This window comes from Shewanella sp. 5S214 (assembly GCF_041439795.1).
GTDB lineage: Bacteria > Pseudomonadota > Gammaproteobacteria > Enterobacterales > Shewanellaceae > Shewanella > Shewanella vesiculosa.
Genome location: NZ_JBGOOV010000032.1, coordinates 1 through 55040, shown reverse-complemented (window position 1 = coordinate 55040; position 55040 = coordinate 1). Strand labels below are relative to the sequence as shown.

The 55040-nt window shown below is 41.3% G+C and carries 44 protein-coding genes and 1 riboswitch; of the genes, 25 read left to right on the top strand and 19 right to left on the bottom strand.

Features of this window, described 5'->3' with window-relative positions; all coding sequences use genetic code 11:
* Positions 1 to 517 precede the first annotated feature (517 nt).
* The 5 genes from ACED29_RS18165 (at position 518) to ACED29_RS18145 (ending at position 6922) form a co-directional block, all read left to right on the top strand.
* Positions 518 to 1537, top strand: coding sequence for a TRAP transporter substrate-binding protein (locus tag ACED29_RS18165; RefSeq protein ID WP_124018011.1), 1020 nt, complete (start codon positions 518 to 520; stop codon positions 1535 to 1537).
* Positions 1538 to 1602: 65 nt separating this feature from the next.
* Positions 1603 to 2262 carry a TRAP transporter small permease gene (locus tag ACED29_RS18160; RefSeq protein WP_371698311.1) on the top strand — a complete coding sequence of 220 codons (660 nt, stop codon included), beginning with the start codon at positions 1603 to 1605 and terminating at the stop codon, positions 2260 to 2262.
* Positions 2262 to 3659, top strand: coding sequence for a TRAP transporter large permease (locus ACED29_RS18155; protein ID WP_371698310.1), 1398 nt, complete (start codon positions 2262 to 2264; stop codon positions 3657 to 3659). The genes ACED29_RS18160 and ACED29_RS18155 overlap by 1 nt, the downstream gene beginning before the upstream one ends.
* A gap of 90 nt (positions 3660 to 3749) precedes the next feature.
* On the top strand, positions 3750 to 5546 hold the full coding sequence (locus tag ACED29_RS18150) for an ATP-binding protein (protein ID WP_182723278.1): 1797 nt from the start codon (positions 3750 to 3752) through the stop codon (positions 5544 to 5546).
* Between the two features lie 2 nt (positions 5547 to 5548).
* The gene (locus tag ACED29_RS18145; protein ID WP_124018007.1) at positions 5549 to 6922 is read left to right on the top strand and encodes a sigma-54 dependent transcriptional regulator; all 1374 of its coding nucleotides are present in this window, start codon (positions 5549 to 5551) and stop codon (positions 6920 to 6922) included.
* 4 nt (positions 6923 to 6926) lie between these two features.
* On the opposite strand, the gene ACED29_RS18140 is transcribed toward ACED29_RS18145, so the two are convergent.
* The 3 genes from ACED29_RS18140 to tesB all read right to left on the bottom strand — a co-directional run bounded on the left by ACED29_RS18140 (position 6927) and on the right by tesB (position 9536).
* Entirely contained in the window at positions 6927 to 8147 is a 1221-nt protein-coding gene (locus ACED29_RS18140; RefSeq protein WP_371698308.1) for an MFS transporter, read from the bottom strand.
* Between the two features lie 116 nt (positions 8148 to 8263).
* Positions 8264 to 8665, bottom strand: coding sequence for a YbaY family lipoprotein (locus tag ACED29_RS18135; protein WP_124018005.1), 402 nt, complete (start codon positions 8663 to 8665; stop codon positions 8264 to 8266).
* Between the two features lie 10 nt (positions 8666 to 8675).
* The gene (gene tesB, locus ACED29_RS18130; RefSeq protein ID WP_124018004.1) at positions 8676 to 9536 is read right to left on the bottom strand and encodes an acyl-CoA thioesterase II; all 861 of its coding nucleotides are present in this window, start codon (positions 9534 to 9536) and stop codon (positions 8676 to 8678) included.
* Between the two features lie 206 nt (positions 9537 to 9742).
* On the opposite strand from tesB, the gene ACED29_RS18125 reads away from it, so the two are divergent.
* Positions 9743 to 10636, top strand: coding sequence for a 1,4-dihydroxy-2-naphthoate polyprenyltransferase (locus ACED29_RS18125; protein ID WP_371698307.1), 894 nt, complete (start codon positions 9743 to 9745; stop codon positions 10634 to 10636).
* A gap of 93 nt (positions 10637 to 10729) precedes the next feature.
* Here the strand turns inward: ACED29_RS18125 and gndA are convergent, their stop codons facing one another.
* Both gndA and ACED29_RS18115 read right to left on the bottom strand, forming a co-directional pair.
* Positions 10730 to 12259: an NADP-dependent phosphogluconate dehydrogenase gene (gene gndA, locus ACED29_RS18120; protein ID WP_124018002.1), complete on the bottom strand. Its 1530-nt coding sequence runs from the start codon at positions 12257 to 12259 to the stop codon at positions 10730 to 10732.
* 698 nt (positions 12260 to 12957) lie between these two features.
* The gene (locus ACED29_RS18115) at positions 12958 to 14877 is read right to left on the bottom strand and encodes a propionyl-CoA synthetase (protein ID WP_371698305.1); all 1920 of its coding nucleotides are present in this window, start codon (positions 14875 to 14877) and stop codon (positions 12958 to 12960) included.
* Between the two features lie 306 nt (positions 14878 to 15183).
* Here ACED29_RS18115 and ACED29_RS18110 point away from each other — a divergent pair, with 306 nt between their 5' ends.
* The 8 genes from ACED29_RS18110 to ACED29_RS18075 all read left to right on the top strand — a co-directional run bounded on the left by ACED29_RS18110 (position 15184) and on the right by ACED29_RS18075 (position 23819).
* Positions 15184 to 15594 carry a MerR family DNA-binding transcriptional regulator gene (locus ACED29_RS18110; RefSeq protein WP_124018000.1) on the top strand — a complete coding sequence of 137 codons (411 nt, stop codon included), beginning with the start codon at positions 15184 to 15186 and terminating at the stop codon, positions 15592 to 15594.
* 125 nt (positions 15595 to 15719) lie between these two features.
* Positions 15720 to 16889, top strand: coding sequence for an isovaleryl-CoA dehydrogenase (locus ACED29_RS18105; protein ID WP_124017999.1), 1170 nt, complete (start codon positions 15720 to 15722; stop codon positions 16887 to 16889).
* Between the two features lie 87 nt (positions 16890 to 16976).
* On the top strand, positions 16977 to 18584 hold the full coding sequence (locus tag ACED29_RS18100; RefSeq protein WP_371698304.1) for a carboxyl transferase domain-containing protein: 1608 nt from the start codon (positions 16977 to 16979) through the stop codon (positions 18582 to 18584).
* Positions 18585 to 18622: 38 nt separating this feature from the next.
* Complete coding sequence (locus ACED29_RS18095) at positions 18623 to 19438, top strand: enoyl-CoA hydratase-related protein (protein ID WP_182698096.1); 816 nt, start codon at positions 18623 to 18625, stop codon at positions 19436 to 19438.
* The gene (locus tag ACED29_RS18090) at positions 19438 to 21468 is read left to right on the top strand and encodes an acetyl-CoA carboxylase biotin carboxylase subunit (RefSeq protein WP_371698302.1); all 2031 of its coding nucleotides are present in this window, start codon (positions 19438 to 19440) and stop codon (positions 21466 to 21468) included. The genes ACED29_RS18095 and ACED29_RS18090 overlap by 1 nt, the downstream gene beginning before the upstream one ends.
* Positions 21469 to 22371 (top strand): hydroxymethylglutaryl-CoA lyase, encoded by a 903-nt coding sequence (locus ACED29_RS18085; RefSeq protein WP_371698301.1) that lies wholly within the window; start codon positions 21469 to 21471, stop codon positions 22369 to 22371. It abuts the gene before it with no gap.
* A gap of 73 nt (positions 22372 to 22444) precedes the next feature.
* The gene (locus ACED29_RS18080) at positions 22445 to 23149 is read left to right on the top strand and encodes a CoA transferase subunit A (protein ID WP_124017994.1); all 705 of its coding nucleotides are present in this window, start codon (positions 22445 to 22447) and stop codon (positions 23147 to 23149) included.
* 13 nt (positions 23150 to 23162) lie between these two features.
* Entirely contained in the window at positions 23163 to 23819 is a 657-nt protein-coding gene (locus ACED29_RS18075) for a 3-oxoacid CoA-transferase subunit B (RefSeq protein ID WP_124017993.1), read from the top strand.
* Between the two features lie 262 nt (positions 23820 to 24081).
* On the opposite strand, the gene ACED29_RS18070 is transcribed toward ACED29_RS18075, so the two are convergent.
* Positions 24082 to 24939: a universal stress protein gene (locus tag ACED29_RS18070; RefSeq protein ID WP_273059885.1), complete on the bottom strand. Its 858-nt coding sequence runs from the start codon at positions 24937 to 24939 to the stop codon at positions 24082 to 24084.
* Positions 24940 to 25189: 250 nt separating this feature from the next.
* Between ACED29_RS18070 and ACED29_RS18065 the strand changes: the two genes are divergently transcribed.
* Entirely contained in the window at positions 25190 to 26383 is a 1194-nt protein-coding gene (locus ACED29_RS18065; protein ID WP_273059884.1) for a cation:proton antiporter, read from the top strand.
* 60 nt (positions 26384 to 26443) lie between these two features.
* Here the strand turns inward: ACED29_RS18065 and ACED29_RS18060 are convergent, their stop codons facing one another.
* Positions 26444 to 26950: a TlpA family protein disulfide reductase gene (locus ACED29_RS18060; RefSeq protein WP_182723270.1), complete on the bottom strand. Its 507-nt coding sequence runs from the start codon at positions 26948 to 26950 to the stop codon at positions 26444 to 26446.
* Positions 26951 to 27295: 345 nt separating this feature from the next.
* Here ACED29_RS18060 and ACED29_RS18055 point away from each other — a divergent pair, with 345 nt between their 5' ends.
* Positions 27296 to 29086, top strand: a complete 1791-nt coding sequence (locus ACED29_RS18055) for an acyl-CoA dehydrogenase C-terminal domain-containing protein (RefSeq protein WP_124017989.1) — start codon at positions 27296 to 27298, stop codon at positions 29084 to 29086.
* A 130-nt stretch (positions 29087 to 29216) separates the two neighbouring features.
* Here ACED29_RS18055 and ACED29_RS18050 read toward each other — a convergent pair whose 3' ends face one another.
* From ACED29_RS18050 to ACED29_RS18035, 4 genes are all read right to left on the bottom strand, one after another.
* Positions 29217 to 29795 (bottom strand): thymidine kinase, encoded by a 579-nt coding sequence (locus ACED29_RS18050; protein ID WP_124017988.1) that lies wholly within the window; start codon positions 29793 to 29795, stop codon positions 29217 to 29219.
* Positions 29796 to 29948: 153 nt separating this feature from the next.
* Positions 29949 to 31505 (bottom strand): Na+/H+ antiporter NhaC family protein, encoded by a 1557-nt coding sequence (locus tag ACED29_RS18045; RefSeq protein WP_371698299.1) that lies wholly within the window; start codon positions 31503 to 31505, stop codon positions 29949 to 29951.
* 82 nt (positions 31506 to 31587) lie between these two features.
* Positions 31588 to 31804, bottom strand: a riboswitch (Lysine riboswitch).
* 358 nt (positions 31805 to 32162) lie between these two features.
* Positions 32163 to 33086 (bottom strand): electron transfer flavoprotein subunit alpha/FixB family protein, encoded by a 924-nt coding sequence (locus ACED29_RS18040; protein ID WP_124017986.1) that lies wholly within the window; start codon positions 33084 to 33086, stop codon positions 32163 to 32165.
* A 1-nt stretch (position 33087) separates the two neighbouring features.
* Positions 33088 to 33837 carry an electron transfer flavoprotein subunit beta/FixA family protein gene (locus ACED29_RS18035; RefSeq protein WP_124017985.1) on the bottom strand — a complete coding sequence of 250 codons (750 nt, stop codon included), beginning with the start codon at positions 33835 to 33837 and terminating at the stop codon, positions 33088 to 33090.
* Between the two features lie 432 nt (positions 33838 to 34269).
* Between ACED29_RS18035 and ACED29_RS18030 the strand changes: the two genes are divergently transcribed.
* The 5 genes from ACED29_RS18030 to ACED29_RS18010 all read left to right on the top strand — a co-directional run bounded on the left by ACED29_RS18030 (position 34270) and on the right by ACED29_RS18010 (position 38652).
* The gene (locus tag ACED29_RS18030; RefSeq protein WP_371698297.1) at positions 34270 to 34680 is read left to right on the top strand and encodes an H-NS family nucleoid-associated regulatory protein; all 411 of its coding nucleotides are present in this window, start codon (positions 34270 to 34272) and stop codon (positions 34678 to 34680) included.
* A gap of 163 nt (positions 34681 to 34843) precedes the next feature.
* A complete protein-coding gene (gene rcsF, locus ACED29_RS18025) occupies positions 34844 to 35239 on the top strand; it encodes an Rcs stress response system protein RcsF (protein ID WP_124017983.1) in 396 nt (131 codons plus the stop codon).
* A 114-nt stretch (positions 35240 to 35353) separates the two neighbouring features.
* The gene (gene tsaA / locus ACED29_RS18020) at positions 35354 to 36142 is read left to right on the top strand and encodes a tRNA (N6-threonylcarbamoyladenosine(37)-N6)-methyltransferase TrmO (protein WP_371698296.1); all 789 of its coding nucleotides are present in this window, start codon (positions 35354 to 35356) and stop codon (positions 36140 to 36142) included.
* A 4-nt stretch (positions 36143 to 36146) separates the two neighbouring features.
* Positions 36147 to 36758, top strand: a complete 612-nt coding sequence (locus tag ACED29_RS18015) for a DapH/DapD/GlmU-related protein (RefSeq protein WP_124017982.1) — start codon at positions 36147 to 36149, stop codon at positions 36756 to 36758.
* 178 nt (positions 36759 to 36936) lie between these two features.
* Positions 36937 to 38652 carry a proline--tRNA ligase gene (locus tag ACED29_RS18010; protein ID WP_124017981.1) on the top strand — a complete coding sequence of 572 codons (1716 nt, stop codon included), beginning with the start codon at positions 36937 to 36939 and terminating at the stop codon, positions 38650 to 38652.
* 60 nt (positions 38653 to 38712) lie between these two features.
* Here ACED29_RS18010 and ACED29_RS18005 read toward each other — a convergent pair whose 3' ends face one another.
* Together ACED29_RS18005 and ACED29_RS18000 are read right to left on the bottom strand one after the other, a co-directional pair.
* Positions 38713 to 40077 (bottom strand): sensor histidine kinase, encoded by a 1365-nt coding sequence (locus tag ACED29_RS18005; RefSeq protein ID WP_182723266.1) that lies wholly within the window; start codon positions 40075 to 40077, stop codon positions 38713 to 38715.
* A 31-nt stretch (positions 40078 to 40108) separates the two neighbouring features.
* On the bottom strand, positions 40109 to 41650 hold the full coding sequence (locus ACED29_RS18000; protein WP_124017979.1) for a DUF3369 domain-containing protein: 1542 nt from the start codon (positions 41648 to 41650) through the stop codon (positions 40109 to 40111).
* A gap of 342 nt (positions 41651 to 41992) precedes the next feature.
* Here ACED29_RS18000 and ACED29_RS17995 point away from each other — a divergent pair, with 342 nt between their 5' ends.
* Positions 41993 to 43120: a patatin-like phospholipase family protein gene (locus tag ACED29_RS17995; RefSeq protein WP_371698293.1), complete on the top strand. Its 1128-nt coding sequence runs from the start codon at positions 41993 to 41995 to the stop codon at positions 43118 to 43120.
* Between the two features lie 265 nt (positions 43121 to 43385).
* Complete coding sequence (locus ACED29_RS17990) at positions 43386 to 43811, top strand: copper resistance protein NlpE (RefSeq protein ID WP_371698291.1); 426 nt, start codon at positions 43386 to 43388, stop codon at positions 43809 to 43811.
* Between the two features lie 118 nt (positions 43812 to 43929).
* On the opposite strand, the gene ACED29_RS17985 is transcribed toward ACED29_RS17990, so the two are convergent.
* On the bottom strand, positions 43930 to 44067 hold the full coding sequence (locus ACED29_RS17985; protein WP_371698289.1) for a hypothetical protein: 138 nt from the start codon (positions 44065 to 44067) through the stop codon (positions 43930 to 43932).
* Positions 44068 to 44336: 269 nt separating this feature from the next.
* Here ACED29_RS17985 and ACED29_RS17980 point away from each other — a divergent pair, with 269 nt between their 5' ends.
* The gene (locus ACED29_RS17980; RefSeq protein WP_124017976.1) at positions 44337 to 44498 is read left to right on the top strand and encodes a small highly charged protein; all 162 of its coding nucleotides are present in this window, start codon (positions 44337 to 44339) and stop codon (positions 44496 to 44498) included.
* A gap of 166 nt (positions 44499 to 44664) precedes the next feature.
* On the opposite strand, the gene ACED29_RS17975 is transcribed toward ACED29_RS17980, so the two are convergent.
* Positions 44665 to 46062, bottom strand: a complete 1398-nt coding sequence (locus ACED29_RS17975) for a magnesium transporter (RefSeq protein WP_124017975.1) — start codon at positions 46060 to 46062, stop codon at positions 44665 to 44667.
* 151 nt (positions 46063 to 46213) lie between these two features.
* Between ACED29_RS17975 and ACED29_RS17970 the strand changes: the two genes are divergently transcribed.
* Complete coding sequence (locus ACED29_RS17970; RefSeq protein ID WP_371698287.1) at positions 46214 to 46699, top strand: glutathione peroxidase; 486 nt, start codon at positions 46214 to 46216, stop codon at positions 46697 to 46699.
* A 1880-nt stretch (positions 46700 to 48579) separates the two neighbouring features.
* Here the strand turns inward: ACED29_RS17970 and ACED29_RS17965 are convergent.
* The 4 genes from ACED29_RS17965 to phoB all read right to left on the bottom strand — a co-directional run bounded on the left by ACED29_RS17965 (position 48580) and on the right by phoB (position 54831).
* Positions 48580 to 50361, bottom strand: a complete 1782-nt coding sequence (locus tag ACED29_RS17965; RefSeq protein ID WP_371698285.1) for a M1 family metallopeptidase — start codon at positions 50359 to 50361, stop codon at positions 48580 to 48582.
* 615 nt (positions 50362 to 50976) lie between these two features.
* Positions 50977 to 51948 (bottom strand): PstS family phosphate ABC transporter substrate-binding protein, encoded by a 972-nt coding sequence (locus tag ACED29_RS17960; protein WP_124017972.1) that lies wholly within the window; start codon positions 51946 to 51948, stop codon positions 50977 to 50979.
* A gap of 723 nt (positions 51949 to 52671) precedes the next feature.
* The gene (gene phoR / locus ACED29_RS17955) at positions 52672 to 53967 is read right to left on the bottom strand and encodes a phosphate regulon sensor histidine kinase PhoR (RefSeq protein WP_124017971.1); all 1296 of its coding nucleotides are present in this window, start codon (positions 53965 to 53967) and stop codon (positions 52672 to 52674) included.
* Positions 53968 to 54141: 174 nt separating this feature from the next.
* Positions 54142 to 54831, bottom strand: coding sequence for a phosphate regulon transcriptional regulator PhoB (gene phoB, locus ACED29_RS17950; protein WP_011638217.1), 690 nt, complete (start codon positions 54829 to 54831; stop codon positions 54142 to 54144).
* Between the last annotated feature and the right edge of the window lie 209 nt (positions 54832 to 55040).

The window sequence follows — 55040 nt, the reverse complement described above, 5'->3', positions numbered from 1 at the left end:
GAGCGCTTCGCTGGCAGTGAAGAGGTCCACGGTTCGATCCCGTGTAGCTCCACCAATTAATATTGGTACTAATGCTTAATATCATTTTTGCATTAAAAACAAAAAACCACCTCATGGTGGTTTTTTTGTATTTGCGATTTCTTGTCTATTCTATCGAGATATGGATATCATTGATTATCTGGTTTACCAAGAATACATAATCAACCTTACTCAATCTTCAGTAATTTATTCTTCAGCTACTCCCCCACTTATTAGATCTCGATAACATCATAAGAAAATGTGTGACATTCCACCCATTGCTTTATTGAATGTGTGTGACTATCCACACACAAAATGATTTCTATTTTTCCTATGTAAATTTAAATTAATAAATATCATGTAGTTACAAATAATTAACATTCTGGCCCAATGCTTGCTATGTTTTAACTATCCTCATAAGCGTTTATGGCGTACTTGTTCTGGAGCAAGTCACCAGCTGAGGAAAAATAAAACACTAAAAAAAAAGGAAGTTAATTATATGAAAAAATCAACAAGCGCCTTTACTCGACCTCTAAAATCAATGGCTAAGCTAGCAACGATTGCCTCAATCCTTGCTGCGAGCTTTAATGTCTTTGCTGAACCGATAGAAATTAAATTTTCGCATGTGGTTGCAGAGAACACGCCAAAAGGACAGATGGCGCTGAAATTTAAAGAGTTAGTTGAACAGCGCCTACCAGGTGAATACATTGTTAACGTATTCCCAAACTCACAGTTATTTGGGGATAACAATGAGCTGGCGGCATTACTGTTAAACGATGTGCAATTTGTTGCACCATCATTGTCTAAATTTGAGCGTTTTACCAAAAAACTACAGATTTTCGATTTACCTTTCTTATTTGAAGATATGGCAGCGGTTGATCGTTTTCAGCAATCAGAATCAGGCCAGAAATTACTCAACTCAATGAACCGTAAAGGCGTTGTTGGTCTGGGATATCTTCACAACGGTATGAAGCAGTTTTCAGCAAACGATCCATTAGCATTACCAGAAGATGCTAAAGGCAAAAAGTTTCGTATCATGGCCTCTGACGTGATTGCAGCTCAGTTTGATGCTGTTGGTGCCATTCCAGTAAAAAAACCATTCTCTGAAGTGTTTACTTTATTACAAACCCGCGCAATTGATGGTCAAGAAAATACTTGGTCAAATACCTACTCAATGAAATTCTATGAGGTGCAAAGTCAAATCACTGAGAGTAATCACGGTGTTTTAGATTATATGGTGGTGACATCAAATACCTTCTGGAAAGGCTTACCAGCAGAAAAACGTGCCATCTTTAAGTCATCTCTGGATGAAGCGATTGCCCTTGGCAACAAAATTGCCTCAGAAAAAGATAATGAAGATAGACAAGCGATTATTGACTCTAAGCGTTCTGAACTCGTCACGTTAACCCCTGCTGCACGCCAACAGTGGATTAATGTTATGAAACCAGTTTGGGCTAAGTTTGAAGATCAAATTGGCAAAGACATGATTGATGCTGCTGTCGCGGCTAACACTAAATAGTCTAAATACTTGATGTGGTACTGAATGCATTCAGCGTTAGTACCACCCTTTTTTATTTAAGGAGTATGACCGTGATTTCAAGACTATTTGGTTATTTTGAAGAAGGCTTTCTTAATCTTTTGATTACATTAATGACATTGCTCGTTTTTGGCGAAGTTATTGCTCGTTTCTTTTTCGATACCGGTTTCTTATGGATCCAAGAACTCACCCTAACCTTATGTGGCTGGTTTGTACTATTTGGCATGTCTTATGGTGTCAAAGTGGGTGCACATATTGGCGTTGATGCCTTTGTTTCTAAATTGTCAGGCAAACCTCAGAAAGCGGTAGCGATCTTTGCATGTCTATGTTGCATTATTTACTGTGTGATGTTTTTAAAAGGGGCTTGGGACTACCTTAGTCAAATGTACCAAATTGGTATCCCGATGGAAGATATCGACTTTCCAGTATGGTTAATTCAACAGCTAGATCCCGATTTTGCTTGGGAAACATTGCGCATCGATGTAGACGATGGTGCCGTGCCGATTTGGTTATCTCAAAGTATTCTCATTATCGGATTTTCAATGCTCTCCTGGCGCTTTATAGAATTGTTTATCGCTATTCTAAAAAACCAAGCAGTCGGCTTTCAATTGGCCGATGAAGCTAAAGACAGTATGCATTTAATTGATGAAGCAGCGCTATCCACATCATCCGAACAACAACGAGAAAATGATAAGGACGCGAAATAATGACTATAGCCACACTCTTTATCGCTTTGTTTATATGTATGATGATTGGTATGCCGATTGCTATTGCTTTAGGCTTTTCAAGCATGTTGACGATTTTGTTGTTTTCAAACGACTCACTCGCCTCAATTGTGCTTAAACTATATGAATCAACATCAGAACATTACACTTTATTAGCTATTCCATTCTTTATTTTATCGTCAGCATTTTTGTCTACTGGTGGCGTCGCTAGGCGTATTATCGACTTCGCTATGGACAGTGTCGGTCATATCCGCGGTGGTCTTGCTATGGCCTCCGTTATGGCTTGTATGTTGTTCGCCGCCGTATCAGGATCGTCACCTGCCACTGTTGCTGCAATTGGTTCAATTGTAATTGTTGGCATGGTACGAGCTGGATATCCTGAAAAATTTGCTGCTGGAGTGATTACCACCTCAGGAACTTTAGGTATTTTAATCCCACCTTCAATTGTGATGCTGGTTTATGCCGCTGCAACTGAAGTATCTGCTGCTAGAATGTTTATGGCAGGTCTGATACCAGGATTAATGATGGGCTGTATTTTAATGCTGGCCATCTACGTTGTGGCAAGAATAAAAAAGCTACCTTCACGCCCTTTTCCTGGCGTAAAAGCGCTAACGATATCAAGTGCTAAAGCTCTTGGCGGTTTAGCACTAATCATTATTGTACTCGGATCAATTTATGGTGGTATCGCCAGCCCTACAGAAGCTGCAGCAGTAGCCTGTGTATACGCTTACTTTATTGCGGTATTTGGTTATCGAGATATTGGACCACTTAAAAATGTGGCTTGGCGTAATCAACAAGAGTCTTTAATCGGAGCCTCATTTCGCAATATCGGCTACATGTTACTTGCTGTGATAAAAACACCTACCGACAAAGAAATTCGTCATGTGGTTCGTGACGGCGCAAAAGTCAGTATTATGCTGCTATTTATTATTGCTAATGCCATGCTATTTGCGCACGTGTTAACCACCGAACGCATTCCGCACATTATTGCAGAAGCCATTGTCGGATTAGGTTTGCCTGCCTGGGGATTTTTGATCATTGTTAACTTACTGCTGTTAGCCGCAGGTAACTTTATGGAGCCCTCTGCCATTTTGCTCATTATGGCGCCCATTCTGTTCCCTATAGCAACGCAACTGGGTATAGACCCTATCCACTTAGGGATCATTATGGTGGTTAACATGGAGATAGGAATGCTCACCCCCCCCGTCGGACTCAACCTCTTTGTCACTGCGGGAATAACGGGTAAAAGTATGGGATGGGTCATTCAGTCATGCTTACCTTGGTTGGTATTATTACTCGGTTTCTTGATGTTAATTACCTATATTCCACAAATTTCACTATTTTTACCGGAATATATAGACAAATTAAACGGCTACTAGCTTGATAATTCGCGTATTATAAACGAGCCTTGATTAAGGCTCGTTTTTTTATTCATGACTCAAAATAACCACAACTAATTGGTAATATTCATGCTTTCATTTTTTACCATCAAGAAACGTAATATTTTAGTAAGCATCATGCTCATCATAGGATTATTACTCACTCTTAAAATGACTTATTGGTATGTACTTGAACAAGGCACGAAAAATATTGCAGAGCAATCTGAGAAGCAAATCAATGAACTGGTTATTTTTATCGATAACGCACTGTCACACTACGAGAATATTCCAGCCGTACTTGCACAAAACCCTATATTAGAACAGGGGTTACTCGATCAACAAAACTCTCAAACTATTGAAAAGCTGAACGCTTATTTATCTGAATTACAGCAAGTCACCGAATCATCTGATATTTACCTGACCGATGCGCTCGGAGTCGCTATTGCCGCCAGCAATTGGGATCAGCCGAATTCTTTTATTAATCATGACTATTCATTTAGACCCTACTTTATCGAAGCGATATCAGGTAAATCAGGACGATATTATGCTGTCGGAACTTCATCAAATAAGCGCGGCTTCTATTTTGCTAACCCGGTTTATCACAATGGTCTAGTCTTGGGTGTAGTCGTTGTGAAAGTTGATATTGGCTTAATTGAACAACAAAGTAGTGGCATTGCCATCGCAAGCCAATATGAATTTATGATCAGCGATCCAGACAATATCGTGTTTCTATCAAGTATCAATAGCTGGCGATTTAATTCATTATCACCGCTGACACAGGCCAAACGTTTTGCACTCAACTCTTCAAAACGTTACGCCAATAGACCCATTGGTGAGCTTAGTGTCAATCCTAGTTTTAAGATTGGTAACTCCCATGCTGCTCAGGTTTACCAAATATCATCCTTTGAAGGGCAAAAAAAATACCTTGAACGTCATCAATTTATGCCTAATGCCAATTGGAACGTTCATGTACTTGCACCAATGAAGCCCTTATATGAGTCTTTGCCACAGATATTACTATTGGCTGCCACGCTATATTTATTACTGGCATTATTTATTCTTTATAACATTGAACGTCGTAAAAATTTACGCCGAATGCGTCAAGCACAAAATCAACTTGAACAAAGGGTAAAAGAGCGCACCTTAGAGCTTGAGCAAGCCAACACCCAATTAAAAGACACTCAAGACGAACTTATTCAAGCTGCAAAGCTGACCGTCATAGGCAGCCTGTCAGCCAGTATTAATCACGAACTAAATCAACCTCTGGCGGCACTAAGAAGTTACGCACAAAATACCCAAACTTTCATCGGGCGAAATATGCTTGACGATGCCGGTAATAACATCAAAATCATGATCGAACTAACCGATAGATTGGCTGATATTATTGGCCAATTTAAGAGCTTTACTCGTAAGTCTCAGGGTAAAGACAATGCCACTGATATAACAAAATCGATAGAACAGGCGTTAACAATTGTTCAACCTGAAATAGACAAGCAAGGTATAAAACTGTCGCTGCAACTCCTACAGGGTAAGTGTCAAATCTGGGGTGACAGCGTGCGATTACAGCAAGTATTGGTTAATCTTATCAGTAATGCCATTGTCGCAATGCAACAATCTACCGAACGAAAATTACGTATCGAAGTCTATTGCGATAACAAGGTAAACATCAGTATCCAAGACAGTGGTCCGGGTGTGAGAGAAAGCCAAATGAGCAAAATTTTTGAACCTTACTATACCACCAGCGAACGTCAGGGATTAGGATTAGGCTTGTCCATCTCGCAACGGATTATCGAATCTATGCAAGGTTCTATTACAGTCGAAAACGCCCTTCAAGGTGGCGCTATTTTCCATATTATTTTGCCTCTTTATTTACGTGAGGAAGTCTAAACGTGACTCAAATACAAGACATCAACGATTATCAAGTCATTATTGTTGATGATGAACCTCATATTGGTATCGTGTTACAACAATTATTCAAACTCGAAAATATTCGTGCCTTAGCCACCACAGACCCACAGTCTATTTCCAGTCACATTACCGCTAACTGGCCAGGTATTGTGATCTCTGATGTCAATATGCCATTACTTGATGGATTGAGTTTATTACAACAACTGAAACAACAAGACAGTGATCTTCCTGTTGTACTGTTAACTGGCTTTGGTGACATAGCAATGGCTGTCGACGCACTGAAAAAAGGGGCCTACGACTTTATCGAAAAACCTTTTAATAACGAACACATACTCGATGTCACCAAACGTGCTCTGGATAAGCGATCGTTAACTTTAGAAAACCGCAAGCTTAAACGCGAACTTGAATCTCACATTGCTCCTGGCCCGCGTATTTTAGGAAACAGTCCTAGCGTAATGAAAATGCGCCACCTTATAGACCAAGTATTAGATACACCCGCCGATATTATGATTGAAGGTGAAACCGGTGCGGGTAAAGAGTTAGTCGCCCGATATTTACATGACCATAGCTACCGTAACAAAGCCAATTTTGTCGCAATTAATTGTGGTGCTATTCCTGAAAATCTCATAGAAAGCGAACTCTTTGGTGCTGAATCAGGCGCTTTTACCGGCATAGACAAACGCCGTATCGGCAAATTCGAATATGCCAATGGCGGTACACTACTTTTAGATGAAATAGAAAGTACTCCAATGGCGTTGCAGGTGAAATTATTACGCGTATTGGAAGACCGCAAAGTTGAAAGGCTAGGCTCAAACACACCAATAGACTTAGATATCAGAGTCATTGCTGCAACAAAATTAAACTTGCAGCAGCTGTGTGAAGAAGGCAAATTTAGACAAGATTTATTGTATCGTCTTAACTTGGTCACTATTGTTATTCCGCCGCTAAGAGATAGAAGAGAAGATATTCCACTGCTGTTTTTACACTTTGCTAGAATTGCATCGGCTCGATACCATAAAGCACTTATTGCCTTAAATACGTCACAAACCATGGTGCTTACCGCACATGATTGGCCGGGTAATGTGCGTGAATTACGTAACTTAGCTGAACGCTATGTTCTACTGGGCGCTGAGGCCGCTTTTGCTGGTAATCTAGAAAGCAATACAACCATACATACCAGTATGTCGTTGCAGCAGCGAGTAGAGTTTTTTGAGCGTATGTTGATTGAAGAAGCCTTAAGTCATAATAAAGGCAGCATAAAATTAACCATGGAACAGCTCGAGCTCCCCCGTAAAACCTTGTACGACAAAATGCGCAAATTTGACTTAGACCGTAAACAGTTTATCGAGAATTAACCTGTTAATCGGCGATAGATACATCAGCAGCATGCTGTTGATGTATTCCTAAACGCCAAATAGCGACTAGTAACAATGCCAAAAGCGTCATAGAACCCACTACCACCCCATTCCATTCTGCTTTATGCCAAAACAACATTAAGTAAGGTCCGCCTAAGGAGGCCCCAAGGTAATAACAGCATAAATAAAGTGACGTAGCCTTAGCCCGATGGCTGGTTGCACGAATGGCAACAAACGAATTGCAGCAGCTATGAGTTAGAAAAAATCCACAAGCACTGATCAAAAAGCCAATCACAATGGCAGCCAGTGTATCGACTAAGGTCAATGAAGTACCGGCAACCATTAAGCATAATGCCACTCTAAATAATGGCATAGAACCGTATCGCATAATCCACTTAGCTGACAAATAAGATGCAAAAGTGCCGCTTGAGTAACATAAAAATATCAAGGTTGCATTAAAACGACTCAACCCATAAGGCTCAGCCATAATATGTAACTGAATAAAGCTAAACTGATTGACCATCATCATAAAGGCTAAGCCACCAACTATATAGGCCAAACGCATTTGCGGATCAGATAAGTGAAACATAAAACCATCGATGTCTTGTTTTACCTTACGCAGTAAAGACACTTTCTGCTTAATCACTGTAGGTTTTATCTCTTTGCGTGGTAATAAGTATGTCACCAATGCAACCCCTATTAGCGTTACCACAAAAACCAACCCCATAGACGATTGCCATGACAAGTTTTGTGCCATTAAACCGCCAAAAATTCGCCCTGCAATGCCGCCCATACTGTTAGCCATTATGTATACAGCAGCGGCTTTGAGCATAAAAGAAGGTGCCAATTGCTCTTTAAAATATGCCATCGAAATTGCGGGCACCGCCGCTAACAAAATCCCCTGTAACAAGCGCACCATAAGTAAATCATCAAACGTTTGGGCAAAAACTAACAAAATATTCGATGCTGCTAATAGCCATAAACTGAGCACTATCGGGGCTAATCGCCCTATTCTGTCAGACAACACGGCATAAAAAAGCAATGAAAATGCTAGGGTAAAGCTGGTAACAGAAAGCACCAAAGTCGCTTGTGCACCCGACACGCCAAAATTCTCAGCAATTGACGGCAGCATGCCTTGCACTGTGTACAAATTAATATAAACCACAATAGAAGCGATACACAAAGCCCAAATTAAGCGCGTTTGCGCATCCGAACGATGATTCAAGATCAGCTCTTGCATAAACAACCTAAAAAACACATTAAAGTAGCAAAAGATTACTACCCGCCACGTTAATCAATCAATGGCGGGGATAACAGTTTGTGAGCGAGATTACGAAGTGGCTATTTAACGCGTTTCATTAACACTTGAGTGGTAAATTGACCGTTATTGATCACACGAAACTTATCATAAGTTTGAAAAATTGCATTGCCTTGATAGGTGATCATTGCCACCACACCATAATCGACTCCACTGTTAATGAGGTTGGCAGGCAAAGTAAATTTAAATGGAACAGGCGCTCTGGCAATATCAAAGTTTTTTTGAGAAATAATCGCGCCTGGAGTATTAAAATCAATCAAAGCAATGTTGATCTTACACCCCTGTGGCAAAGCAATCTTTTCGGCATATCCGGCATAACCGTTCACGATTACTGGTTTTTCAGGCTCTACTGTCACACAACCATTGAGCATCATGGCAATCAAAACCACTAGCGCGAATTGAATCCCTTTGTTAAATAAAATCATCTTTAGCATCCTACTTGGTCATTCTGAGTAAACCTTCTTGTGTGGCAGAAGCCACAAGACGTCCTTGCTGATCGAAAAACTGTCCTTTAACAAACCCACGTCCACCGCCAGCATTAGGACTATCAATACAATAAAGTAGCCATTCGCTCATATTAAATGGACGATGAAACCACATAGCATGATCAATAGTGGCCATGCGCATACCTGGCGTTAAAAAAGACACCCCGTGTGGCTGAGTAGCTGTGGCTAGAAAGTTGAAATCCGATGCGTAAGCCAGTAAATATTCTTGAATACTATGATCCGAAGGTATTTGTCCATTGGCACGTAACCATACATAGCGTTTAGGCTCTGTCGCATTTGGTGTAATGGGATGTAGAGGATTAACTAAGCGCATTTCAATCGGAGAATCAGCCATAAACTTTTCGAGCATTTGCGCAGGTACTTTATCACGCATTGTCATTGCAAGTTCTTGCTGATTTAATAAACCTTCAGGTCCCGGGACATCCGGCATCACATCTTGATGCTCAAAGCCTTGTTCAACACTTTGGAATGAACAGGTCATGTAAAAAATCGGTCGCCCTTTCTGAATAGCCTTTACTCTGCGCGCACTAAAACTTCCACCATCACGCATATTTTCAACATCATAAATTATCGGTAACTTTTCATCACCGGCACGTAAGAAATATGAATGTAATGAATGTACATGACGGTCTTCGCTCACCGTTTGTTTTGCAGCACTTAACGCTTGTCCCATCACTTGGCCACCAAACACATGCCCAAAGCCTAAATCTTGGCTCTGACCACGAAACAAACCTAGCTCAATCTTCTCAAGTGACAATAATGACAGTAAATCGTTTAATACCTGACTCATAACACCTTCTCTATAACATGGATTAACGTTAAGGTTACCTCAGTTAAGCTGATGTTTTCTAGCTTATTCGATGATAATAGTGAATTTCAGTTATCTAATGACAAATCGTAAAATAGTGATGCAACGCAAATATTCATATCTGCAGTCTAAATGAATATTTGATATGCTATTAGACATGACTAATCAACACTGCGTCTCACAATATTATGCAACCTAGCTCAATGCAATCATGGTTTATGGCTATCCGACCTCGTACGCTACCAGCGGCAATTGGTCCATTATTAATTGGCAACATGCTGGCGATTGGGCTCGAACAATTTAGCTTACTTATTGCCTTCACATCAATGTTATGTGCGGTATTATTACAAATTTCAGTTAACCTCGCGAACGACTACTTTGACTTTAAAAATGGTATAGACACTGAAGAACGTATCGGTCCTATTAGAGTCACCCAAAGTGGTATTCTAGCCCCCTCATCAGTTCGAAATGCCATGATTAGCTGCCTGATCACATCATTACTAGTCGGTTCGTTATTGATAGTGCACGGTGGCTGGCCTATTGCGATTCTCGCAGTCGCCTCTATTTTAGGCGCGTTATGTTATAGCGGAGGCCCCTACCCACTGGCATCACATGGATTAGGTGAAATAGCTGCATTTGTATTTTTCGGTTTGGTAGCCGTTGTTGGCAGTTACTATTTACAAGCAGGAACCACCACCATGACCGCGTGGTTACTCGGTTGCGCCATTGGCTTTTTTAATGCGGCTATCATGCTGGTCAATAATACTAGAGATATTTCAACTGATACTAAAGCCGGTAAAAACACGCTTGCAGTGAGGATTGGTGAAGCGCAAGCTAAAGTACTATATCAAAGCTTTGTCTACTTACCCTTTGGTATCATTATTGCCGGATTTTTACTCGGAGCCTTCGAAGGTTTACCCGTATTATTATCGGGAGCATCGTTAATTATTGCGCGTAATCTCAGCCGCGAATTTCACAACAACAGCGGTGAAGCATTAAACCCAATACTTGGGCAAACAGCAAAATTAACGATGATTTTCAGTGTACTGTTTAGTGTTGGCCTGTATTTTTCGCTTAGTTAACTCTGTTCTTTCACTCACTGCGATAAATCTATTTATTAAAAAATAAAAAGGCGCCTCATTGTAAATGAGGCGCCTTTTTAAGCTTAAGAGCCATTATACTTTTGATAAAGTACGCTCTTTAGCGCTCCAATCTAAATGATATTTCTCACCTGCTGGCTTATCCGTACGCTCGAAAGTATGCGAACCAAAAAAGTCACGCTGACCTTGTAACAAGTTAGCGGGTAGCATTTCACAGCGATAACTGTCGTAATAGGCAATAGCCGAACTAATACAGGGAGCAGGAATACCTTGCATAACTGATGCAGCAACTGTTTTACGCCAGTTAAGGTGTTTTTGCGACAATGTTTGGCTAAAGATATCAGCCATCAATAAGTTTGCAAGATTTGCATCTTCTTGATAAGCCTGAGTAATTGATTGCAAGAAAGTCGCACGAATAATGCAACCTGCACGCCAAATTTTTGCGATTTCAGCAAAATCTAAACTCCAGCTTTGCTCTTTTGCTGCCATCGCCATCAGTTGAAAGCCTTGAGCATAACAGCACACTTTAGCGCAATATAAAGCATCTTCAAGATTAGCAATAAATTCAGCTTTGTCAGCTTCACTAAAGCTGATTGGTGCGGGGCCAGCAAGCTTAGAGCTTAACTGCATGCGCAAGTTTTTCTGGGTGCTCACAGCACGCGCATAAACGGCTTCAGCAATTGTTGGCGCCGGGCAACCAATTTGTAAGCTGCTCACTGCCGTCCATAAACCAGTGCCTTTTTGGCCCGCTTTATCCAAAATCATTTCAACTAAAGGTTTGCCCGTTAACGGATCGGCTTGTTGCAAGACTTCAGCACTAATGCCCATAAGGTAGCTGTTAAGAATACCTTTATTCCAACCATTGAATATGGTGCTGATTTCATTGGCAGATAGGCCTAAACCGTCACTGAGTAATTGATATGCTTCGCAAATAAGCTGCATATCTGCATATTCAATACCGTTATGAACCATTTTAACGTAATGACCAGAACCCGCAGGACCAATATAGGTCGTACACGGCTCACCTTCAGTGACCGGATTACCAGGCTCAAAACGCTCAATCGGTAAACCTGTTGCTGGATCAACTTTAGCCGCAATAGCTTTCCAAATAGGCTCAACATAATGCCAAGCCTTTTCGTCACCACTTGGCATTAACGATGGTCCAAAACGTGCACCCACTTCACCACCAGAAACCGCCGAGCTAAAGAAAATAAACTGGCCTTTATAGTGAGCTTCACGATCAACAGTATCGGTCCACAAGCTATTGCCTGTATCAATAACAATGTCGTTAGCTTCAATACCTGCTTCAATTAACGATTTACACACACCATCAACTGGTGCGCCAGCAGGCACAGATAACACGATCACTCGAGGTTCAACTAATTTGGCCAGCATTTCTGTAAGATTGTTACATGGGGACATGCGGGGGGCGGTATTTGCTTTGCGCTCACTTTGTTCTTGAGCCACAGCAGCATTGACTTTTGGAGTATCTAAATCGAAAACAGCGACATGGTAGCCATTGTCAGCAATGTTTAATGCGAGATTCTTGCCCATCACACCGAGGCCGATAACGCCGACGTGAGATTGTTGGGTGTGGTTATTCATAGTGTATGTTTCCACAGGTCACAGAGATTAATCGCGTAGTGCGAATCCATTTGGGTGGCAATTATAACGATTCTTGTAACTAAATTACAGTCACAAAATGGCTATCGTCTGTACTAATAAAGCAGGATACTACATATTAATAAAATTTAAAGTAGCTATTCATTATTAAAGACAATAACTTAATAAAAAACATGCCTCTCAATCTAGTACTAACCCATCAACAAAAATTTATTAAATATCAACATTTTTAAGCTTATAAAGATGGCAATCGACCTATTCTGTCTCACCTTAAAAGTATAAACCTGTTTCAAGACAGGATATTGACAAAATAACAGGTTGAAACTTCGCAGTTTCAACCTGTTAAACCTTATGTTATGTCATACATAAAGCGATAATTTAGTGACCCATTATCTCTTATTTTTATTGATACATAACGTCTACACTTTGCGTTTGCCCCTCTGCATGACACATAGTCCAGCTTTCACCACCTAATCGATAAATCGCCCCAAAGCTGGCGTGAGCTTAATATTAAATTGGCGTTTGCTGTAATAGCAGATAATAATCGCAATACTGGATTTCAAAACTATCACGAGTATTTATCTGCAAATAAAAAGGCGAGCTAATTATGCTCGCTTTTTGAGGTTACCTTTCATCAACACAATGTCATTGGTTAACTTTAATTGGCATAGGATTACACACTAAACAATTAATTCTTTAGCCAGTGCATCCGCGTAACCCATCTTAGTTAATGCTGTGCGAATAATATCTAGCGTCATCGGGTCTTCAATGGTTGCTGGAACTGTATATTCATTGTTATCAGCAATTTTACGCATGGTGGCTCGTAATATTTTCCCAGAGCGAGTTTTTGGCAGTTTTTGTACTGCACTCACAAGCCTAAAGGAAGCTACGGGGCCAATTTCATGACGTACTAGTGCCAGTAACTCTTTATAAAGAGCCTCATCAGACATAGTAACGCCATTTTTAAGTACAACTAATCCAAGCGGCACTTGGCCTTTTAGTTTATCTTGCACACCAATTACCGCTGCCTCAGCAACCGCATCGTGCTGGCATAAGACTTCTTCAAATCGGCCTGTGGATAAACGATGTCCGGCGACATTAATAATGTCGTCAATGCGGCTCATAATATATAAGTAGCCATCCTCATCGATATATCCTGCATCACCAGTCAAGTAATACCCTGGATACATAGACAAGTAACTGTCGATATAGCGTTTATCGTTTTGCCACAAAGTCGTTAGTGTGCCTGGAGGTAACGGTTGCTTTATCACCACGTTACCGCTTTCATTGGGCGCCACTTGTTGTCCCATAGCATCGAGGATTTCCACTTGATACCCAGGTACCGCGCGCGCAGGAGAACCAGCTTTAATTTCAATTGGATCTGTGCCCATTAAGTTAGCTGCCACAGGCCAACCGGTTTCTGTTTGCCACCAATGATCAACCACTGGCTTACCTAAATGCTGCTGACTCCAATTTAGGGTATCTGGATCACAGCGCTCACCGGCCAAGTACATTTGCTTAAGGCAGCTTAAATCAAATTGCTTGATAAAGTCGCCTTGAGGATCTTCCCGTTTAATAGCACGAATGGCCGTTGGCGCAGTAAAAAAGCTGCGAACTTGCTTCTGTTCAATTATCCGCCAAAAAGCGCCAGCATCAGGGGTGCCTATCGGTTTCCCTTCGTACATTATGGTTGTCGCACCTACTAATAATGGCCCGTAAACGATGTACGAGTGCCCTACTACCCAGCCAACATCTGATGCCGCCCAAAACACATCGCCAATACCAATGTCATAAATATGTTTCATCGACCATGCTAAAGCAACTGCATGACCGCCGTTATCACGCACCACACCTTTAGGCTGACCTGTAGTACCTGATGTATAAAGCACATATAAAGGGTCGGTTGCATCCAATGATACACATTCAGCATCAGGCGCATCGACTAGGGCATTGTACCAATCAAGGTCTCGAGGTGAAGTTAGCTCAGCTTGGTATTCGGTGCGATTGAGAATAATACAATGATCGACTTGATGGGTCGCTTGGGATAATGCGTCGTCTAGCAGAGGTTTATATGGCACTACACCAGAAGGTTCAATACCACATGAAGCTGAGAGAATTAATTTCGGTTTAGCATCATTGATTCGAGTAGAAAGCTCATTGGCCGCAAAACCACCAAACACCACTGAGTGAATTGCGCCAATCCTTGCACACGCCAACATGGCGTAAGCCGTTTCGGGTACCATCGGCATATAAATAACGACTCTATCGCCCTTGGTAACTCCTAACGATATCATCAATCCAGCGAGCCGTTTCACCTGCGCCAACACTGATTGATAACTCACTGAATATTCGTGATGGGTTACAGGGCTAATATAATGAATAGCCGTTTGATCACCTCTGCCAGCAATGACATGGCGGTCTAATGCATTAAAACAGGTATTCATTTTGCCATCGGCAAACCATCGATAAAAAGGCTTGTTACTGTCATCTAAGACGGTTTTTGGCACTTGGTCCCAACTAATGGCCTGTGCAGCTTGTTGCCAAAACACTTCGGGCTCGGCTATCGATTGTGCATGCATTGATAGTCCTAAATCAGCCATATTGCTCTCCGTTAATCAGCTTGTATTGCAGTGATTATGAACAGAATTCATCAAATACCCCTATTAGACAAAGGGATAAGAAGCACTAAAACCAACAAAAAAACCATAGCATTCAACTAAGTATTTAATCGTTAACAGTAAAAAAACCATGGTAATAAATTGCAAAATATAACAAACAGTTAAGGTATAATAACATTCTAGTGGCAAGCAAAATTAACATGCACGCAGCCAATAACCACCTCTCAAACTTTACCTTTACGTAAACTTCATATATCTTGCATCAAAAGAAACACTTTTGGTGACATGATGAGCACAACCACTAGCACTCAATCAACATATTCAATCAGTGACTTATCAAAAGAATTTGATATCACCACCCGCAGTATTCGTTTTTACGAAGACCAAGGATTGATCAAACCTAAGCGTCGCGGACAAACTCGCATATACAGCCTCAAAGATCGCGTGCGTTTAAAACTCATTTTACGCGGCAAGCGCCTTGGCTTTTCATTAGCAGAAACACGCCGTCTATTTGAACTTTATGATGCCGATAAAAGCAGCTCTACCCAACTCAACACCATGCTTGACTTAGTCAATGAGAAAAAATCGGCTCTGCAACAGCAAATGGATGACATTAAAGTGGTGCTAATGGAGCTCAATTCTGCCGAGCAACAATGTAAAGCGGCACTGACTGACAATGCGACCAGAAAAATAAAATAATCAATTTATAACAGCTAATAATTGTAAAAGGCTTACTCAATTAAGCCAAAACTGACACAAAACTGCCAAAAACGCCCATAAAAAGCGTTGGCAGCACATAATAAAATTCAACAGGACACAAACAAATGAGCGACTTATATACCAGCTTAAACTTCGGTTTAGGTGAAGATGTAGACATGTTACGTGACGCTGTTCGTGGTTTTGCCGCTAACGAGATTGCCCCAATGGCCGCCCAAGTCGATATCGACAACGCCTTTCCTAACCAATTATGGCCAGTATTAGGTGATATGGGCTTACTTGGCGTCACCGTTGATGAGCAATATGGCGGCGCCAACATGGGTTATCTTGCCCATGTGGTGGCAATGGAAGAAATTTCCCGAGCATCTGCCTCTATTGGTCTCAGTTATGGTGCCCATTCAAACTTGTGTGTTAACCAAATCAACCGTAATGGTAATGAGGCTCAAAAAGCCAAATATTTACCAAAACTGGTCAGTGGCGAACACATTGGTGCCTTAGCCATGAGTGAACCCAATGCCGGTTCCGATGTAGTATCAATGAAACTGCATGCTCGTAAAGAAGGCGATCGCTACATCTTGAACGGCAACAAAATGTGGATCACTAATGGTCCAGATGCTCACACCTATGTGATTTATGCTAAAACTGATTTAAATAAAGGCGCACATGGCATTACCGCGTTTATCGTTGAACGTGGATCGAAAGGGTTTAGCCAAGCCCAAAAACTCGACAAGTTAGGTATGCGCGGTTCAAACACCTGTGAATTGGTGTTTGAAGACTGTGAAGTGCCTGAAGAAAACATCTTAGGCGGCCTCAATAATGGCGTAAAAGTGCTTATGAGCGGCCTAGACTACGAGCGCGTTGTATTAGCTGGCGGTCCACTAGGCATTATGTCGGCTTGTATGGACATAGTGGTGCCATACATTCATGAGCGTGAACAATTTGGCAAATCGATCGGTGAATTCCAACTAGTGCAAGGCAAGTTAGCCGACATGTACACGGGTATGAATGCCGCCCGCGCTTATGTTTACAGCGTCGCCAAGTCATGTGACCGCGGTGAAACCACGCGTAAAGATGCCGCAGGCGCCATTTTATACAGTGCAGAACTTGCCACTAAAATGGCCCTAGACGCGATTCAGCTTCTCGGCGGCAATGGTTATGTCAACGAGTATGCCACTGGCCGTTTATTGCGTGATGCCAAACTTTACGAAATTGGTGCAGGTACCTCAGAAATTCGCCGCATGTTAATTGGCCGCGAATTATTTAACGAGTCAAAGTAAGTAACACTTGCCCCAGTAGGGCGACATATCAAGCGTATCTTGTCGCCCTTATCAAGCCCCTATTTTTGCTTCATTAAGGACATAGAAATGACGCAACTGAGCAGCCGCATCAATCCTCGCAGTGACGAATTTAAAGCCAAGTCAGACAGCATGGCGTTATTAGTCAATGATCTTCAACAAAAACTAGCAAAAATCGCACAAGGTGGTGGCCCGGTCGCCCTTGAACGTCATTTGTCGCGCGGTAAATTATTGCCTCGCCAGCGTGTCGAAAAGCTGCTTGACCCAGGTTCTCCCTTCTTAGAGTTATCGCAATTTGCCGCTTATGAAGTGTATGACGAAGAAGTGCCTGCTGCAGGTGTGATTGCTGGTATTGGTCGCGTGAGTGGGGTTGAATGCATGATCATCGCCAACGATGCCACCGTAAAAGGCGGCACCTACTATCCGATCACAGTGAAGAAACACTTACGTGCTCAAGATATTGCTAGCCGTTGCCATTTACCGTGTATCTACCTAGTCGATTCTGGCGGCGCGAATTTACCCCGCCAAGATGAAGTCTTTCCAGACCGCGATCATTTCGGCCGAATTTTCTATAACCAAGCACAAATGTCGGCCAAGGGCATCCCTCAAATTGCTGTGGTAATGGGCTTATGTACCGCGGGCGGCGCGTATGTGCCTGCGATGGCAGATGAATCTATTATTGTTAAAGATCAAGGCACCATCTTTTTAGCAGGTCCGCCACTGGTGAAAGCAGCAACAGGTGAAGAAGTCAGTGCAGAAGAGCTCGGCGGCGCAGAAGTGCACACTAAAATATCCGGTGTTGCCGATCACCTGGCGCAAAATGATGACCACGCACTTGAACTTGCTCGCCGTGCTGTATTGCGCTTGAATCATCAAAAAGAAATCAAAAGCCTATTAAGTCCTGTTAAAGCACCACAATTTGATATCCACGAATTGTACGGCATTGTCGGCACTGACCTTAAAAAGCCGTTCGACGTTAAAGAAGTGATTGCCCGTATCGTTGATGATTCTGACTTTGACGAATTTAAAGCCAATTACGGTGCAACCTTAGTGTGTGGTTTCGCACGCATTCATGGTTATCCGGTCGGGATTGTAGCCAATAACGGTATTTTATTTTCTGAGTCGGCGCAAAAAGGCGCTCACTTTATCGAACTGTGTTGCCAACGCAAAATCCCATTATTATTCTTACAAAATATCACCGGCTTTATGGTCGGAAAAAAGTACGAACACGAAGGTATTGCCAAACACGGCGCCAAAATGGTCACCGCAGTATCTTGTGCCAATGTACCTAAATTTACTGTGATTATCGGTGGCAGTTATGGCGCAGGTAATTACGGCATGTGTGGTCGCGCATTTGAACCAACCATGATGTGGATGTGGCCTAACGCGCGGATTTCAGTGATGGGCGGCGAACAAGCTGCTGGCGTGTTAGCAACAGTGCGCCGCGATGGTTTAGCCCGAAAAGGGATTGAATGGTCTACTGAAGATGAACAAGCATTTCGTAAACCGATAGTTGAACAATACGAAAAAGAAGGCCACCCGTATCATGCCAGCGCCCGTCTTTGGGATGATGGCATTATTGATCCGGCGCAAACCCGTGACGTAGTCGGCTTAGCCTTATCGGCGGCGTTAAATGCTCCTATTGAAGATACCCGTTTTGGGGTGTTCCGCATGTAATTGATGCGGCTAATTCAACTGACTAGGAGTAAGTAACAATGTTAACGAGCCAATATAAACACATTGAATGTGAGATATCACAAGGTGTTGCCCAACTGATCTTAAACCGGGCTGAAGTGCATAATGCCTTTGATGAGGTGATGATCAGCGAAATGATCAACGCCATCAAAAACTTTGCTAATGACAGCCAATGCAACATGCTGATCTTACGTGCCAATGGCAAAAACTTCAGTGCCGGCGCAGACCTTAATTGGATGCGTAAACAAGCAAAAATGGACGTTGGCCAGAACCTTGCTGACGCTCACGAGCTTGCCAAATTAATGCATGTACTCGACAAATTCCCAAAGCCCACTATCGCTCTGGTTCAAGGTGCTGCCTTTGGCGGTGCATTAGGATTAATTTGTTGCTGCGACATTGCCATTGCAACAACAGGTGCCAGCTTCTGTTTAAGCGAAGTTAAGCTCGGTCTTATCCCCGCAGTAATCAGTCCTTATGTGGTGCGCGCCATGGGTAATCGTCAATCGCGTCGCTTTATGCTAACGGCAGAGCGCTTTAGTGCCGATGTAGCCTTAAGCCATCAAGTTATCCACCAGATTAACGATGACCTAGATGCTGCCGCAGCGCCCTTTATCACGGCATTTAATGCCAATAGCCCTCAGGGCATGGCTTGGGTAAAAACCTTAGTATCGCGTTTAGAAGATGGCGTTATTGATGACGCCACGCTCAATTATACCAGCGAGCAAATTGCTCGAATTCGTGTATCAGATGAAGGACAAGAAGGCCTTAATGCCTTTTTTGAAAAAAGAGCCCCCGCATGGCAAACCGTCAAATCTGATCCACAAGGAGCCCAATAATGTTTACCAAATTACTGATAGCAAACCGTGGTGAAATTGCATGTCGTATTATTAAAACGGCACAAACCATGGGCGTACGCACCATTGCTTTGTATTCTGATGCTGACAAAGACGCCCGTCATGTTGCCATGGCAGACGAGTCGTTTTATTTGGGCGGCAGTGCTCCTGCTGACTCGTATTTAAAAGCCGATTTAATTATTGAGATAGCCAAAAAGTCAGGTGCACAAGCCATTCATCCTGGATATGGTTTTCTGTCTGAAAATGCTGAGTTTGCACGTAAATGTGAACAAAATGGCATCGCTTTTGTTGGCCCAGGTAGCGACGCTATTGATGCCATGGGCAGTAAAAGTGCTGCCAAAAACATCATGTCTAAAGCCAATGTGCCGCTCGTACCGGGTTATCACGGCGACGATCAAACTGATGCCACATTAATTGCTCAGGCCAAAGCTATCGGCTTCCCGTTACTGATTAAAGCGGCTTATGGCGGCGGCGGTAAAGGCATGCGTATCGTAGAGAACGACGGTGAAATCCTAGAAGCCGTTAAATCAGCGCGCCGTGAAGCCATCTCGTCTTTTGGCAATGACAAACTCTTGATGGAACGCTACTTACGTCAGCCGCGCCATGTTGAAGTGCAAGTGTTTGCTGACAGCCACGGCCATGCCATTTATTTGTCAGATCGTGATTGCTCTATTCAGCGTCGCCATCAAAAAGTGGTTGAAGAAGCGCCTGCTCCAGGTTTATCTGATGAGTTACGTGCGCAGATGGGTAACGCTGCCGTTGCAGCCGCCAAAGCGATTGATTATGTCGGCGCTGGTACCGTTGAGTTTTTACTGGATACCGACAACAGCTTTTATTTCATGGAAATGAATACTCGCCTCCAAGTTGAACACCCAGTAACTGAAATGGTCACCGGCCAAGATTTGGTTAAATGGCAGCTTTTGGTCGCCAGTGGTGGTGAATTGCCACTGAGCCAAGATGAAGTGCGCATTCATGGTCATTCATTTGAAGTGCGGATATACGCTGAAGATCCACAAAACGAATTTTTACCGGCCAGTGGTAAGCTCAACTTTTTACGTGAACCAGAGCAAAATCGTCACGTGCGTATTGATTCTGGCATTCGTGAAAACGATATTATCAGTAACTTTTATGACCCAATGATTGCTAAATTGATTGTGTGGGATGAGTCGCGCCCTCGCGCATTACAACGCTTAGTGCATGCGCTAGAGTCATACCAAATTAGTGGCCTTAAACATAATATCGAATTTTTAGCTAACATTGCCGAACACCCAGCGTTTGCTGCTGCAGATTTCTGTACTGACTTTATTGAACGTTATGGCGATACCTTAATTGGTGATGCGGCCGTTGAAGCCGATACAGCTTTAGCGCTAGCAGGGCTTTTTCAGGTGTTGTCACGTAAGCAAGCGGCTAAAGCATTAGCAATCAACAGTGCCGATCCTTATTCTCCATGGGGCTTGGTCAGCGGCTTTAGATTAAACAGCTCTAGCGTGCATCACGTATCGCTATTAACTGATACCGCAGCCGATGTTCAGCAACATGATTTATTACTCACCGCCATTGGCGAACAGTATCAACTGTGTTTACACGACCAAGTACTAACGTTAGCCGGTGAACTCAAAGCCGATTTACTATTAGCCGAAATTAACGGTCATAAAAGTAAAATCCCTGTCAGCCATCAAGGCGATGATTTCACTTTATTCTTGCCGTCTGGCAGTTACCATTTTAAGGCGATATTGGCTCAAGTCGCTGGCGAAGTGGTTAACCATGCCGATAAGCTCAAAGCCCCCATGAATGGCACCGTAGTGACGCATTTAGTGGAAGTAGGTGATGAAGTTAAAGCGGGTCAAGGTTTACTGGTGATGGAAGCGATGAAAATGGAATACACCATTGAAGCACCGTTTGATGGTGTAGTCAGTGAGTTTTATTTCCAAAGCGGTGAACTTGTCAGCGATGGCGCTCAACTATTAAATGTTGAGCCATTAGTGACTGAAACCAACGTCGAGGAAGCGTAAATGTTGCCCACTAAAGTCAGTATTTTTGAAGTCGGTGCCCGTGACGGTTTGCAAAATGAAGTGCCGGTAACAACGGCAGACAAACTGACACTGATTGAACAACTGGCCGATGCAGGTGTTAAGCGAATTGAAGCAGGCAGCTTTGTGTCACCTAAGTGGGTGCCACAAATGGCCGATTCCGATGCCGTGTTTCATCAACTTAGAGGTCAAATTAATCGTCACCCTGGCGTGGTTTACAGTGCCTTGACGCCCAATTTAAAAGGCTTTGAACTGGCTCTTGCTGCTGGCGCAGATGAAGTGGCTATTTTTGGTGCAGCGTCTGAAAGCTTTAGTCAAAAAAATATTAACTGCTCAATTGATGAGTCAATTGCTCGCTTTATGCCGTTAATCGAGGAAGCAAAAAAACATAATATCGCCGTGCGTGGTTATGTATCTTGTGTACTCGGTTGCCCGTACGAAGGCAATATTAACGTCAGCGAAGTCGCTAGAATATCTGAAATCCTTTACCAGATGGGTTGCTACGAAATATCCCTTGGCGACACCATAGGTGTTGGCACACCAAATGATGCTCGAAAAATGGTTGAAGCCGTTGCGAATGTCGTGCCAGTGGATAAATTAGCTCTGCACTTTCATGACACTTATGGCCAAGCTCTGGCCAATATTCTTGCCTGCCTTGAAACCGGTGTTAGCGTATTTGACGCATCGGTTGCGGGTCTTGGTGGCTGCCCTTACGCAAAGGGCGCATCGGGTAACTTAGCGACAGAAGATCTGGTCTACATGCTCCATGGCATGGGCATAGATACCGGCATAGATCTGAGCAAGCTTGCACTCGCAGGCGATACCATTAGCCGCGCATTGGGGCGCAGCAATGGGTCCAAAGTAGCAAATGCAATCAGAACATAATCACATATACTCAACATGGTTAGCACGGTATAGCGCTAACCACTGATATAAATATAACGATAAGGACAACAAGATGGCAGGTTTCAATAAAGTCGTCCACAGCTATGAAGAAGCGCTAGCAGGACTGAAAGATGATATGACCATTATGGTCGGCGGCTTTGGATTGTGTGGCATTCCTGAAGGCCTAATTAATCATATGGTGACTATGGATGTTAAAGGCTTAACCGCCATTTCAAATAATGCTGGGGTTGATAACTTTGGCTTAGGACTGTTACTGAAACAGCACCAAATTTCAACCATGATTGCCTCTTACGTAGGAGAAAACGCCACCTTTGAACAGCAAATGTTATCCGGCGAGCTCAACGTTATCTTAACCCCGCAAGGCACACTGGCTGAAAAAATCCGTGCCGGCGGTGCAGGTATTCCGGCATTCTTTACCGCCACAGGTTACGGCACGCCGATTGCCGACGGTAAAGAAACCCGTGAAATCAAAGGGCGTCACTACGTATTAGAAGAATCGTTGACCGCTGACTTTGCTTTAATTCGCGCGTGGAAAGCGGACACTATGGGTAACTTAGTGTTTCGCAAAACCGCAGCAAACTTTAATCCGATGATGGCCACCGCAGGTAAAATTACCGTAGTTGAAGCCGAAGAAATTGTTGCACCTGGTGAACTCGATCCAGACCATATTCATACACCGGGTATTTATGTCGATCGCGTGATCAAAGCTAGCTTTGAAAAACGTATCGAGCAACGTACCGTCAAAGCTGCGAAATAAGGGAGACAACACCATGGCACTGACCAGAGAACAACTCGCCCAGCGCGTAGCAAAAGAATTACAAGATGGCTTTTATGTTAACCTAGGTATCGGTATCCCTACCCTAGTCGCTAACTATATCCCACACGGCATACAAGTAATGTTGCAATCTGAAAATGGTTTACTGGGTATGGGCGAATTTCCTACCGAAGACAACATCGATGCCGATCTTATCAACGCTGGCAAGCAAACGGTAACCGCGGTTGCAGGCGCGTCATTCTTTTCATCAGCAGAAAGCTTTGCCATGATCCGTGGCGGCCATGTCGACCTCACGGTACTGGGCGCATTTGAAGTGGATGTTAACGGCTCTATCGCCTCATGGATGATCCCAGGCAAACTGATTAAAGGTATGGGCGGCGCCATGGATTTAGTCGCGGGCGCCGACAATATTATTGTCACCATGATGCATGCGGACAAATACGGCAACTCGAAACTATTATCAACCTGCGAGTTACCATTAACGGGCTATGGCTGTATTAAACGGGTGATGACAGATTTAGCCTTTATCGAAATTAAAGATGGTGCGTTTCATTTACTTGAACGCGCGCCCGGTGTGACGGTTGATGAAATTGTTGCTAAAACAGCAGGTAAGTTAGTGGTACCAGACCACGTACCGGAAATGACCTTTTAATCTCTATTAAACAGTTAAGATCAACCAAGCCCGCCAATTTAACTTAATGATGCGGGCTTTTTTATACTTTTATCTAATATGACTACTGTAGCGACTCAGCCCCTTTTCTACTTTGAGATGTGAATATCAAAATGTAAATGCACAGGCTAAGCCATTTATGCTGAGTTCAAGGAAAAAATGCGCAGTTTTATGGTTTAAATGAGCATTTTTCAACGATGAAATAGGCTTAAATGGCGACGCTATGAGTCGTGATATTGTCGATTTAATCTTCTGCTGGGATCACCAACACATTACTGCGCATCCGGCTCAAAATAGATTCCGCTGTATTACCAATAATGCGCCCTAGTAATCCTTGCCGTTGCCGCGCACCAATCACAAAATATTGGCTTTTTAACCGACATGCCAGTTCAAACAGACACAGTTCAGGCTCACCTGAGATAATATGCATACAATCAGCGTCAACTCCTATGTCAGCAATTTTTTGCTGATGTTCTGCATACGCTTTTTTAACTAAAGCATTAATGTCGAGCAAATCCATGTCGCGAACAATTTGCGGAATTCGTAACACATAAGCCACATGCAACTGTGTTCCAGTCGCTTTAGCAAGCTGCAGGCCATTAGCAATAACGGCGTCATTAAGCCGTTGCTTTGTCGGATTTTCAGTACCTAAATCGATTGAAATTAGCGTGGTGTTACCGGTATTAAGTGGGTTGTTTGTAAGGAGTAATAGTGGGATTTTGGTATGGCGAATTAACTGCCAATCAGTGGGCAGATAATGATCAGAATGATGGACAGCTTTAACCATAAGATCAAAGCTATGGCGAGCAGAGTGATGACAAGCATGTTCAAAAAGATACTTACTCCATATCACATGTAACGGCACATCCTCGGCATCAAGCGAATCTAAGTGCTGCTGAAGTTGCGCTTCTTGTTGTTGCATTAACTGCTTTTGCACCACTCCAGCAAGTCGTGGTTGATCACTGTCTGTGCCACTTAAATAGGCGTAAGTATAAGCAAAAACTTCAGCCTGCTTGTTCATCTGCTTGGCTAATGATAATCCTATCGCGACTGCATCAATATGCGCTTGTTCCATTTGTGCGATAACAAACATTTTGTTCATATAAACCTCCTTATTTCAGATCTTTTCTATATTCACACCGTGACAAGCATATGTAAATATTAAGATTATACTTATCAAACATTGCCTTGTATTCTGCGATTAGAAACTCAGTAAACGTGAGCTAGTAACTATCTTTAGCTTAGCTAATAGCGTAAGTTTGTGCTTAAGTATCGCAACTAAAATTGATCAACATCAACTTTATTGGGTTCACACAAATCAATAACATATTGCCTAACCTGAAGGAGGATAAATGGCAATAAACAGCTTTGTAATGTCACTTTTTCTCATTCTTGTTGTGGGCAGATTGTTAGGTGAGCTTAGTGACCGATTAGGATTTCCCAGCGTAGTGGGTGAAGTCACTGCGGGGATGTTAATTGGCCCGTCACTACTCAATTGGGTTGTACCTCATAGTACATTAGCCATCATCGCAGAACTGGGGGTGATTTTTTTATTATTTGATATTGGCTGTGAAACCTCTATCAAAAAGCTTGCCCATTCTGGTACTAAAGCCGTAAGTGTTGCATTGTTAGGCATTGCAATACCCTTACTCTTCACAGGATTAACCAGCCTGTATTGGCTTTCTCTACCTCCTTTTACAGCATTATTTTTTGGTTGCGCATTAACGGCCACCAGCATTGGTATTTCAATGCGAGTTTTAGCACTCAATAATCAAACTCAAAGTGCGGCTGGGCAAATTATTCTAGGGGCTGCGGTTATCGATGATATCGTTGGCGTGATACTACTGAGCGTGTTGTTTAATTTCGCCTCATCTGGAGAATTAGCCGTAAGCTCAACCTTAGTATTATTTATCATGATTGCCTGCTTTATCATTTTCAGCCCGCCACTGGTTAGAGTGATAATTTATTTAACCCGCTGGCTTCACCTTAAAACACGCATTCCCGGCTATGAAGTGTTTGTTGTCACGGCAATGATTTGCTTATTTGCCTGGTTAGCTCATTGGTTTGGTACCCCGGCTATTTTAGGTGGCTTTGCCGTCGGAATGGGCTTGTCACGACAATTTACCTCGCCATTTAATCAATACCTTAAAAACCCCTTTAGCTATACCCACAAACTGGAACAATCAGCAAAGCCGCTAGTACAGCTCTTTAGCCCCATTTTTTTCGTTTATGTCGGCATCAGCCTGGATCTAAGTCAACTTGATATGAGCTTCATGGGCTTACTATTACTCGCTTGGTTAACTTTTATCGCCGTAGCAAGTAAATTCATGGCCGGATTGTTGGCCAGCTCAAACTGGCACGAAAAAATGATTGTGGGTTCAGCAATGGTACCCAGAGGTGAAGTAGGATTAGTATTTGCAGAGATGGGACGCCAACTTGACGTCATTCAAGCCAAAGAGTTTGCCATATTAGTCATGGTTATCGCCCTAACGACCCTGATAGGGCCGCTTCTTTTAAAATATACCTCAAGTAAACAAGCCGAATAAATATAATCAGCTCAATGACCTATCATAGATGAGCAAACAACAATCGGCTTTTCATCATGGCTATTTTAATAAAAACTGTATCGCTTTGTCCAAATTAGGGTCGTCAGGATCAGACGTATTGCTCATCCATGCAATGTGGCCACTTCGGTCAATAAACACTGTTGTTGGGGTACCTGTTATGCCATACAAATTAGCAACCTCATCACCTAAAACCAGCGTGGTCATTTTTATACCTCGATCGAGCAAACTCTGCCCTGGATTGGCGCCAGCATCTTCGCTAAAACTAATACCAATCATTTGCAAGTCAGTGTGTTGGTAGTTAAGTCGTAGTTTTTCTAAACCGGGTTGCAGCTTTTTACAATATGGACACCAGGTAGCCCAAAAATGCAAAATAACCGGTTTACCGGCGTAATCATGCAGAGTAAATGATTGGCCATCAGAGGTCATTAATTCAAAATTAGTAGCAACGGACTCATCCACTTTCGCAGCAGCATCGGCTGTGCTTTGGGATATAAAAGACAATAATAGCAATGCAGATATACTGACTACCGACCAAACAAATTTCATAACGCGCCCTATTTATGGATTATTTTTATGTATTAACCTTTATAGACCGGAGAGTTGCCATTATGTATTCATGTGCATTTCAGATAATCGTTTCGCGAGCACTTATTGATCTTTCCAAGCCTGAAGACGGTATTACAACAAATAAGTCACTCGGATATTGAAGAGTAAATAAATCGGTACATTTCACGCACCAAAATAAGTTTACGCTTACGTAAAAATAATACTGAGTTTTTACTCGAAATTGGTTATGTTAGCTGAACTAACATAATCTGATTGGACCAGTAACAAGACAATACCTTGTTGCCGCGACCAAACTTAACGACCCCATAACCAAGGAATGACCTTATGCCAATTTACCAAGCTCCCCTGCGTGATTATCAATTCATTCTGTCTGAACTGCTTAATGTCTATCAACAAACTGACTTACGTGGTTTTGATGAATTAGATGCAGATTTAACTGATGCGATTTTACAAGGTGTCGCCGACTTTACTACCGACATCATGTTGCCACTCAATGCAAGCGGTGACTTGGAAGGTTGTAAATTGGTTGACGGTAAAGTCATCACCCCTTCTGGGTTTAAGCAAGCTTACAAGCAGTATGTCGAAGATGGCTGGGCCACACTAACCTGCGATCCTGAATTTGGCGGCCAAGGCCTGCCAGAAGTAATTGGTACCTTTGCCACCGAAATGAAAACCGCGACCAACATGGCTTTTGCTATGTATCCTGGGTTAACCCATGGCGCTTATTCTGCTATTCATGTCCATGGCAGCGATGCACTAAAACAAAAGTATTTAGCTAAACTGGTCAGTGGTGAATGGACTGGAACCATGAACTTAACTGAATCGCATGCTGGTACCGATTTAGCGTTATTGCGCACTAAAGCTATTCCTGCCGGAGATGAGCTGTTTGCCATTAGCGGCGAGAAAATCTTTATTTCATCTGGTGATCACGATCTTGCTGATAATATTATTCACTTAGTATTAGCACGCCTACCCGATGCACCAGAAGGTGTTAAAGGCATTTCATTATTTGCGGTACCGAAATTTTTAGTCAATGCCGACGGCAGTTTAGGTGACGCCAATACGCTGAGTGCGACGGGTCTGGAACACAAAATGGGCATTCACGGTAACTCAACTTGTGTCATGCATTTTGATGGCGCAATTGGCGAATTAGTTGGTGCACCACATCAGGGCTTAAAAGCCATGTTCACCATGATGAACCAAGCACGCCTGGGTGTCGGTATTCAGGGTTTAGGCGTATCTGATATTGCTTACCAAAATGCACTTGTTTATGCCAAAGAGCGCATTCAAGGTCGTGCATTAAGTGGTGTTAAACAGCCTGAACAAGCCGCAGACTCATTATTAGTCCATGGTGACATAAGACGTATGCTGTTATCGCAAAAGTCTTTCAATGAAGGAACACGTGCGTTAATGGGCCAACAGGCATTATGGCTTGACCAAGTAGAACGTCATACTGACCCGGAAAAAGCCAAACAAGCAAATGCCCTGGCAGCTTTATTTACACCGATTGTTAAAGGTTTCGTTACCGACCAAGGCTTTAAGGCATGCGTAGATGCGCAGCAAGTTTATGGCGGTCATGGCTATATTAATGAATGGGGTATGGAGCAGTATGTGCGTGATATTCGTATCGCAATGATTTATGAAGGCACAAATGGCGTTCAGGCTTTGGATTTAGTAGGCCGTAAATTACTGAGCGACAAAGGTGCAGCATTGACGTTATGGTCAGGCATGGTAAAACAGTTAATTCAAGATAATTCCAGCAACGAAGCCATGAAGCCCTATCTTGCAGGGTTAATGGACGCTGCGGGCGATCTTGAAAAAGCCACTGGTTTTATTGTTCAATCGGCCAGTAAAAACCCAGACCTTATTGGCGCAGCATCAATGCCATATATGCAACTCTTTGGCATTACCGCTCTGGCTTGGATGTGGACCCGTGTGGCGGCAACATCATTGGCAGCATTAGAAGCTGGTACTGAAGAAAGTGAGTTTTATCAAGCTAAACTTAATACGGCAAAATTCTTCATGAGCTATTGGGGCAGCCAAACTCGCAGCTTACGCAAACAAATTGAAGCTAGCAGTGCTGACATTGTCAATTTCGCAGCAGCTGACTTTTAATCTCAACATAAGCAACTAAAACATTAGTAACTAAAACACAAATAACAAAGCCGCTTCAATGTTAATTTAAGCGGCTTTGTTTATTCTGCAGCGGTCGCTAACGTAATTCTAATACGTCTTTAATGGCCAACTAATCCCACAAAAACTCGCGAAAATGCTTACGACAAACCGACTCGTAACTCTCGTTACCGCCAATCTCCACTTGTTCACCTTCGCGCATAGGATTACCTTCATGATCAAGGCGAACCACCATATTGGCTTTACGGCCACAATGACAAATGGTTTTTAATTCAACGAGCTTATCTGCCCAAGCGAGCAAGTAATGGCTACCTGAAAACAACTCACCCTGAAAATCATTACGTAATCCATAACATAATACGGGAATATCGAGATTATCGACAACATAGGTTATCTGCCTAACCTGCTCTTTACTTAAAAACTGACACTCATCAATCAGCACGCAGTGAATTTTTTGCTCGTCATTGGATGTCGAAATCAGCTCAATTAAATTGTCAGTACTACCAAACACCTGGGCATCTGTTTCAATCCCAATACGCGAAGATACTTTGCCAATACCATATCGATTATCTATTGATGCTGTCATCACTAAGGTATGCATACCGCGCTCACGATAATTATAAGAAGACTGCAGTAACGAAGTTGATTTACCGGCATTCATCGCCGAATAATAAAAGTACAGTTGCGCCAAAATATAGCGTCCTAATGGTTAGACAGTCAGTACCGTCCATATTACCTTTTTTAACTTAGCAACAACAAACAAAAATGCCGTATTCGTTATGAATACGGCATTTTTCAAAGCTTAATCAATCGGCTTATTACTCATAAGTATCAGGATGTAGCATTACTTTTTTGCCCAAAAGTACAATACTAGGATACTGATAAAAAACAACACACTACAACAAATCAATCCAGCCATTAACGAGCCAGTAAACCCAAGCACAATATAACCGACGAAACTAATCAATGCAGCGATAAGTGCATAAGGAAGCTGGGTCACCACATGATCGATATGATGGCAGCTCGCCCCCGTTGATGACAAAATAGTGGTATCGGAAATAGGTGAGCAATGGTCACCAAATACGGCACCAGAAAGCACAGCTGCTAGCATAGGTAGCATCATGGTGCTATCACTCCCCATCGCCATATCGGCCGCTATAGGCAACATAATACCAAAGGTTCCCCAACTCGTTCCCGTTGAAAATGCGGTTATCCCAGCCAATAGAAATAACATGGCAGGCAATAGCGCAAACGGAATATTATCAGTTGCTAAACTGGCCATGAACTTACCGGTTTCAAGCTGAGCAATGACACTTGATATCGTCCAAGCGAACAATAAAATATAAATAGCGGGTAACATTGAACGAGCACCAACAGACATGCCTTTGAGCAACATAGACAGCTCTACTTTCTGTTGAAATGCCAACAACACTGTCGCAATCAAACCGACGATAGAACCAAAAAACAATGATGAACTCACATCAGTATTTTCAAATGCACCTAGTACACTAAACATCTGCTCTTTAGCCGCTAATGCTTCTGCCCCACTAGAGACCATAAAATAAAGGGTCGCAAATACTAATATCGCAATCGGTAAAAATAAACCAATCACTTTACCGGTGTCAGCTTCAGGTAAATCAGTAACCGCTCCCGGTGGTTGGCCTTTTGATTCATCATACAACTCACCACGAAGTGCATTTAATTCATGCTGACGCATTGGTCCTATGTTTAAACTGAACGTCGCCACACACACTAGTAATAATAATGAGAACACCGCATAAAAGTTCATCGGGATCATCTGTATAAAGACACTTAAATGACCTGAGTCAGCAAAACCATGTGCAGTTAAAATGCCGCCAATAAGCGCAATAATATAGGCTCCCCAGCTCGATACCGGGGAAATAACGCAAATCGGTGCCGCGGTAGAATCTAAAATATAGGCAAGTTTTGCGCGTGAAATATGGTATCTGTCCGTGATAGGCCTTGAAATAGAACCTACGACTAAACTATTGAAGTAGTCATCAATAAAGACTACACAGCCTAAAAAAATGGTCATTAACTTAGCATCGCGCTTATTACGAATGCGCAGTTTGGCCCAATCAGCAAAAGCACGAGCAGAACCACTAACGGTGATCAATGCGGTTATCATGCCCAGCACAACCAAAAAACCTAAGATATATACGTTCCAACTATTCAGTGCAGCATCTTTCCAAACGAGCTGACTCGCTGTACTTAAAATATATTCGCTGCTACCAACCAATGAAAAATCGGTCAGCAATAAGGCACCAAAAATAATACCTAACCCCAAAGACAGCAATACCTTACGGGTTAAAATAGCCAGTGTAATTGCCAAAAGTGGTGGCAAAACAGAAAGTGCCGAATCGGCATAACTTATTATCATAATTTAATTATTTCTTCGTTGGATACGAATAGAGAAAAACTAGAAATAAGACTCGCCATACACAGAAAGTATATGGATTCACTTATCTAGTAGCACTCCACAGAAATATCCATTTAATATGAATATCATTATTTTTATCACATAGATAAAAACACTATGACAGTACAGCCCCTTTCGAGAACTGGCCCAACAAATGAGGGCGATCACCTCACTTATTTCGGCATTGCATCCTTTTAGGTTGAATTATTGGCATCACCCAATTCAACCTGACTATTATGCAATGCACCTCTACTTTTGTATTTGTAATCATAAATAGCCCATTACAAACAGCGCGCACATACAATCATAAACCACACGCTCTATACCAGCAAAAAAGTCTTAAACTACAGCACAAATAACAATATTATTAACTATAGCCACAATTTAATAGCATTAGTTTAACGTTTCTAATTCAAATGCACACTATCGCACTGAATACAAAAACGGCAACTAGATAACCCGACTGACACCTTTGCTCATAAAAACATCCATATGATAAAAAATATCAATAAAAAAGGTTCCTACTTTACCAAGTAGAAACCTTTTAATCTGAACGATTGGCTAGTATAACGACACGTTAAACAAGCTAATGACTCAATTTGGGTCAATAATAAGCCATTAAAGCAGATTATTTAATGCAGGAACGGCTTCAAATAAGTCCGCGACTAAACCGTAATCTGCCACCTGGAAAATAGGCGCTTCAGGATCTTTGTTAATAGCCACAATCACCTTAGAGTCTTTCATTCCGGCAAGATGTTGAATCGCACCCGAAATGCCCACAGCAATATACAGATCAGGGGCAACAATCTTACCTGTTTGTCCCACTTGTAAATCGTTAGGCACAAAGCCAGCATCCACTGCGGCACGAGATGCACCTACTGCTGCGCCAAGCTTATCGGCTAGTTGCTCTAAAATAGCAAAGTTTTCACCACTCCCCATGCCGCGGCCACCAGAGACAATAATGCCTGCATTACCTAGCTCTGGACGGGCTGATTCAGTTAACGACTGAGACACGAATTCAGTGCGAGCATCAATAGCTTGACTTAGGTTAACCACTTCAGCATTGCCCGTTGTCGCGACAGCATCAAATGCACTAGAACGCACAGTCATGACTTTCTTCGCATCTAAACTCTGCACTGTCGATAGCGCATTACCGGCATAAATAGGACGCACAAAAGTGTCACTACTGACCACTTCAATGACTTCTGAAATTTGAGAAACATCTAACAATGCTGCGACACGAGGTAATGTATCTTTACCAATACTGGTTGCTGCAGCCAAGATATGTTCGTAATCAGCCGCAATCTCAACGACCAACTTAGAAACGTTTTCCGCTAATTGAGCACCATATTGAGTTGCATCAGCAACTAATACTTTACTCACACCGGCTAAGTGTTGTGCTGCCGTTACCGCAGCAGAACAATCAACACCCGCGACCAGTATATGAATATCACCGCCAATGGCGGCAGCTGCGCTAACGACTTTGGCCGTGTCAGTTTTCAAACTCACATTATCGTGTTCTGCTAATACTAAAATGGTCATGTTAGATCACCTTCGCTTCATTTTTTAACTTATCGACTAACGCCTCAACAGAAGACACCATAATGCCAGCTTTACGCTCAACCGGAGGTGTTACGCTGATCACTGTTTGATGTGTTTTCAAGCTCACACCTAAATCAGCCACAGTCATAATGTCTAATGGCTTGCGTTTAGCTTTCATAATATTGGGTAATGAAGCATAGCGAGGTTCGTTCAAACGTAAATCAACCGTGACAATGGCAGGTAAAGGCATTTTCAGGGTTTGCAGTCCGCCATCTATTTCACGAGTAACGGTGATCATATCACCATCAACTTTTACTTCTGATGCAAATGTCGCTTGTGGCATATCAGTTAGTGCCGCTAACATTTGTCCAGTTTGGTTGTTATCGCCGTCAATAGACTGCTTACCAAAAATAATTAACTGCGCTTGTTCTTTTTCTTGCACAGCTTTTAACAGTTTCGCAATTGATAGTGGCACCAATTCTTCATCAGTTTCAATATGAATGGCTCTATCAGCACCTAATGCCATTGCAGTTCTTAATTGCTCCTGCACTGCTTTTGCGCCAACACTCACCACGATAACTTCAGTGGCTACGCCAGCTTCTTTCAAGCGAACTGCTTCTTCAACTGCTATTTCGCAAAATGGGTTTAACGCCATTTTAAGGTTCGTCGTATCAACACTTGTGTTGTCAGCTTTTACCCTGACCTTTACATTGGCATCAACTACGCGTTTAACAGGCACCAATATTTTCATAGGTTTTCCTTCTACACCTTCAATGTATGTGGACAACACACTGGCGTTTGCCAATGCAAGATAGGCTAACTTTACGTCCTGTTAACGTTAACGTCAATCAAAGTCAAACGACTGTTTATATTTTTTTTATGATTGTGGTGGCAATCAAACAAAACAAACTGTGGAACATTAATTATTTGATACAAGTGATTAATTAAAATTTATTCAATATTTAGATGATTTAATTTGATTCAATGACAAATAGTTTCTATTATTACAGTTATATTCAGTATTAATTAAGCTGTCTTGGTAATAATCAGTGAGTTAATGTTATTTATATTAATAATAAAGACCACAACAAACCAAATGATGCACTGAAATTTACCTGAAACATTAAAAAACATCTTTGATAACTTTTTATTTTATAAATAAATCATTAGGAAACTACACAAAATGAGTGATTTTTTAGACATACTAACCCACGGCCGTCGTTTTAAAGCTGCAGTAAAAGAATTGTCTCTTGATGATTTACGCGAAACCGCGGCAAAATTAGAAAAGATCATTACTGAACGTGAAGAAGAAGAAAAATTAGAACTTGAAGCCAATGCAGAGCGTAATGCTCGTATTGCTGAAATTCTTGCTCAAATTGAAAACAGTGGTTTATCAATCGAAGATTTAGGTGAAGTCACAGCCTCTGCTAAAACATCAACCAAAAAGCGTGCACCACGTCCGCCAAAATATCAAATCACCATTGACGGTGAATTAATTCAATGGACAGGTCAAGGTCGTATGCCAACCGTATTCAAACAACAAGTTGATAGCGGCAAAAACATGAGCGAATTTTTAATTCCAGGCATGGAATAAATATTTTAACTAAAGAATAATCTCACGGTTAATTCTTTAAAATAAAAAAGAGCTTACTTAGGTAAGCTCTTTTTTTGTGGCATTTGATTGCTTTATCATCGCCATAAGACAGGGTAAACTAACTGTTGCAGATCTATTACCCATTAATAATAAGGTTACGGCCATGACGTTTTCTCTTAAATATGCATTTATAATCTCAGGCATAGCACTATTATTGAGTGCTTGTGCCAGTGATTACACGTTCAAAAGTAATTTAGACAGTAAAGCTATCAATGATTATTTTAAAGTCGGTGATGTGCAGTTATATGAAGGTAATGAGCAACCCAAAGGGACATTTGAAATATTAGGTTTAATTGAAGGTGAAGCCTGCCAGGAAACCAAACAGGATGCACCACCACAAATGTCAGTTGCTCGCACTAATGCCAGAAGAGCTGCAGCAGACATAGGCGCAAATGGTTTTGTCGTTAAAAGCTGCTTTATGATTACTGAAGCTGACAATAGTTGTTTTAGTCGAGCGCTTTGCGTTGGCCAAGCGATTAAAACAGCTGCAAAAAAATAATAACTCAATAGAGTATATTCGCAGCCTATAGATGATGAGTGCTCATATCACACTCATCAATATTTTTTATATTTGATTTTTCATTTCCTATTTTCTGTTTAATTCAGGTACCGCATGACACAAGGCAACGATCAACACAGCCAAACAGCTCCTATTAATAACCAATCTAGCGTGCCGTTTAGTAGCCAATTAAATGCAGTTGCAATATGCAGAACCCCCTATAAACAAAAGTTTGGTATTCCGCGTCAACCGGGACTAGTCAATGCTGTCGGTTATATTGAGTTTGAACCTGATTTTAATCATCTTGATGCAGTTAGAGGCATAGAGCAATATTCACACTTATGGTTACTATTCAGTTTTCATGAGAATTTAGCCCAAGGTTGGAAAACCACAGTGCGCCCTCCTCGACTAGGCGGTAATGAAAAACTAGGCGTGTTTGCCACACGATCTACATTTCGCCCCAATGGTATTGGCCAATCAGTGGTAAAGCTACACGGGGTGGTTCAACGTAAAGGTAAAGTGTGTTTGGTGATATCGGGTATGGATTTATTAGACGGTACGCCAATTGTTGATATTAAGCCCTATGTTCCGTTTTCCGATGCAATTACTGATGCAAAAGGTGGCATTGCGCAAGATGCACCTATCTTGGTTCCACTGACTTATACAGCCCTAGCCACTCAACAAATTAATCTTTATAGCCAACAACAACAATATCAAGATCTTGCCGCGCTTATTGAAGGTGTATTGTCCCAAGACCCTAGGCCCGCGTATAAAAAAGCCAAAGACGATCCCAAACTATATCAAGTTGCATTGTACGATTTAGATATTTTTTGGTGTGTTACAGCACAAGGTATCGAAGTACTAGAGCTTAAACCGACCAAAGTGACATTGTTAAAGGATTAACTCTATGGCAGAAATTGATTACCAAGCTCAACACAAACGACGCTTATCATGGATGCCATGGCTGTATTTTTCACTCAAGCCTAAGCATTTAGCCTGGGCAAAACCATGGCAAGATGAGATCCAACAGCAATTGAGTCAGCTGGAAACCATTCATATTGGCGAGCACAGTTTTATTGCCCCACAAGCACAACTGTTTGCCGAACCCGGGCGAGATATCAGCATCGGTAATCAATGCATGATTGCAGCAGAGGTATTTCTGCATGGCCCTATCACCTTAGGTAATGAAGTGGCCATCAATCATGGCTGCAGCTTAGATGGTGGTCGTCATGGCATAACAATAGGCAACCAAACACGGATAGCCAATAACGTCACTATTTATGCTTTTAATCATGGCATGTCACCTACTACACCCATTTATAAACAACCCGCGACATCAAAAGGTATCGTAATAGGCCAGGATGTGTGGATTGGCGCTCAGGCAGGTATTGTCGATGGCGTGACGATTGGAGATTACGCCGTTATTGGTATGGGCTGTATTGTGACCAAAGATGTAGCAGACTACGCCATCGTTGCAGGTAATCCTGCTCGAGTCATTGGCGATAGACGCGACAAATAGCCTCAAGCAGAGATAACGCAAGGATAAATCGATAAAAATGACGTTATTTCAACTTAGCTATCTCAAACTTGGCATTTAAGCATCACAAAGCCTGCTTTTGAGTCGAATTAGCAGGTGACATCATTAATGCAGGTGCTAAAATGACGCTAATTCATAGCAACTATTTTGGACATTGGTAATGCGAGTTAGTAAGTACCTGCTTTCAACACAAAAAGAAACTCCTGCAAATGCAGAGGTGATTAGTCATCAGTTAATGTTACGTGCCGGTATGATCCGTCGCAATGCTTCAGGTCTCTACAGCTGGTTACCGTCAGGTTTACGTGTATTACGTAAAGTTGAAGCCATTGTTCGTGAAGAAATGAACAAAACAGGCGCTATCGAAATATTAATGCCATTAGTACAACCAGCTGATCTATGGGTTGAAACAGGCCGTTGGGATAAGTTTGGTCCTGAATTATTGCGTTTTCAAGACCGCAACAATCGTGATTTTGTATTGGGACCTACCCATGAAGAAGTGATCACCGATTTAGTCCGTAAAGAATTAAGTTCTTACAAGCAATTGCCGCTAACACTTTACCAAGTACAAACCAAATTCCGTGACGAAGTACGTCCACGTTTTGGTGTCATGCGCGCACGTGAATTCTTGATGAAAGATGCCTATTCTTTCCATTTAGATCAACAAACCATGGACAGCACTTACCATGCAATGCACACCGCATACAGCAATATTCTGACTCGTATGGGCTTATCATTCCGCCCAGTACTTGCAGACACTGGCTCTATTGGCGGTAGCATGTCGCATGAATTCCATGTACTGGCTAACAGCGGTGAAGATTTAATCGCTTATTCAACAGGTAGCGACTATGCCGCTAACATTGAAAAAGCTGAGGCAGCAATGCCAGCCGGCACACGTGCAGAGCCAACTCAAACAATGACGTTAGTGGATACACCTAACGCCAAAACAATTGCAGAATTAGTTGAACAATTTGATGTCGTTATCACTCAAACGGTTAAAACCTTAATCGTTAAAGGTGCAACGGAAGAAGCACCATTGGTAGCATTAGTTATTCGAGGCGATCATGAGCTTAACGAAATCAAAGCCGACAAGCTTGAATTAGTCGCTTCACCCTTTGAGTTTGCTTCAGAAGCGGAAATCCGCGCAGCCGTTGGCGCAGGGCCAGGCTCTATCGGGCCTGTAGGCTTAACGATGCCAATTATTATTGACCATAGTGTCACTGTAATGAGCGATTTTGCTGCCGGTGCTAACGTTGAAGATAAGCATTATTTTGGCATTAACTGGGAACGTGATTTACCTTTAATCACTTCAGCGGACATTCGTAATGTTGTTGAAGGTGAGTCAACGCCGGATGGCCTAGGCACCTATGCCATGGCTCGTGGTATTGAAGTGGGACATATCTTTCAACTTGGTACTAGCTATTCTAAAGCCATGAATGCCACTGTGTTAGATGAAAATGGTAAAGCACAAGTTCTATTGATGGGTTGTTATGGTGTCGGTGTAAGCCGTATTGTGGCGGCTGCCATTGAGCAAAATAACGATGACCGCGGCATTATTTGGCCAGAAGCTATCGCACCGTTTACGGTAGGTATTTTGCCAATGAACATGCATAAGTCACATCGTGTGGCCGACATTGCCGAAAAACTTTACCAAGACTTAGCTGATGCGGGTGTTGAAGTATTAATGGATGATCGTAAAGAGCGTCCAGGTGTTATGTTTGCCGACATGGAACTGATTGGCCTACCGCATGTTGTGGTGATTGGCGATCGCAATATCGATGCTGGGGTGTTTGAGTATAAAAACCGTCGCACAGGTGAGAAACAAGACATTCCATTTGATGAGATTGTGGCTTTCTTGACAAACGCAGCAAAAGGCTAGTTATTGATATAGCATGGAAAAAACGCACTTCGAGTGCGTTTTTTTATGATTAAATTCTCTTTAATCGAGATCTTTAATATAAATATCGACTTCAAAACCTTGATTAAGTTCTGAAACAATCTCAATCCTACCAGCCAATTTTTGTGTTACTAGGTTATGCACAATAGACATGCCTAAACCAGTACCGCCGACATTTCGTGCAGTGGTAAAGAATGGCTCAAAAATTTTACTTTTAACGTCTTTACTCAACCCTTTACCATTATCTTTATAGAACATTTTTATTTCATCGCCACACATCTCTGCGCCTAAGAGAATGCGTTTCTTGCCTGGAAATCCCTCAGGAAAAGCATGTCTAAAACAATTGGAGACTAAATTAGTAAAAATCTGCGCGATGGCACCAGGATAAGAATTAACAAACAGCTGTTGTTCTAATTGAATATTCAGCTCAATGCCTTGCTTACGAGTGAGTGGTCGTAATGGCGATGAAATCTGTTCTAAATACTCGGTTAAGTTAATATTTTCTTTCTCTATAACAAGTTGATCTGCCGCCGTGCGCTTAAAGTTATGTACCAATTCAGCGGCTCGCGACAAATTGCGTTCGACAAGATTAAGGCCGTCGGTCAGTGTGTCCATGAAATCAACAAACTTTTGTTCATCAAGATCTCCTGCCCCATAATACTTTTTGAGTTTATTGAGCTCATCAATACAATGACTGGTGGAGGTGACCGAAATACCTAGTGGGGTATTCACTTCATGCGCAACACCCGCAACGAGATTCCCCAATGCGGCTAATTTCTCATTTTCTATCAAGCTCGCTTGAGTTATCTGCAAGTTTTTGATGGCTCTTTTGAGTTCTGCTGTTCTTTTCTCAACTTGTGTTTCTAAAGCACTATTAATCGATTCAAGTTCAATTTGATAAGCTTTGACTTTTTTAGCATTGACTGCACGGCCATACAAATCGGCTAACGAACTCACGAATGCTTGTTCATCATAGGTCCAGTGCCTAATCTCACCTTTATGCTCACAACAAATAATCCCGATCATCTTACCCGCATGCCTAATAGGGCTGTCCAACATTGCGGTAATTGCGTTAGGGCGCAAATAGATATCAGCGAATTCGTATGTGGCTGGATCGGTCAAAGCATCACTGGCAGCAATAATTCTCTCTGTATCAAGAGCCTTAAAGTAACTGGGGAACTGGGATCGGGTTAAGGTAATATTATGTTGTTTGGTGTCATTATCGATTAATAAAAAACAATCAATTGACTGATTATCGTCAGTTAATAACCAAATACCGGCTCGACCTATATTCAGCCCACGACATACTGATTTAATAATCAAGGTTGACGCAAAATCTAAATCGCCCAAATCAATCAACTCAGACTGGCTGACTTCTAGCAATACCCGCTCACATATTGGATTCATATTAAATAGCTTAATCTGTTGGTATCAGTTATTAATCCGGCATTTCCTGTTGAATCTTCACAAACTGATTCAGTAATGCCAAACTTGCAGTGCACATAAGTGGATCAAATTGATTACCAGACTGCTCAATTAAATAATCTCTTACCTTTTCAGCGGGCCACGCCTCTTTATAACTACGTTTAGAAAGTAAGGCATCAATGACATCAACGATAGCCATGATTCGACCTTCAATAGGTATCTCATTACCCACTAAGCCACGAGGGTAGCCCTTACCATCCCAGCGTTCATGGTGGGTGTAGGCTATTCTCGCACCCATTTTGGCAATAATACGGTTTGATGCAGCAAGCAAGGCATAACCCTTTTCTGCATGAGTTTTCATTATTTCCCATTCGTCAGGAGTCAATTTAGCGGGTTTATGGAGAATACTCTCAGGAATACCGATTTTACCCACATCATGCAACGGAGCTGCATAACGAATTGTTTCAACAAAATCATCACTCATGCCAACATATTGAGCTAACATTTCGCTCATAACAGCGACACGCCTTACATGGGCACCGGTTTCTTTACTGCGCTGCTCAATGGCATCACCAATAATAAGGATTAGCTCACGTTGGGTTTGTTGGACATTTTCTTTGCTAGAAAGGTTTTCAAAAGTCAGGCTGACATTGGCGGCAAATAATTCTAGTATTCTGACTTGCAAAGGGGTTAATTCGGTATCATGTTGCAGATATAAGATACTCGTGACATCTAGGCCAAATTTATAAAATCCCACATAAATATTGTCATGAATAACCGACTTACCTAAGGTGATGGCTTCAATAATATACTCTTTAACTTCACCGGGCAGTGATTCGACATTATCTATCTCACGATAACTGACCAGACTGCCTGTTGCCGCAAGTAAATTCATCTGAGTATCTTGATACAAGTCTTCGCGAAAACTGGTCAGGTATAGCGCTGAATTACTTAAATTAAGCAATTGCAATGTCTGCTCGAGAACCGCGCTGCCGAAATTATGCAGGGTATGGCTTAACAAGACAGATGAAGAAGCTTGAATAACTTTCTCCATCCCTCGCTGACTTTGTTCAATCGTTTTAATATCTCGATATGAGCGTAACGATGTATAAACACATGATTTAAGCTTAGTCGAAGTTAACTCAGTTTTAGCCTTGTAGTCATTGATGTCAAACTCTCTAATGACCCTTTCTTCTGGTGCACAACCTGGCTGCCCCGTTCGAAGAATAATCCGCGTGCTGTGGTTGTTTAACTCATTACGGATACGCTCAACTAAATCAAGCCCCGCATGGTCATTTTCCATCACCACATCGATAAATGCGAGTGCGATATCAGGCTCATCACGTAGTAGAGCAAAGCCCTCTTTAGCAGTAAAGCTGGAGTAGAAAGCGAGCTTTTTACCGTCAAATTCGAAATGACCCAAGGCAAACTTAGTCACATCATGGATGCCAATTTCATCATCGATAATAGCAATTTTCCAAGGCGAAAGTCTGATAGCCTTATTGATTGAATCGTTATCAACCGATACTTCTGATTTTGTCTTAAACAGTGCCACATGCCATCCTTAAAATTGAATTACCAATTGAATACTAGCTAAAAATCAACGAGTGGCCATTTTTAAAATCAACATCTTAGACCATAAAAACATCATCAATCATGACATGTAGCTAACATTAATAATACATATACGAGCAAAAAAACACCTTAGATCTTATCTAGTATTAATCTGGATATTTTTTTATGCAATAAATACTCATCGTTATGTCTTATGGCGAATGTTTTAAGCAGATTAAAGTATAGACAATAAATAGCATAGTCGACTTATTGACAACTGGTATATAACATTAAAACCACTCATACTAGAAATTCGTCCATCAAAAAGATTAAGGGATAAAGCTTGTCAATATCAACAGCATTGGTATTAGGTGGTGGTGGTGCTAGAGCGGCATATCAAATAGGGGTATTAAAAGCCCTAGTACAGTTTTATCCCCGCAACCATCATGTTCCATTTGATATAATTTGCGGTACATCCGCTGGAGCCATTAATGCAACGTCCCTGGCCACCCACGCATCTTGCTTCCATTTAGGCATAAAAAAACTGGATTGGGTGTGGCGCCATTTTGAAACCCATCAGGTTTATCGGGCATCGATTGCGCAAGTGTTGAGGCATTTGGGAAAAATGGCAATTAAAGGCCTCCAAGACGATAAAGTAAACCCGGATGCTGGCAGCCTACTCGATAATCAGCCATTACGACATTTGTTGAATAAACTGATTGATTTTAAAAGAATTGATCGCAATATCTGTAATAAAGCACTCAAAGCTGTCAGTATCGATTGCTCGTGCTACAACAATTCACGATCATATAGCTTCTATCAAGGTAATGATCACATTGACGATTGGCAACGTGCTAGACGCGTTGGTATCCGAAGTTTATTGCACACTGAACACCTGCTAGCAAGCTCTGCAATCCCAATGGTATTTCCATCAATTAAACTTAATCAGGCCTATTATGGTGATGGTTCTGTCCATCAATTATCGCCATTATCAAGTCCGATCCACCTTGGTGCGAGTAAAATATTTGTGATTAATTTAGACAGTCCTCACAAACACTTCCCCATCGAATTTGAATATCATCCAAAAACGGCAACCATTGCTGGTCATTTATTAGATACGATTTTCTCGGACACCTTAAACAGTGACTTAGAACGTTTACAGCGGGTCAATAACACCTTATCAATGATATCCGCCACAGATCGTGAGACATTAAACTTACGCCATATTGATACCTTAGTGATTAAACCAAGCCAAGATTTAAGTCGCATTGCAGAGCGATTTTATGATGACATGCCGTTTGCCATCAAAACGTTATTAAAATTTTTCGGCATTAATCGACAATCAGATTCAAGTATTGTGTCATACCTGTTATTCGAAAAAACCTATACTAGTACCTTGATAGACTTAGGCTATCAGGATGCAATGGACAGAATTGACGAGATAAAACAATTTTTTGACATCAAAACATAAATTTAACGTTAGGGCTCAAAATTTATGATATATCTATAGATAAGCTAACCACATCGGTCGATGTTAAAACGAGAAGTATACTCTGTGCACCACTGCTAAAATGGGTCTTGAGATACCGATTGAACATAAATTAAATCGTGAATATTGCAATATTCATGATGGTAAATAGTACTCTTGTAGATGGCATATTTTTAACTTAACAAGAATCACCCCAGAACTGCCGAGCGTCATATACACGACAATTTTGTATCTAAAAGGATTTTAGATGAAAAATGTATGGTTGATATTCATACTAATAATACTTGGCTGCGGCCAACAAGACACTTCTAATATTGATACCACAACAAGCAGTAAAACAGACTTGCAATGGCAAGGTGTATACCATGGAATATTTCCATGCCCAAGCTGTGATGGTATGGACACCACACTAGAACTTATCAAACCAAACAAATACACCATCTATACTGTCCGTTTAGGCACTGATAACATTCCCTTTCAAGGAAGCGGTACCTTTAAATGGGATAAAACCGGTAATATTATTATCTTAGACCGTGGTCATATTTACCGTGTTTATTCAGATCACTTATACCTATTAGATGTTAAATCCCGGCGGATTAAAGGAGCTGATGCACAGCGATATAGAGTTAATAAAATTCAAGCATTAGATCAGCAAACAACAACCACAGAATAATTTCATAACGCTTGTGATACTCAGAGTGATTAGGCTTAATTTGGCATTCAATAATGATTGACGCTGTTGCGCACAATCTATGAAAACAGTGTTCACAAAAACAATGATCTGCTATTTACTATTGGCGCAATGCACTTACATGCTCTTGATAAGCGTTTACCCAAGCAATAACAACAGCAGCATCAGTAATAAGCTTTTTTGCATCGGCTGATTGACTCTCGCCTATAACATCAAAACAATGTGTATTAATCATCACAAGACCTCCATTTAGCGCGCTAGACAGCCATGTATCACTGATCATTGCTATAGCAAAACCTTGGTAACTGTAATTAACACTTTGTCTGCATGAACTCGTACAAAGAAAAGATGATTTATTTTTAGCAAAGATTCAATTGTCATCTCAATGTCATTTTCACGTGCAATAATTTTTACCATCAAGGATGAAATATTTCGCTTTAGCTTATTATTAACTTTAGGTAAAAAGAGGCTGTACCAACAGAGGTACAGTTATCTGGAATGTTGAAAATGTCACACTCATTTGAATTTGATGAAGATGATGCGCCATGGGGCGATAACATCAAGGGAAAACCGAAGTCGAAAAAAGTAAAACAGCGCCGCCGAGATACTAAACGACGTTACTTTGACGATAATGCTGAAACGGAGTTTGCACCTGCTAAGTGGAAGTAATTTATCAGGATTTTCTCATCAAGTTTAAAAAGCAAGTTGCCTGAAACTTGCTTTTTTATTGGCTAAAAAAAATGGCCTTGAGCAATTCAAGACCATTTAGACAAACTAATTTATTGTGGATGTTCATGCTGTAAAACGTGAGCAATCAGTGATTAGAGTATTTCTGTTACAGGTACAGTATGGTCGCTAATCCCAAGAAGGTAAAAAAACCTACTACGTCGGTCACAGTGGTAAGAATAACCGATCCCGATAAAGCCGCATCTTGATTAAAACGCTGTAAAATCATCGGTACCATCACCCCGGCAATAGCAGCAACCGCCATATTGATTAAAATTGCACAAGCAATAACAATACCCATGATCGTATCGTCAAACCACCAACCCGCAATGATACCAATGACAATTGACCATAGCATGCCATTAAGCGCACCGATCCCTAGCTCATTTTTCATCAACGACATGACGTTACCAGCTGAAATTTGACCCATTGCCATACCACGGATCATCAGCGTTAATGATTGGCTCCCCGCAATCCCCCCCATTGATGCCACAATAGGCATCAATACCGCTAATGCAACAACCTGCGACAATACATTCTCAAATAAACCAATGGTAGCAGAAGCTAAAAATGCGGTAAGTAAGTTAATCCCTAGCCACACGGCACGACGTTTGGCACCAATGACAATTGGAGCAAATAAATCGTCGTGTTCATCCATACCTGCGGTTGCCATTAGTTGTGCTTCATAATGTTCACGCACTAAGGCTGTCGCTGTTCGTAATGTCATGCGGCCAATCAATATACCGTCTTCATCAACAACCGGTAATTCAAGCTCACGACTATGCTCAATCGCTTCGGCGGCTTCAATTAAAGATGAATCGGCGGAGATAACTCGGCTGTCATCCCATTTTAAGACGTGCAGTTGAGTGTCAAGATCTGCCGTTCTGAATACGTCATAACGCCGCACTGTTCCTAAATATTTATCGTTACTATCGACCAAAAATAGGTGGTCATTACAATCTAAATCGATTCGACGAAAAAAACGTTGTCCTTGTGCGACGGTAGAATTAAGACTTAATGCCAGCATCTGGTGATCAGCATAACGACCGATTTCATTTTCAGAATATTGATCATACAGTTCGAAGTGCTTACGCTGACGCTCGCCCATCTGAGCCAATGCACGATCAGTAATATTGTCAGGTAACGAATCACTCCACTCAATAAGATCTTCAGGACTTAATTGAGAAAAGAGTAAGTCTAATTCCTCGTCGGGCATTTTCTTTACAATGCCTAAACGAGGATCGGCGCGCATTAAGTTTAAAACGTCGACACGTTCTTCAACATCAACTTGCTGCCAGCGTTCATAACGCTCATCCAGTGGTAACGATTCGAGTAATAGAGCAATGGTGCCCGGCTCGGCTTCAGTTAAGATCTCACTGAACATTTCAGCCTGCTCATCACCTTCTGCTTCAGTTAACAAATGTACCACTTGGCTGACATCTGCTTGTGGTTGCGAACTGGTGTCGATTTCATCTTCAGAGTTAAGTTCGTTCTTTACATCATTCATAAGCCCGTCCTTAATTCTTAGTAGTAAAATATGCGCAAACTATATTGAAATTAGTATTGATAAGCAAACAGATAAATTAAATTGCCCACAACTTAATTGCCAACTAATCATGTTTATAATATAGTCTATCTTTCATATAAAGGAGCATCAGATGACGGCAGCAATTTATTCTATTAGCGTAAAAGATATTCAAGGCAAAGACCTTGTCATGGAGCAGTTTAAAGATAAGGTCTTGCTTATTGTTAACACGGCAAGTAAATGTGGATTTACTACGCAATACAAAGCACTTGAGGATTTATATCAGCAATATAAAGATAGAGGTTTAGTTATCTTAGGCTTTCCTTGTAATCAATTTGGTAAACAAGAACAAGGTAACGAAGATGAGATCAGCCAATTTTGCCAACTAAATTTTGGCGTAACATTTCCACTGTTTAGCAAAATTGAAGTTAATGGTAATAACAGTCATCCTTTGTACCAACATCTTAAAAAGTCTGCCAAAGGTCTTTTAGGGAGTGAATCTATTAAATGGAACTTCACTAAGTTTTTAGTTGATAAACAAGGAAATATCCTTGAGCGCTATGCGCCAACCACTAAGCCAGAAGAGCTTACTACTATTATTGAAAAGCTTCTCAGTTAATCAGCACCACAGATGCTCGAATATTATCATTGCGTGTGCAATAAGTGTTTACGCTAGGCGATTAATATCATATTAATCGCCTTACTGTTACCAAGAAGACAGAAATAAATTGACGCGTTAGATCCCTTTGCAATGTTTAAATTTAACCATCAAATTTAAATCTCAAAAACAGCAAAAATAATACAAACCTAAGCTACTGATAGTTATAAAATATAAAATTTATATCTTTATTTCGATAAAAAATTGTATTTAGATTGAACTTTTTAACCATCAGGTACTCAAACTTAGTAACAGTGATATTCACTTTTGTTCATCATCTCCCTGGGACTTCTAGCGCGGTCCCCTTGATCGCTAAGTCGATCGATAGGCAATCATTTGATTGCCTTTTTTTATGTTTGTTAAACACATCATTCACTCTGGATTACATGACCTCATTATCCTGATATAAGCTTATTTGCCGCTAATCTTAGTTACCGGCTTTGCGCGGTAAACGTTAACGAAATCTTACTCAGCAATTATTTTTAAATTTTTTTGTCATTGAGTGAACTTTTACCAATCCCCCTAGTCAGAATATATGTAACCAGTAAGGAGACAAACTCGTTAAACCGTTCTCCAATGTTTAGTTTGTATTTACTTGTTACAACAGCTTTATGTGTATTGTTCATCATCATCCCTATTTGGCGAGTATTAACACGCTAGCGCACCGTTAATCACAACCCACAAAGAACGACTTAGGCAACCATATTGGTTGCCATTTTTTTAGCTTATATTTGCCAATAATCTTTATCTGTTGGCATCACATCGACTCCTTCCTGAGCATACACAATAGTTTAAAAGTAGCTTATGAGACCAGACCCAGCTAAAGCGCTAAAAACCAACCTATTGATAAACTAAATAAAAAAAATCACTCATTGCATAATATAAACGCTATATACTCATGATCTTTGGCTATTATCCCCAAAGATATACGCTGAAGAGACCCAAAATATGACTCTGATAAATTAAATTCAAAAAAATCGTTTTTTCAGTGAACTTTCCTGATGACAGCCAGTCTTATTAATTGTACGGAGTAAGATATAGTTTAAGTAAGTGCAGCATAATGAGTTAGCTTCTTCATCAGCGTTAATTGATTATTGCTAAATTATTGACATCACTTATCACAAGTTTTTAGTTAGGATTATTACTGCTATACCGTTTTATGTTCATCATCATCCCTATTTAGGCAGTATTAACACGCTAGCGCACCGTTAATTACGACCTACAAAGAACGACTTAGGCAACCACATTGGTTGCCATTTTTTTGCCATTAATGTGTGAAATCCTTTTACACATGGTATTGATCATCCGCCCAAAGAATTGAGCAGCATCAATAATGCTAATAGCTCAACAATCCCAAACGAGTTAGGTTAAGTTTTGATCTCTAATGGCGCAGTTATGAGCAAAATACTGACTTCACTCCGATACAGGCTCACTCAAAAGAGATCAGCATCTGTGCAAAAGTCCATCGATAACTGAAGCGATTTATCTCACGCAAAATAAATTCAAAAAAATCATTTTTTCAGTGAACTTTCCTGATTATGCCCAGTCTTATTAATTGTACGGATAAAATGTAGTTTCAAATGATTGCCATATAATGAGTTAATCTTCATCCCCCGAGTTAATTGATTATACGGCTAAATGATTCACACGGCTTATGCCATACGCCAGTTTAGATTAAGTTATTGCAACACAGTTTATTGTTCATCATCATCCCTATTGGGAAGTATTAACACGCTAGCGCACCGTTAATAACAACCCGCAAAGCATTATTTTGGCAGCCAATATGGCTGCCATTTTTTTTATCATTTTTTGACAAAACAACGCAACAAAAAGGTTAATACTTATATTATCAGTAGTTTGTCTAGCTGTACTTGAAGAGAAGGATGATAGCCAGGGCGCGCTTTTGCATAAATATCGAGTAATTCTTGTTGGTAACCGGCTATTTGTAACTCAACAAACAAGGGTCTAACAAATTTGCCTCGACCTATACGGCATAGGTAGCCACTTAATGCAGGTAACACAGGATCAAAATGATTACGGATGGCAACTCGATACCAATCACAGGCTATTTCGGCATTCAGGCTATTTGTTAACGTAAATGTAGCGTCTAAATCTAATAATACCGCTTGGCTGACCACTAAAGGTAATTGGGTGAGGAAATACTGCCAGTGGTGAACTCGCCACCCATCGACCTGTAACTCAATTGCAGGAGTACCTTTAATAATAGCCTCAACGGCTAACTCAACTTTATCTAAACTGCTTGAGGTTGGACCGATAAACCATTGAGGTAATCCTTGTCCATACACCCACTCGTTAAGCTCTGATAACGTTAACTTATCATGATATTCCACCAACAGCGTTTGCTTGGCATAATCAATAAATGTTTCAGTGGTAATGGCGCTAAACGAAAAATAATCGACATATTGAAATAGGAACTTATCGAATGACGCTCGGCCTAATCGACTTTCAAGCTCATGCACAAACATCGATGCTTTATCGTAGGTAAAGCGATTAAATGCCAGATTAGGATCGCGACCTTGCACATTGGCAGGTAGAGTTTGACTGACTAAGGGAGTAGATCCCATTTCCTCTTGCAAACGTCCGTACTCGATAACCCATTCGAGTTCTGCCTGCTCTTCGCCATAAACCGCTTCTACAATACGATTAGTAAAATAAGTGGTAAATCCCTCATTGAGCCATAAATCTCGCCAAGTTGCATTACTGACTAAATTACCCGTCCAAGAATGAGCTAATTCGTGAGCAACAGTTGAAACAAGACTTTTATCGCCAGCAATTAATGTCGGGGTCATAAACGCTAACATGGGATTTTCCATGCCACCAAATGGAAAGCTTGGTGGCAAAATAATCATGTCAAAGCGGCCCCAAGCATAAGGACCTAATATGGACTCAGCGATTTGGATCATCGACTCGGTATCTTCAAATTCTTTGACAGCCGCAGCAAGCATGCCGGGTTCAGTATAAATACCACTTCTGGGACCCGTTGCTTGGAAGCTTAGCTCTCCAACCGCTATTGCGAGTAAATGTGTCGGGATCGGTTTATTCATGCAAAATGTAAATACACCATCATCTGGCATCTCAGGGATATTTTCGGCACTCATTACCGCACGTAAACCCTGAGGCACATTGATGGTTGCCTTAAAGGTTATTCGTGCTTTTGGGGTATCTTGCAAAGGTATCCAGCTACGCGCGTTGATGGGCTGTGATTGGCTAAATAGGTAAGGTAATTTTTTACCTAAGGTTTGTTGCGGTGTAAGCCATTGAAGCCCTTGAGCGTTTGTGGATGTACGATAATCAATCACCACCTCATCGACTTGCTCCCCAACATCTATCACCAGCTTTTGACCGAGTATGTCACTCACATCACTCATAGTATACGACAACGGATTAGCCTGACTGTCGGTGATACCTTGTATGAGTAAATCTCGGCAATCTAACACTAATGAGACTGCCGATATGGTGCACGTAAATTGCAATCGGGCAACGCCGATAAGTTGCTGTAAGTCAAAATCAACCACGAGATTAAGATCAAGATGATGCACACATAAAGCATCCGTATTGGCGCTTGAATGGTAATCGTGTTGTACGTTCCATTTTGCAGTCACAAAAAACCCTTACTTGGCAGAGAAACATCAAATCCAGTAACGATAATAGCATTAGCATCATCAAAATGTGCCGTATTGGGTCAGAGAGGAATATCGATCACAGGAAAAGCAAAATAATAAGCTATCAATTTAGACTTGATGTTTGCCATGCGACTAATGGCATAAACCTAAAACATAACGCGAAGTAAAACACATTCACAATGTATGCCTTAATGTATTTCGGGTAAAAGACGAATAAAGCGCCAGAAACCAGAAAAATCTAACTAGATAATAATGAATGCAAATCATTAAAAAATAAAACGTTTTAATCTCACATCTTATTTTGCCAATCTTATTTTTATATAAAAATGCATTTTTTTAGTATCATCGGGAACTAACTCGTAAATGATGAGTCATATTATATGAACCGAATTTGAATTACTTTTTATGTACCAAGTAGCTTCTTATTGTTCATCATCATTCTCCTATTCGATAGTTGTAAAAATCTATCAACAGCATTGCCCTTAGCAATAGCAGCAACCTCTTAGTTAGGTTGCTTTTTTTTATATTTTTTTAACGTTAAAAAACAAAAAAGGCCTCAAAGAGGCCTTTTTTAGTTTACTGAAAGTGAGTTAACTAAAGCGTAATACCGACTTTCTCTAAATCTTTTGAAATCACAGATGTTGGTAATGGAACATAACCATCTTTCTCAACAATTTGCTGACCTTGCTTAGACAATACGAAGCGTAAGAATTCACGATCCATTGGCGATAGGTCTTTATTAGGATGCTTGTTCACGTAAACATATAAGTAACGTGATAGTGGGTAAGTACCATCTGCTGCGTTGGCTGCTGATGCTTCGATAAACTTATCACCTTTCTTAGAGATAGCTACCGCTTTTACGCCCGCTGTTTTATAACCAATACCAGAGTAACCAATGGCATTAAGTGACTGAGAAACAGACTGAACTACAGAAGCAGAACCTGGTTGCTCGTTCACGTTTGCACGGAAGTCACCTTTACATAATGCTTTTTCTTTAAAGTAACCGTAAGTACCAGATACTGAGTTACGACCGTAAAGCTGAACGTCTTTAGCTGCCCAGTTGCCGTCTAAACCAGCATCGCCCCAACGGTTGATTTCTTTACCGCCACACTTGTGTGTAGAAGAGAAGATAGCATCAATTTGTTCAATGCTTAAACCTGTAATTGGGTTATCTTTGTGTACGAATACAGCTAAAGCATCGATAGCAACACGAACCGCTGTTGGCTTATAACCGAAATGCTTTTCAAATGCTTCAACTTCGTTAGGCTTCATTTTGCGGCTCATAGGACCGAATTGAGAAGTACCTTCAGTTAATGCTGGTGGCGCAGTTGAAGAACCCGCTGCTTGGATTTGGATATTAACGTTTGGATAGATGTGTTTAAACTCTTCAGCCCATAACGTCATCATGTTTGCTAATGTATCAGAGCCAACAGAAGACAAGTTACCAGAAACACCACTTGTTTTTTCATATGATGGTAAAGTTGGATCTATAGCAGCCATAGATGCTGCTGAGAATACGCCAGCGGCTGTAAGAGTAATTGCGCCGACAAGTTTTTTCAGTTTCATTGTAATGCTCCAGAATTAAGCGTACTAAGTTTTTAAAACGTAGTCAGTATCGACCTCATTGATGACAAGTCTATGACGTTGATGTGACAGTTAGATGACACAAGGTTCAAAAGTATTACATGAACAAAAACAAAAAATAAATAATTTAATATCAAACACTTAAAAACAATGCGAATATAAATTTGCCTGTGAAATAATAAACAATAGCCAATTCCAGCTTAACTAAATTAACTACTTGTCACAATAATGCTGACAAGACAAGCTTATGACACAAAATTACCCCGCATAAGTTTATCTCACTTAAGAAGTGTATAACGGCCTAAACTCACCGAAGAAGGCAAACGCTGAGTCGATTGATACACTTTAGCGAGCTTAAAATGATAAATTAAGCCTTAATCACTTACTGGCAAGGTTTATAACCTATATGTCACAGTATCATGACGGGTATTCTTGTTGTCGGTTGTTAGCGATTGTTATCCCTTGTTGTTAGCGCTTAATGATAGCTAATGCCACACAGACAGCTAACATGTTTGATAATGCAAAGATAAACTAGATAGATATATGTGTTCAGCTTACGAGAGTCAACTTGTTCAAGCCTACTTGGTAAGCGGTCTTTCGCAACACAAGTGTGCCTGAGTCATATCAGTCAATCTCAACTAAGATTAGCCAAAATTAAGTCATAAAAAAACAGCATAAATGCTGTTTTTTTATTAATGACTGCAACTATTGCCGCACTAACAAATGAGATGGAATGATAAAACTGAAGATACTGCCTTTGCCATACTCGCTGGTAACGTTAAGCTCGGTGTGATGATGGTTTAAAGCGTGCTTTGCAATAGCTAACCCCAAGCCTGTGCCACCGGTTTTACTCGAGCGAGCATTATCGACCCGATAAAAGCGTTCAGTTAAGCGATTAATATGTTGCGGCGCGATGCCAACACCGGAATCTTTAACCGAAAAAAGTGCGCCAGTTGCCACACTTCGCCACGATACCGCAATCGTCCCCCCAGGAGAGGTGTAGCGAATTGCATTTGAGATTAAATTTGAGCAAGCACTGCGTAATTGCAACTCATTACCATGAGTATTCAACCCAGCTTCACAATTAAACACTAAGGTATATTCGGTACCAGCAAGAGCTTTAGCTTCTTCTTTAAGAATATCCATCATCAACGTCATATTGACGATTTTCGATAAATCGAGATCGACAGCATCTTCAATACGTGACAATGCCAACAACTGCTCAACCATCGACTGCATTCGAGTTGTTTGTTGTTGCATTAGTGATAATGGTTTTTGGTTAGGTGAATTTGCATCCTCCATGCTTTGCATGATTTCTAAATAACCTTGCAATACCGTTAATGGCGTTTTCAATTCATGGGACACGTTAGCCACAAAATCTTTACGCATGCCTTCTAATTGATGTATTCGGGTAACGTCTCGAGCGATTAGCAGCAACTGACGATCACCATAGCTCATGACTCGAATCTCAAGTAAACGCTTATCTGAGACAGGAGACGGAATTTCTAATGGTTCGTTATATTGGGCATCTTTTAAATAAACTGAAAAATCAGGATGGCGGATTAGGTTATCTATTCTCTGGCCATTATCTTGAGGCCAAACAAATCCTAAGATTAGCTGAGCCAATTTGTTGCACCATAAAATATTATGCTCGGCATCCAGAACAACGGCAGCATCAGGTAATGCTTCAGCTCCTTGGCGAAAGCGGCCCAATAAGGTAGCAAGTTGACCTACACGACGACGATTTTTTCCTTGTAAACGATAAAGACCATTAAACACCCCTTCCCAACTTCCTCTACCTTGAGGAGGTGTAAGCTTTTTATCTTTCCATAGCCAGAAATTTAACCGAGCGATTTGGCGATAGTGCCACACGAGCAATACAATTGTCCCCGTAAGCATAACGCCGACAACATGGTCAAATAAAGCCCCGACCAGCATAAATAGAACAAGCAACATCGCTAAGCGAAAAAATAAGCGATATCCAGAATACGAGATAAACATAGGCTACCTAAATTCGAAAGTAACGCCGCCAACACATTCAGTGCCGTTACTGATTATTAGGGCTAACAACGAAGCACAAGATAGCCTAAAAAGGCTATTATGGCTAGACAGCAAAAAAAGCGTTTCTAAAAGCTCTGTCTAGCATGACAAAACTTTTAGCGCTGCCAATACGAATTACATTCTGGTTGAAAATCGGTAACCTGCACCGCGAACAGTTTGGATCAATTTATCGTGTCCACCCTCTTCGACCGCTTTTCGTAAGCGTCTGATGTGAACATCGACAGTGCGATCTTCAACATACACGTTGGTGCCCCACACGTTATCTAGTAACTGCTCTCTGCTGTAAACTCGCTCTGGATGGGTCATAAAGAAATGCAATAAACGAAACTCAGTCGGCCCCATATCGAGCACAGCATCACCGACAGTCACCCTATGACTGACAGGATCAAGTTGCAGTCCTTGCACATCAATAGTCTCTTCTAACCGAGTTGGTGCACTTCTACGCAAAACGGCTTTAATGCGAGCGACGAGTTCTTTAGGTGAAAAAGGTTTAGTTATATAGTCATCAGCGCCGACTTCAAGGCCTTTGACTTTATCTTCCTCTTCTCCACGTGCTGTCAGCATAATAATTGGGATCTGACGAGTAAATTCATCTTGCTTTAAACGTTTAGCTAATTGAATGCCACTGCCACCAGGGAACATCCAGTCTAATAAAATTAAATCTGGGTATGGCTCTTTAAGCAACTCAATCGCCGAATCAAAATCTTCAGCAGCAGCTGTCGTAAAACCATGTTGATCCATCACAAATGTCAGCATCTCACGGATTGCTGATTCATCTTCTACTATTAAAATCCTAGCTGTCATATTGGGTTTCTACGTTAATTTGCCACGGGACTATTATTGGACATTTTTGTTACAGATTTATGATATAACGCTTGATTCTGGCATTAAATACGCCATTTTGTCATAAAAAATTCATTACTGTTATTTAGATATAACAAAAAAGGGCTTAAAGCCCTAATGCCGTTCACTTAAGGTGAGCGGCATTTTTTCTTTTTGCTACAGGATACTTA

Excerpts from the sequence above, each read along its gene's own strand:
- ACED29_RS18165 (WP_124018011.1), top strand. The coding sequence starts at position 518 with ATGAAAAAATCAACAAGCGCCTTTACTCGACCTCTAAAATCAATGGCT.
- ACED29_RS18160 (WP_371698311.1), top strand. The coding sequence starts at position 1,603 with ATGACCGTGATTTCAAGACTATTTGGTTATTTTGAAGAAGGCTTTCTT.
- ACED29_RS18155 (WP_371698310.1), top strand. The coding sequence starts at position 2,262 with ATGACTATAGCCACACTCTTTATCGCTTTGTTTATATGTATGATGATT.
- ACED29_RS18150 (WP_182723278.1), top strand. The coding sequence starts at position 3,750 with ATGCTTTCATTTTTTACCATCAAGAAACGTAATATTTTAGTAAGCATC.
- ACED29_RS18135 (WP_124018005.1), bottom strand. The coding sequence starts at position 8,665 with ATGATTTTATTTAACAAAGGGATTCAATTCGCGCTAGTGGTTTTGATT.
- tesB (WP_124018004.1), bottom strand. The coding sequence starts at position 9,536 with ATGAGTCAGGTATTAAACGATTTACTGTCATTATTGTCACTTGAGAAG.
- ACED29_RS18125 (WP_371698307.1), top strand. The coding sequence starts at position 9,743 with ATGCAACCTAGCTCAATGCAATCATGGTTTATGGCTATCCGACCTCGT.
- gndA (WP_124018002.1), bottom strand. The coding sequence starts at position 12,259 with ATGAATAACCACACCCAACAATCTCACGTCGGCGTTATCGGCCTCGGT.
- ACED29_RS18115 (WP_371698305.1), bottom strand. The coding sequence starts at position 14,877 with ATGGCTGATTTAGGACTATCAATGCATGCACAATCGATAGCCGAGCCC.
- ACED29_RS18110 (WP_124018000.1), top strand. The coding sequence starts at position 15,184 with ATGAGCACAACCACTAGCACTCAATCAACATATTCAATCAGTGACTTA.
- ACED29_RS18105 (WP_124017999.1), top strand. The coding sequence starts at position 15,720 with ATGAGCGACTTATATACCAGCTTAAACTTCGGTTTAGGTGAAGATGTA.
- ACED29_RS18100 (WP_371698304.1), top strand. The coding sequence starts at position 16,977 with ATGACGCAACTGAGCAGCCGCATCAATCCTCGCAGTGACGAATTTAAA.
- ACED29_RS18095 (WP_182698096.1), top strand. The coding sequence starts at position 18,623 with ATGTTAACGAGCCAATATAAACACATTGAATGTGAGATATCACAAGGT.
- ACED29_RS18090 (WP_371698302.1), top strand. The coding sequence starts at position 19,438 with ATGTTTACCAAATTACTGATAGCAAACCGTGGTGAAATTGCATGTCGT.
- ACED29_RS18085 (WP_371698301.1), top strand. The coding sequence starts at position 21,469 with ATGTTGCCCACTAAAGTCAGTATTTTTGAAGTCGGTGCCCGTGACGGT.
- ACED29_RS18080 (WP_124017994.1), top strand. The coding sequence starts at position 22,445 with ATGGCAGGTTTCAATAAAGTCGTCCACAGCTATGAAGAAGCGCTAGCA.
- ACED29_RS18075 (WP_124017993.1), top strand. The coding sequence starts at position 23,163 with ATGGCACTGACCAGAGAACAACTCGCCCAGCGCGTAGCAAAAGAATTA.
- ACED29_RS18070 (WP_273059885.1), bottom strand. The coding sequence starts at position 24,939 with ATGAACAAAATGTTTGTTATCGCACAAATGGAACAAGCGCATATTGAT.
- ACED29_RS18065 (WP_273059884.1), top strand. The coding sequence starts at position 25,190 with ATGGCAATAAACAGCTTTGTAATGTCACTTTTTCTCATTCTTGTTGTG.
- ACED29_RS18060 (WP_182723270.1), bottom strand. The coding sequence starts at position 26,950 with ATGAAATTTGTTTGGTCGGTAGTCAGTATATCTGCATTGCTATTATTG.
- ACED29_RS18055 (WP_124017989.1), top strand. The coding sequence starts at position 27,296 with ATGCCAATTTACCAAGCTCCCCTGCGTGATTATCAATTCATTCTGTCT.
- ACED29_RS18045 (WP_371698299.1), bottom strand. The coding sequence starts at position 31,505 with ATGATAATAAGTTATGCCGATTCGGCACTTTCTGTTTTGCCACCACTT.
- ACED29_RS18040 (WP_124017986.1), bottom strand. The coding sequence starts at position 33,086 with ATGACCATTTTAGTATTAGCAGAACACGATAATGTGAGTTTGAAAACT.
- ACED29_RS18035 (WP_124017985.1), bottom strand. The coding sequence starts at position 33,837 with ATGAAAATATTGGTGCCTGTTAAACGCGTAGTTGATGCCAATGTAAAG.
- ACED29_RS18030 (WP_371698297.1), top strand. The coding sequence starts at position 34,270 with ATGAGTGATTTTTTAGACATACTAACCCACGGCCGTCGTTTTAAAGCT.
- rcsF (WP_124017983.1), top strand. The coding sequence starts at position 34,844 with ATGACGTTTTCTCTTAAATATGCATTTATAATCTCAGGCATAGCACTA.
- tsaA (WP_371698296.1), top strand. The coding sequence starts at position 35,354 with ATGACACAAGGCAACGATCAACACAGCCAAACAGCTCCTATTAATAAC.
- ACED29_RS18015 (WP_124017982.1), top strand. The coding sequence starts at position 36,147 with ATGGCAGAAATTGATTACCAAGCTCAACACAAACGACGCTTATCATGG.
- ACED29_RS18010 (WP_124017981.1), top strand. The coding sequence starts at position 36,937 with ATGCGAGTTAGTAAGTACCTGCTTTCAACACAAAAAGAAACTCCTGCA.
- ACED29_RS18005 (WP_182723266.1), bottom strand. The coding sequence starts at position 40,077 with ATGAATCCAATATGTGAGCGGGTATTGCTAGAAGTCAGCCAGTCTGAG.
- ACED29_RS17990 (WP_371698291.1), top strand. The coding sequence starts at position 43,386 with ATGAAAAATGTATGGTTGATATTCATACTAATAATACTTGGCTGCGGC.
- ACED29_RS17980 (WP_124017976.1), top strand. The coding sequence starts at position 44,337 with ATGTCACACTCATTTGAATTTGATGAAGATGATGCGCCATGGGGCGAT.
- ACED29_RS17975 (WP_124017975.1), bottom strand. The coding sequence starts at position 46,062 with ATGAATGATGTAAAGAACGAACTTAACTCTGAAGATGAAATCGACACC.
- ACED29_RS17970 (WP_371698287.1), top strand. The coding sequence starts at position 46,214 with ATGACGGCAGCAATTTATTCTATTAGCGTAAAAGATATTCAAGGCAAA.
- ACED29_RS17960 (WP_124017972.1), bottom strand. The coding sequence starts at position 51,948 with ATGAAACTGAAAAAACTTGTCGGCGCAATTACTCTTACAGCCGCTGGC.
- phoR (WP_124017971.1), bottom strand. The coding sequence starts at position 53,967 with ATGTTTATCTCGTATTCTGGATATCGCTTATTTTTTCGCTTAGCGATG.
- phoB (WP_011638217.1), bottom strand. The coding sequence starts at position 54,831 with ATGACAGCTAGGATTTTAATAGTAGAAGATGAATCAGCAATCCGTGAG.